Genomic DNA, 55,913 nt, shown 5'->3' with positions numbered 1-55,913 from the left:
GATAACTGGTGCAACACCGTGCGGCGCGCAAGATTCCCGTCGCGGGCAAAGTCAGTTCGTTCCAAATGCGTAGCGGTGGTATTGAGACATGTTGGCCACCGCCGAAACCAGCGCCATCACCTTGCCCATCAGCTTGGCGGAGCGCGGCAGCTTGTCGAAGGTGTCCGACTCGAACCACCGCTGCCAGGCCAGCAGCCGCACCCCGGGCACCGCCGCGACGATGTCGTCGGGCCCGTTGATCGCCCACCGTAAGGTGGATCCCGAGCGGCGCACCACCGAGTTGAGCACCTGCGCCTTGATCCCGAGCCAGTTGAGTGCGTCGAACTGCAGCTCACCCGAGCCGAAATGCCCCACCACCCTGCGCAGCAGCGCGATGCCGTCCTGTTCGGTGAGGTACATCGTCAGCCCCTCGCCGACCATCAGCGCCGGCCGGTCGGCGGGAATGTCGGCCAGCCACTCCGGATCGGTGACCGAGCCGGCGACGACGTGATAGTGCTCAGCGACCGGGTAGAGCTGGGTGCGAAGCGCGGCGACCTCCGGGTAGTCGACGTCGTACCACTCGACACCCGGACCTGGCTGCAGCCGGAAGAACCGACTGTCCAGACCGCAGCCCACGTGCAGCACGACGGCCTGTGGATGCGCGGCCAAGAATTGGCTGGTCCACGCGTCGAAGTGTGCGGTGCGGGCAGTCACCGACGGCGCTCGGCTCGCGGTGATAGTGGTCTTGCGCCAGTCGTAGTCGATGCGCTCGACGATCTGTTTGGCGAACCGATCACCCAGAATCGGCTCCTGGAAGTCGGCGTCCAGCGCCTTGGCGTACAACGTCGCCAGCATCGTCTGCGGCGCCCCGCTCAGGTCGATGCGCACCCGTTGGGTTGTCACTCGCCCGAGGCTAGCTCAGCCGGCGGGCGCCAACATGTCCTTCCACCCGTCGTCCCCAAGGTGGTTCGAGTCTTCGAGGGTGTACTTGCTGCCGTCGGCGCCCACGACTTCACCGCTGGATGGAACGTAGATCGCCGACGGGCTCGCCGGCGTGTAGATGCACGGATTAGGTTGCTGCCCATTGCACTGCACGGTGCCCGAGCCGGGCCGCTGCAGCGGATCGTCGACCGGTGGGGGCGGTGCCGGCAACCGATCGGCCGGTGCCGGGTTGAGCCCGTTGTTGATCGAGGGCGCCGGTATCACCTTGCCCGGGTCGACGGGTTGATCGCAGCGAGCACCGGGGGCGGGGCAGTTCCGCAGCTGATTGGGATCGCCGTACCACGGGTTGGTGCCCAACGGAACATACGGTTTGTTGTCGCGACACTCCCGTGGCGTCGCCGCGCGCTTGCCGGGAACGTCGACACACGGATAGTTACGGGCACCGCGCACCACGTTGGCCGGAGTATCTTGCGGGATCTTGCAATACGTTCCGGACGGCAGCGGCGCCATGCTGCTTTCCGCGGGCGACCGCCACTGCGACGCGGGAAGGAACCCGGTCATGCACGGCGGCGGATTATTGATCGACAGGTTGAAACCCATCAACACCGATCCGGGAGCGGACACGACCAACGTCTGCCCGACCGCGGCGATCTCCGGCAAGAACACCATCAGCTGCTCAAGACCTTTGTTGTAGCGCTTGAGCATGTCGGCAACGATCTCCAGGTTCGCCAACGTCTGCGGCAGCGATTCGCGCACGTCACCGAACACCTCGTTGACCTGATCGGCGGTCGGCGCCGCCTTCGTCAAGATGCTCTGCGCGTGTTGGTCGTTTTGTGCGATCTGCGCGGTGAGCACGTCGAGGTTGTGGGACCACCGCTCGATCGAATCACCCGAGTCGACTTGGCTGTCGATGATCGGTGCGGAGTTCTCGATGATGTCGTTGACGTCGGAGATGTTGGCCTGGAAATCACCGACGATCGACTGCGTCGAATCGACCAGACGTTGCAGCGCCGGACCCAACCCGCCAACGGCCTGCGCCGTTTCGTCCAGCAGCGACGCGATCTTGCGCTTGGGTAACACCGACAAGCCGCGGTTGGCGGCGTCCAGCGCGGGGCCTATTTCGCTGGGCACGGTGCCCTTGGTAATGGTTTGTCCGGGCTCGAAGAACTTCCCCGGATTACCCTTCGACACCAGGTCCAGGTATTGCTCACCGATCGCCGACACCGAGTGCACATTGGCTGATGCATCGATAGGAATCTTGTAACGGCTGTCGATGCTCAGTGTCGCCCGGACACCATGTTTCGTCGGCTCGACCTTGGTGACTCTGCCTATCTGGATCCCTCGGTAGGTCACATTCGACGTGCGATACAACCCGCCCGACGCCGGCAGCTCCGCGACCAACCGATACTGACCGACGCCGAGCTGGCTGGGAATGCGCAAGTAGTACCAGCCCAGCGCAACCAGCGCTGTCACCGTCAGCACGGCGAACACGATCAACTGCATGCGGATGAAGCGAGTCAACATCGCTTACTCACCCCGCTCCACGGGCGCGTCGGCCGGGTTAGGCGAGAACCGGATGTCGGGAATCATCGTTGCGGGGTCGCGACCCCACGACTGTTCGAGCGCGCGCAAGGCTCCGGAAAACCCTGTGCCGGTGAAGATTGCATTGTCGATCGTGCTTAGTGTGAGGTCCAGCGCCCCGGATACGTTGATGTAGTCGCCGCGTACGATCTTGGGCACGCTGTCGATGCTGAACGGCGGTGACAGCAAGAAGGTCAGCGCCTCAATCAAATACGGTGCGGCACGGCCCAGCTGCTTGAGCGGCCGCTGAAGCTGACTCAGATCCTGATGCAGATCGCCCTGCGCCGCCGACAACGTCTGGTCGACGACATTACTGATCCGCCCCACCGTTTCGACGGTGTTGGCAAACAGGTCGCGCTGCTTGGCGAAATGCTCCACCAACGGCGGGAATTCGGTCAGAACCTGGTCCAGCGTGTCCGTGCGGTTGCTGACATAGGACAGCAGCCGGTCGGTGGAGTCGATGGCGTGGCCGATGTCGTCGCGCTGCTGGTTCAGCCCGCGGGCGAAGGTGTCCAGCTTGCCGAGAAAATCTCGGATCTGTTGGGCCCGCCCGGCCAAAATCTTGTAGACCTCGTTTTGGATCACCGCGAGATTCGGCACACCGCCGCCGCGCAGCACCATGGCCAGGCTGGCCAGCGTCTGCTCGGTGGAGGGGTACGCCGACGCGTTGCCCAGCGGGATGGTGTCACCGTTTTTCAGTAGCTGCGGTGACGGGTCCAGTGGTGCGGCCAGTTCTACGTGCTGAGAACCCAACAGGCTGGTCTGACCGATCTTGGCGGTGGCATTCTTCGGGAGCTTGACATTTTTCTCCAAGTCCACGGTCAGGGTCGCGACCCAGTTCTTCAGGTTGATCGCGCGAACGGTGCCGACGAACACATCGGCCACCAATACGCGGCTATTACCGTTGAGCGCCAGCGAATTAGGCATCTGAACGTAGATGGTGTAGGAGCCCTTGCCACTGCCGGGACCGCCGGGCAACGGCACACTGGCGATACCACGCCAGTGCCCGCATGATGTCAGCACGACCGTAGCCGTCAGCAATGCCAACGTCTGCCAAATTCTGCGGCGCACCAGCCGCCACGACCTCACGAGCCCGGTCCAGTCGGTGCGGGCGGGCGTGCCGTCGGCGACGGCAGCGGTTGCGGGTACCACGGCGGTGGCAGCGGGTTGTTCTCGTCGTAGGCATTCGGCGGTCCGGCCATGTTCTGCCCTGGCGGTAGCGGTGCGATATTGGGCCCGCCCATGAGTTCAGCCAACGACTCGGCAGTCAACAAGTTCGCCGTAGCCGGCTGGACGTGGACCCCTTGCATGCCCGGCGCGACAATCCATCCCGGTTCGGAGTTGCGATGTGACCACGGTGTATCCCGCGAGAAGATTCCCGGGACAGTGGTGTCCTTGTAGCCCGGCGGCGGCTGCAAACGCGGCTCGGAGTAGGCGACGTTCTTGGGCAACGTGTCAGCAGAGCTGAAAAAGTTGATTCCGGACGGGAAGTAGTTGAATTTGATCGCATCCATGATCGGCGCCAGATATTGCGCACATAGCTCCGCCGAATCTTGATAGCCGAGTCGGCTACCGGACTGAATCGCGCTGCAGATGAACTGCAATGGGTTGGCGAAGTTGGTCAATGCAGCCACGCCGGTCAAGCTGCCATGTGCCGGCTCATAGATCGCGAGCACGTTGGCGGCCATGTTGGGCAGGATGTGCAGCGCAGTCTCCAAACCCTCGCGCGGTTCCGGCTGCATGATTGCGGTGGTGGCGTCGCCGAGGTTGTTGACGTCGTGTGCTAGTACCTCTCGGTTCTCGGTCAAGAATGTGCTCGCGGTGGACAGCAAGCTGTCGGTTTGTTGGATGGCGTTGGCGGCTGCCTGATCGGAACTGGTAAGCCTGTCGGTGATTTGGGACAGGTCTTTGTTCAGCGCGACGAACTGCTGATCGTCTCTGTGCAGCGCATTGACGAACAACGCCAGGCTGTGGAGCACCGAGAAGAAATCCCCGCGGCCTTCGTCCAGGGTGGTCAGTGCGGTCGACAAGCTGTCCAGCGTGTTGTTGATCTGCTTGCCCTTGCCCGCCAGCCCGTCGGCGAAGGATTCGATGACGTCGCCGAATGGCCCTTTCTTCTGATCTTTGGTCGGGCCGAGACTGCTGATGATGTGAGTGATGTTGTTGCGTAGGTCATCCCACTCGACCGGCACCTGAGTGCGGTCTTCGGGGATCACCGCATTGTCGGCCAGCACCGGTCCACCCCTATACGGTGGCTCCAACTGAATGCTTCGTGAGGCCACCAGTGTGGGGTTGAGGATCACCGCTTGCGCGCTGGCGGGCACCTTGTATTTGTTGGCGTAGTGGAAAGTCACCTTCATCTTGTCGCCGACGGGTTGGATATTGTCAATCGCGCCGACGCGGATGCCCATGATGACAACCTTGTCCCCGGCGTAGAGCGCGTTGGTTTCCGAGAAATAGGCGACCGCAGTGTTGTTGGTCAGCTTCTTGTAGAGCTGCGCACCTACCAGAGCAGCGACGAGACCGCCTGCTAGCACGAGTGATCCGATGATGACCGCGGCGCGCGACAGCCGCGGCAGCCGCAGCTTCTGGATATCGAAGATCGTGCTCATTGGCTACTCCCTCCCGTTCCTCCGGGCGTGATGAACGGCGCCGGCAGCTGCGGGCCGGGCCCTGGCGGCGCCGTGGGTCCGGGTGGCAGCCCGGGCGCGAAAGTCGACGGCGGCGGAGTGGGACCGGCCGGCTGCAAGCCCTCCCTGCGCGCACCCGGTGGCGCGTTAGGCGGCAGCGGCACCGGTGTACCCGGCACGTCCGGCGCCGGCATCCCGGGACGCCCGGCGTCCGGGACCCCCGGCGTCGGAGGCAGGCCGTTCGGCTTCGGCGGCGACGAGAGCACGTCGGGCAATGCCGGATACGGCCCGTTCGGCCCGAAGGGACCCTGCCCTTGGTCGACACCCGCACACGGCATCGGGTTGCCCGGCCGCGGGAGGAGTTCCCGCGGCGGGACGTAGGAGCACGGCGAGCCCGGCGCCACCGCGGGTCCCGGGTGATCCGGCGTGCCCTCGAGTACCCGCGGCGCCGGCGGGGGTGCACCGTTGGGGAACCGGGTGCCGTTGGGGTCGGGGAACCTGAAGGCCGGCAGGCCGGCGCTGCGCCAGAAGTCCTCCGGGTCGATCCCGCGCTTCTTGAACGCGGCATCCACCCACGGCTGCAGGATCCAGTACGGCAGCAAGTTGCCGATCATCACCTTGAAGTAGGGTCCAGAGCCGACCGCCTCGCTCAACGCCGCGGTGTAGTTGCGCAGCGTATTCAGCACGTCGGCAAGGTCTTTCTTGTGCGCAACCAGCACGTCGGTGACGGTCCGCAGCTGTTCAAGTAGGTGGTGCAGGTTTGGGTTGTCATTGATGAGACCCTTCACCTGGGTGGAAAAGGCCGACACGTTGGCCAGCAGCGCGTCAATGGCTCGTCCACGCTCGTTGAACGCGGCCAGCAACTCCTGGGTGTTCCGCAGCAGCGCGTTGATCTGTTTACTGCGGTCGCCGAGGACACCGGCCACCTTCCTGGCCTCCGCGAGCAGGTGTTTCAGTTGCTCGTCGCGCTTGCCGAGGGTGTCGGAGAACTTGGCCACCCCGTCGAGAGCCGCGCTCAGGTGCGGGTAGGTCTCTTTGACGGTCTCCGACAACACATTCAGCGATTTCTTGACCGTCTCGATGTTCCAGCCTGAGGCGGCCTTGGTGACGTCGAAGAACGCGTCATAGATCTGGTACGGGGTGGTGCTCTGCCCCAATGCCAATACGGCGCCCGGTCGCAGCGGCCGGGTACCTCGCGGCTCGATCTCGAGCACCTTCTTGCCCAGCAGCGTGTCGGTGCGGATCGCCAGCCGGCTCTCGGTACCGATGGTGCGCGTGCCCGTGGAGAACTTCATCACCACGTGGTCCCCGTCGATCTTGAGGTCTTGCACCGTGCCGACGTCCATGCCGAGAATGCGCACCTTGTCGCCCTTGCTCAATCCGCCGGAGTCGCTGAACTGGGCGTAATAGCTCGCTGTGGCGAACAGCATCGGCAGACTGCTAAAGCTCTGTCCCACACCGACAATGAGCACTACCACAGCGATGGCCAGGACTCCGACACGCACCCGGTTGGCAGGTTGCAGCGCTCTCATTGCAGCGTGCACCTCCCCGACGGCTGCGCCCAGAGCTTGATCGAACGAACCGGACCGCCCGGCTGGAGCCCGTTGACCTTGATGGCGAGGTCGCAGAGATAGAAGTTGAAAAAGTCGCCGTAGATACCGCTGGCACGCCCGATGATGTTGAACGCGTTGGGCAACTTGCCCAACATGTCACCGAGCTTGTCGCGCTGCTCGACCAGTGGCCCGACGACGGTCTCCAAGTGACCGACCGTGTCGTGCAGCAGGGCCCGGTTGTCGGCCAGCAGGTCGGCGACCGTTCCCGCCGCATCGCTGATATGCGCGGTCCCCTCGGCGAGGGGAGCGGCCCGGTCTTTTAAGCTGGTGATGAGTACCTCGAATTTATCGATCGTCTCGTCGAACTGCTTTCGATGCCTAACCGTGGTGTCCAGCACGGTGTTCAGGTTGGTGATCACCTCACCGATCGCCTGGTCGCTTTCGGCCAAGCGGTCGGTCAGTTGGGCGGTCTGATCCAGGATGTCTTTGATGGTGCCGCCCTCGCCCTGGAAGACGGTGATGATCGATGAGGCGATGGTGTTGACCTTCTGCGGATCCAGAGCTCGGAACAGCGGCTTGAAGCCACCGATGAGCGCATCGAGGTCCAGGGCCGGCTCGGTGCGGGATAGCGGAATGAATCCGCCTGGCGGCAACACTCTTTCGGCGCTTTCCCCGGTTCCTCGGCTGAGTTCCAGATATCGGTTGCCGATGAGATCCTGGTAGCGGATCTCCGCGGTCGTCGATTGATACAGCGGCACCGAGCGGTCGATGGAGAAATCGACGCGTATCCGCTTGTCCCCTTCGACCAGGTCAACCTTTTTGACCTTGCCGATTTCCACGCCTGACGCGCGGACGAACTGACCGGCACGTAATCCGCTGGCGTTGGTGAACTCTGCGGAATAGGTGTTGGTTTGGTCGAAGCGGATCTGACCGAACACCACGACGATGACTGCGGTGAGCAACAACTGCACGGATGCGACAGCCGCAACCCGGATGAGCGTACCGGTGATCTTCATGGGTTGATCGTGTTCTCCCCGTACTGGCGCCCCCAGACGTATTCGCTGGCGAGGGGCTGGCTGAGCTCGAAGTGGTTGTAGGGCGCAATGCTGTTGCCGGAATCCATCACCAAATACGGTGCCGGCCACAGATCACGGGTGATCGGCTGCCAGCAACCCGGCGCGCCGCCGGGTCCGCCCCGCCCGTTCACCCGCGGCAAATTGTCCGGATACACGTAAGGGTTCTCTGTTCCGGCAGGCGCAACGCCGAGCTGCGCCGAGTAATGGTTGCCGCTTTCCAGCACCGCAACTTTCGGGGCAAGATCGGCGAAGTTGCGGAGGGTGCAGAAGACCTCCGGACTGTAGGTGTCGAGTAGGTGGGCGGTCGGTGATAGGTCAGCGAGGAGGCGGATCAAGTACGGCTTGCTGCGGGTGAAAATGTCTTCCCCGGTGCTGGCGAAGCCGGACGCGGCCAACAACGCGGCGTCCAGTTCGGCCTGATGCCTGTTGAGCGTGCGCGCCGTCGTCACCGCATTGTTAAGCGCGTCAAAGAGATCCGGTGCGGCGTTGGCATAGACATCGCCGAGAGCCGCAAGCTGTTGAATGTCGTGGCGGATCACCGGCATTTGTGGATTCAGGTCGTCGAGGATCCTGTTGCCGTTGACGATCGACTGACCGAACTTTTCGCCCAAACCGCTTAACGCCTGCGCCGCCGCGCTCAGCGTGAGGTTCACCTTGACCGGGTCGATGCTCTGCGAAAGCTCTACGAGTGTCTGGAACACCGTATTGAACTCCGTCGTGATTGATGTCGCGTCAATCACTGTCGCGGGTGTGATCGGCTGCGACGAAGGGTCTTTCGGAGAGGTGAACGACACATACTTGTTGCCGAACACCGTGGTCGCCTGGATTTTCGCGACGACGTTGGCCGGAAGGAGGTCGACGTACTTCGGATCGACATCGAGCGCGAATTTGGCCGCCGGCTTACCGTGATGCTCGACCTCGGAAATACCGGCTACCCGACCGATGCTCACGCCGTTGTAGGTGACCTTCGAACCCCGATCCATTACCAGACCGGCACGGGATGCCAGCATCGTCAGCCGGGTCTTGGCGGTGAAGTCGCCGCGAAACTGCCCGTATATCAACGCAAACACCAGTGCGCAAGCCAGAAACAGCCCCACCGCCGCCAAGGTGTCCGGCCAGGTTCGGGGCTTGCGGTCCTTCTCCTTTTTCACGGGAATTGTCATGCCCCGCTACACCGTGAGGTTGAAGTTCGGGTCGACGCCGTAGAGCGCGAGCGACGTCAGCAAGACGACCATCACCGTTGACACCAACGAGAAGCGCATCGATCGGCCGACGGCCTCACCCACACCGACCGGGCCACCGCTGGCGTTATATCCGTAGTAGCAGTGGGTGATCATCACGATCACCGCCATGACGATGACCTCCGCGCCCGACCAGAACACGTCCTCGGTGCGCAGGAATGTTCGGAAGTAGTGCTCGTAGGTGCCCACCGACTGGCCGTAGAACAACGTGGTGACAACCTGTCCGGACAGGAACGACATCACGAGCGCCATCGCATAGAGCGGGACGACCACCACCAGCCCGGCCATCAGCCGGGTGGACACCAGGAACGCGACCGACTTGATGCCCATCACCTCGAGCGCGTCGATCTCCTCGCTGATCCGCATGGCCCCCAGTTCGGCGGTCGCACCGGCACCCACGGTGGCCGCGAGGGAGACACCGGTCACCACGGCCGTGACCACGCGTACGTTGGCCAACGCCGCGAAGAATCCGGTGAACGCCTCTACCCCGATGTTGCCCAACGACGCGAAGCCTTGGATGGCGATCAGCGAGCCGCCGGACAACGTCACGAAACCGACGATCGCCGCGGTACCGCCGACGACAGCCATCGCACCGGTACCCATGCCGATCTGGGCGATCAGTCGCAGTGTCTCCCTGCGATAGTGCCGCAGCGCCCACCCAATCGACCAGCCGCCGATAACGGCGAACCTGGTGAGGTGCCCGGCCTGGTTGACGGCTCGGACGGTGCCGCCGACATAGTGGTTGAAGTTCGCGACAGCGCGTGGATAACGCGCCTGTACAACAGCGGCTGCTGAAACATTAGCCATGTCAGCGGCCCGTCCCGAACCGCACGCCGATGGTGGTCAGCACGACGTTGACGGCGAACAGCGCGAGCACGCACAACACCAACGTCTCGTTGACGGCGACGCCCACTCCCTTGGGGCCACCCTTTGTCGTCAGCCCGCGGTAGCAGCCCACCAGGCCCGCGATCGTTCCGAATATCGCGGCCTTGATGGTCGCAATGACGACCTCGGGCAGGCCGGTGACCAGGGTCAGCGTGGCGAGATATGCACCGCCAGATACATTCTGCAGACCGACGCCGAAGATGAAGCCGCCGACCAAACCGATGGTGATAACGGTTCCGTTGAGCAGGGTGGCGACGACGGTCGCCGCCACCACCCGCGGCACTACCAGCCGGTGGATGGGGTCGATGCCGAGCACCTCCATCGCGTCGATTTCCTCGCGAATGGTGCGCGCACCCAAGTCGGCGCAGATGGCGGTCGACCCGGCGCCGGCCACCACCAACACGGTGGTCAGCGGACCCAGTTGGGTGACCGCACCCAACGCCGCACCTGCACCCGAGATGTCGGCAGCGCCAAATGCGGCCAGCAGAGTGTTGAGCGTGAAGACGATCAGCACCGTCAGCGGTATCGAGACCGCGATGGTGGGTAGCATCGCGACTCTGGTGATGAACCAGCTCTGGACGATGCACTCGCGCCAGTGAAACGGTTTACGAAACAACGCTTTTCCGGCCAGTACGCACATATGGGCGAAGCCGCCGATCGTCGCCAGCGGAGGCTCGAGCTGGTCACGCACGTAGTCGGTGAGCCGGGCCGGCGTCGTCGTTGTCACCGCCGCCTCACCGCAGAACGCGATTGCGTGAGGTAACCCACAGTCACCATGCGTCACACTATGTAGCAAAAATCACTTCAGCTACATAAGACACGCGGAGAGTCTGGTTTAGTTAAGTTAAGCGCGATTCCGGCTCACTCGGATGGCGCCGTCTTACTGTTTGCCTGGCGTTCTTCAGGCCAGCCCAGAACCGCGCGGCCTCCCGGATGGACTCCTCGACCGGCCTTGGCTGCCAACCCAGTTCGCGGCCGGCCTTGCTGTGGTCGACGTGGGCTTCGGCCCGCATCATCCGCACCGACGCCAGGCTCAGTTCGGCATCTTTACCGGTCAGCCGGGCTCTGAGGCTGCCCAGCGCGCCCAGCCCGTAGAGCGCCGGCACCGAGATGGACCGCCGTGGCGGCGGCACACCGGCTTCGTCGGCCGCGATCTTGACGACCTCCTTCAGCGGAATCATCCGTTCGGAAATGAGGTACCGCTCACCGTTGCGCCCATGCTCGGCGGCCAGCAGCAAAGCCCTGGCCGCGTCGTCGACACCGACGACCTCCAACTGGATGCCGTTCATCAGAAAAGGCAGCTTGCCGAAGACCGCGCCGGCGATGAACGCACCGTGCGGCGTGCGGCCCCAGTCACCGCCGCCATAGGTGGTCGAGACACACATCGCGACGGCGGGCAAACCGTTTTCCGATGCGTATCGCAGCACCATGTCCTCGGCCTGGACCCTCGACTCGACATAGGGGGTGAGCCCGCGGCGGTCGATCTGGTCGTCTTCGGTTGCCACGTGGCCGTGCCGACGGCCCACCGTCGCATAGCTACTGGTGAACACGAACCGCTGCAGCTTTGCGGCGATTGGTTTTTCGACGGCGACGTCGAGGACGTTCCGCAACCCCTCGACGTTGGTGCGAAAGAGCGGTGCAGGGTCTTGCAGCCACGCCCGGGTGTCGACCACGCAGTAATGCACCTCGTCGCAACCGTCCATCGCTTGCCGCACGGTGGCGGTGTCGAAGACGTCACCGTGGAATCGGGTGACCTCGAGATCGTCGATGCTGCGGGTATTGGCGGTCGGGCGCACCATGGCACGCACGTCGGCGCCCGCGGCGACGAGTTGGCGGGTGACATGCGAGCCCAGGAATCCGTTGGCGCCGATGACCAGCTTGGGTGCGCTCACGCTGAACCTCCGTACTGACGCAGCCACCGGGCGGCATCGTCGTCGAGCGTGCCCAACGCCTCCGCTTTCTTGCACCACTTGATCGCCGCCCGCAGAAAGCGCAGCGGGTTGTAGATGTCTTCTTGCCGGCACCACTGGCCGTCGCCCGCGTAGGTGATGATCGAGATGTTCGTTGCGCTGATGATGGTGCCGTCACCGGGGTCGCGCATCGGGTTGTCCAGCTCGCAGATGATCCGACCGGTGGGCTCGTCGATGACCGACCACAGCGACGGGAAGGCCGTCATATGGCTGCCCGGAAAGGTCGACATCGTCTCGCGGATCCAGGTGAGTACCTGATCGCGGCCCTTCATGGTGCCTGCGGCGTGCTCGATGTAGTCGACGTCCGGGGTGTACTGCTGCACCCAGGCATCCCAATTCCTGGTCTCGGCGGCGCGGGCCACTGTCTGCTCGAAACTCTCGAACGCGGCGGCCAGCTCGTCGCGGGTAAAAACCTGCTCCACGCAAGAAACTAGAACACGTTCTATCGCGGTTTGTCGAGCAACTGTCCGAACACACGACCGGCGACCGGCGCTTCTGGCAGCCGGTACCGCAACACGGGATAATCCGAAGAATGACGGACTACAGCAAGGCAATACTGGCCGGCGGCTGCTTTTGGGGCATGCAGGACCTGATCCGCAAGCAGCCCGGCGTGGTTTCGACCAGGGTCGGCTATACCGGCGGTGACGTTCCCCACGCGACCTACCGCAACCACGGAACGCACGCCGAAGCCATCGAGATCATCTATGACCCGGCACGCACCGACTTCCGCACGCTGCTGGAATTCTTTTTCCAGATCCACGATCCGACCACCAAGAACCGGCAGGGCAACGACGTCGGGGCCAGCTACCGCTCTGCGATCTTCTACGTCGACGAGGAGCAGAAGCGCATTGCGTTGGACACCATCGCAGACGTCGAGGCGTCCGGCCTATGGCCCGGCACGGTGGTGACCGAAGTCAGCCCCGCCCGCGACTTCTGGGAGGCCGAGCCCGAGCACCAGGACTATCTGGAGCGCTATCCCAGCGGCTATACGTGCCATTACGTCCGGCCCGGCTGGAAGCTGCCGCGTCGCGCCGCGGCCGACCGCTAACGAGCCGACTCGCAGCCACGGGCTCCCGAGCGAAACCCCTGACTGCTCGTGCAAAACCGAACATGCCGGCGGCGCTGCCCACCAATAGGGTGCCGCCGGTCGGTGCTTCGATGAACAACCGCGGAACGAGACCGAGACTACTTTATCAATCTTTAACTTGATTTTTTTGTCTGCATGCTTTAGAGTCTTGGCTGTGCGATAACCCTCACGTTCGGAGGAACACCATGAGCGCAAAGCCGATCACTTTGGTCACCACCGCGACCGGGAAAACGGGCCGCGAGACCGTACTGTCACTGCTTTCGCGCGGCCTACCGGTCCGTGCGATGGTTCACCGTGCCGACACGCGCGCTGAAGCGTTACGCAGCCGCGGGGCCGAGATCGTTGTCGGAAACCTCGCCGACGTCGATGACATCCGCAAAGCGCTGCACGGCGTGCAGCGCGCCTACTGGGCTGCCCCGACGGCACCGAGCGCGCTGGAGGCGGCCGCCATCTTCGCCGCTGTGGCCGAAGAAGAGAAGCTCGAGGTGGTGGTCGCCATGAGCCAGTGGCTGGCCGACCCGGGCCATCATTCGGCGCAAACCCGCGCTGCTTGGCTCACTGATCGGGTCTTCGAATGGATGCCGACCGTCGGCTCGATCACCGTCAATCCGGGGTTCTTCGCCGAAAACTACATGTACACGCTGGACGCTGTTGCCCAATTCGGTTTTCTCACCCTGCCTTTCGGTGAAGGGCGCAACGCCCCGCCATCTAATGAGGACATCGCGGCAGTGGCGGCTGCGCTGCTCATCGACCCCGGCCCGCACTTGGGACAGAGCTACCGTCCGACTGGCCCGGCCCTACTCAGCACGGGTGAGTTCGCCGAGATTCTGGGCCGGATACTGGGCCGCACGGTCCGCTACCGCGATATTCCCTTTGCCCTGATGGCCAAGTCCGCTAAGTCAATCGGCTTCAGCGATTACGCTCTTACCCAGCTCGCGTGGTATGTCGACGAGCTCAAGCGCGGCACCTTTGCGATAGGCGCTCCCACCGACGCCGTCCAGCGGCTCACCGGCCGTCCCCCTGAGGACATGGCCACGATCGCCCGTCGATACCTCAATGCGCTCCCCGGCACCAAACGCAGTCCGTCCGGCATGGCCCGCGCAATGCGGGTGCTGGCGAAATCTTCGATCACTCCGGCACCGAGCCGCGCACGCTATCTCCGCACCTTCCAGGACGGCGCGTCCATCGGCCGGCTGGCTGTCGACTCTGATCGCTGGCGGTTGAGCCACGACCCCGACCAGACCCAAAACCCACCGCGAAGCGTTGTGACGCCGGAGATGGCGCAATGACGGAGAACACCACCGCCCAGTACGCCGTTGGCGGCGTACGCGAGCGCATCGACACCGCGTTGCGCCAGGCAGGAAAGAATTTCGACGCGCTAACACCCGCCGACTTCACCACGTTCGAGGACTTTCACTCGCTCGGCCGGGTAGGAACCACGAGCCTGCTGGCGGCTGCCAGGGCTGCGAGCACTGATCACGTCCTGGACGCTGGGAGCGGCATTGGAGGCACCGCACGTCTGCTCGCAGCCGAATACGGCTGCGAGGTGACCGCGATCGACCTCACTGCCGAATACTGTGACACTGCAAGGTGGTTGAACGGCCTAGTGGACCTCGACGACCGCATCAAGGTAATCGAGGGAGACGTCACCGACCTGCCGCTGCCAGACGCCGCCTTCGACCTCGTCGTCAGTCAACACGTTCAGATGAACATCGCCGACAAGCCGCGGCTGTACAGCGAGGCTCGCCGCGTCCTTCGGCCTGGCGGGCGACTTGCACTCTGGGATGCCGCCGCCGGACCCCGGCAACCCCTTCGCTTTCCGGTCCCATGGGCCAACGTCCCCGAACGCAGCCACCTCATCACTCCCGACGAGCTCGCCACAACGCTGCAGGACGCCGGCTTCGCACTCGAGGTATGGAACGATTTGACCGAGTTCTCTGTCGAGGCCATGACCCCATTGTTCGATGCGCCCGGCGATCCCCGCGGACTCCAACTGCTTGTCCCCGACATACAAACCAAAGTCAGAAGCCTGCTGAGCAACGCACGCGAAAACCGGCTGGTGCTCATACAGGCCGTTGCCCGGGCCGTCTAGCAGGCCCGCTATGCGCTGAGCGCCAGCCCGGGATCACCTGATAGCTGGAATACCGCGCGCATCTCGTCGACGTCGGTGTGGGCGCCGTCGAATCTGCATCGCCGCATCGCAGACTTGCGCTCAGCCGCGGTGGCACCCATACGCGCAGTGATGAGATCGGCAGCGGTTGCGGTCAAAGTGACCGCCGGCGCTTCCGTAAAGGCAGCCAGGTTAGGTCCTGCAACCGCGAATTCGAAACGGCGGCGGTCGATTTCGACACGGTAGGACGCGGCTAGGTCGCCGCTCTCGGCCGGGTCGAAGCCCAACAGGATTCCGGCGAGGAACCCATTCAACGCCGTTATCGCGCTATCGGCCGGCTCCAGCAAGTCGAGTCCGAAGGTGGCGATTGCCTTGATCACTGGGAGCACCTTGCGCCACCCGGTATCGCTGAGTGTGTAAACGGTACGGGCGACCGGCGGCGGCAGTTCAGTGCGGTCGATCAAGTCCGCGTCTTCAAGTTCACGTAGCCGATCGGCCAGCAGGTTCGTGGCGATCCCCGGAAGTTCTGCGCGTAAATCACCGTAACGGCGCGGCCCGCCGACCAATTCGCGCAGGATCAGCAAGGTCCACCGCTCGCCGAGAACATCGAGACCCCGCGCGATCGGGCAGTTCTGGTTGTAGCTTCTCGCCGGCATGTCAGAAGCTTATCGATCTATAACGTCTTTTTCAACATTATACTTGAGTTACTTGTCTAATTGGTTTAATATCACGTCTATGGATAGTTCTCGCCGCCCGCTCCTCCCTTCGGCATCTTCGGGCCACCCCACTGCTGCGCTTGCCGTCATCTGCTTGAGCGTCTTCGTGATCAGCGTGGACGCAACCATCGTCAACGTCGCCTTGCCCACCTTGTCACGCGAGCTCAACGCCAACACAGCGCAACTGCAGTGGATCGTCGACGCGTACACCCTCGTCATGTCCGGTCTGCTGCTGTCGGCCGGTAGTCTCAGCGACCGGTACGGCAGAAGCGGCTGGCTCAGAGCCGGATTGATCGCCTTCGCAGTGACATCGGCTGTTGCAGCACAGGTGCATTCAGCAGGCGCTCTGATCGGAGCGCGTGCCGCGATGGGCGTCGGCGCCGCAGTGATCTTCCCGACGACGTTGGGATTGATCACCAACATCTTCACCGAGCCGGTTCGTCGGGCCAAAGCGATCGGCCTCTGGGCGGCCATGGTGGGGGTCGGTGTGGCCGCCGGCCCGATAACGGGCGGCTGGCTGCTTGCGCACTTCTCTTGGGGCTCAATCTTCTTGGTCAACGTACCGATCGCCGCGCTGGCGATGGTCGGCGGAATTCTGTTTGTTCCCACCTCCCGCGATCCGGCCGCCCCACCGGTGGACATCCCCGGGCTGGTGTTGTCCGCGATCGGGATAACAGCCCTGATTTACACAGTTATTGGAGCTCCCACCTGGGGATGGGCCAGCACGCGTGCAGCGGTGGGTTTCGGCACAGCGATCCTAATACTCATCGGGTTCGCGCTCTGGGAGCGACGCAGCCCACAGCCGATGCTCGACGTGTCGGTGTTCTCCAATCGCCGGTTCTCTGGCGGCAGCCTGGCCGTGACCGCGGGTTTCCTGACGCTCTTCGGCTTCATCTTCGTCATTACCCAGTACTTCCAATTCATCAAGGCCTACAGCGCTTTCGAGGCGGGCGTGCGACTATTGCCGGTGGCAGTCTCGATCGCGCTCGCCAGTGCGATCGGACCGCAGGTGGTGCAGAAGATCGGGACGACAGCGGTCGTGAGCACCGGTTTGGGGGTGTTTGCAGCGGGGCTGGCCTGGGCGTCTTCCATCGACGCAGGCACGCCGTACACCGTAATCGCGACGCAGATGGTGATGCTCGGAAGCGGACTTGGGCTTACGACGGCGCCGGCCACCGAGGCGATCATGGGATCGCTGCGCCCCGACAAGGCCGGTGTCGGCTCCGCTGTCAACGACACCACCCGTGAGCTGGGCGGCACCCTTGGCGTGGCAATCGTCGGCAGCGTCTTCGCGTCGGTCTACTCGGGCGGCATTGCTTCCGCTTCGGCGCTCACAGCACTACCGGCCGGGCTCCGCTCGGCAATCGAGGGCTCAATGGCTGCGGCGTACAAGGTCATCGGACAACTCCCGCCGCCCGCCGACCGGGTTGCTAGTGTGCGTGCGGCGATCGACCATGCGTTTCTCGACGGCCTGCGGGTCGGGTCGCTCGTCTGCGCCGGCATCGCAATGGGGGCGGCCATCGTTGTCGCCGTGCTATTGCCCGCGCGAGAGCGGCCAAGCAAGCCCACCAGTGCGCCCGAGCCGGAGCCAGTCGACGTGTGAACCAACGCAAAGCAGCATATTTCGATACGTCACGGAGTGAAATAACATGTCAGACAACAACAACAAGTCCGGTTCGATGACCGCACTACGCGTCGCGCTGGTGGTTATCGGTCTGACTTTCATATTCGGGATCTACCCCCAGACGGTGCTGTGGCCGTCTGGCTGGAGTTGGGGGCATGGATCGTCGCACTACCTGATGATGATCATCGGCATCTACGCCACCCTCGGCGTGTTCCTGCTTATCGCGGCGCTTAATCCCCTCGCGCACCGCAGCCTGATCTGGTTCACCGTGGTATCAAGCGTCGTGCACGCCGCGATCATGGCAGTCCAGGCGGTCACCGACCCGGCCGAGCATGGCCACCTAAAGGGCGACGTACCCGCGCTGCTGCTCGTCGCGATTGTGCTTACGGTTCTGATGCCGCGCGCCGCAAAACCGTTAGCTCCTGAGCGCACGTAGCTGATAGAGGCCGCGGGTCGTGGCAACGGTCTGACCATCGGCGTCGGTCACCACCGCCTCCAGGGTGAAATCCGCCTTACCCCGTTCAGCGGCTTCGGCTTCCACACGCGCGATCGTCTCGTCATCGAGGCTGGCCTCCGCACGCACGTCGGATTTAGCCATCGCGACGAATTGGATGTCGAGGTTCTTGACCAACGGAAAGTACTTGGCGGTGTCGAACGTGATCAGCGGAATGATCCCGCCGAGGATTTCGGCCACGGTGAACAGCACGCCGGCATAGATGACGCCGAAATGGTTCCCGTTGCCTTCGGCCGCGACGGTCGTGGCGGCAAAACCGGGTCGGGCCTCGACGACCTTTAGGCCCATCTTGTGTGCAATCGGAATCGTCGATTCTATGGCGCCGTTCATCGCGTCCACGAGCTGGTTGGCGTCGGCAGTCATGACCGCCGATCTTAACGCCGATGGACCACGATCTTCCCGCCGTCCTTCGGGGTAAAGGCAACGCCCCGGGAATGCCACTTCTCCCCTGGAGCAGTCGTGGTCTCGATGGTGAAGTGGCGCAACACCGTTCGTAGCACCACATCCATCTCCATGTTCGCGAATACGGCACCGACGCAGCGCCGCGAGCCGCCGCCGAACGGGATCCAGGCGAAGCTGGGCGGCTTGGAGCCGACGAAGCGCTGCGGATCGAAGCGGTCCGGGTCGGGGAATGCATCGGGGTTGGCATGCATCCGCGAGATGCTCACCAGGATTGACGACCCGCGCGGAACGGCCCACTCGCCGATTTGATAGACGGGCGCATAGACATGACGACCGGCGAAGTCGATAACCGTTCTGCTGCGCTGCACCTCGAGGATCGTCGCCTGCCGCAGTTCGTTGTCTTGCGCGTCGGCCTCGGCAACCAGCGCGGCGAGCACATCGGGGTGGCGACTGATCCGTTCGAACGCCCAGCCGAGGGTGGCAGCGGTGGTTTCATGTCCGGCCGCCAACAGCGTCAGCAGCTCGTCACCAATGTCGCTGCGCGACATGGTCGAACCGTCTTCATAGGTGCTGCGCAACATCAGCGCCAGCATGTCGGTGCGATCCTCGAAATTCGGGTCGGCCCGCTCGTTTTCGATGAGCTTGTCAAGGATGACGTCGAATTGCCGCCGCCACTCCGCCAGCCGGCCCCACGGGGAGTAGCGGCCATAAGTTCGCTTCGGCTTGGGGAATACCGCCAGCCGGGAGCCCAGCGTGACCCAGGGCGGGACGATCCGTCGCAGCTCATCGAGCTCGGCGCCTTCGGCTCCGAAGACCGCACGCAGGATGGCGTTGAGCGTGATGCGCATCGTCGACGGCAGCGTGGCGAACGTCGTGCCCTCGGGCCAAGCGGCGATCTCACGCACCGTCTCTTCTTCGATGATGCTCTCGTAGTTCTTGATGCTCTTGCCGTGGAAGGGCGGAGCCAGCAGGCGGCGCCGTTGGCGGTGCTCTTCGCCGTCCAGTGCGAACACCGACCCCGACCCGAGCAGTCGGCTCAGGTTGGGCTGGATGTTGCCGAGAACCTCCGGGCTGGTGGTGAAAACCTGCTTGGCTAGTTGAGGATTCGCCACCACCGTGATGGGGCCGTAGACCGGGACGTTGAGCATGAAGACGTCGCCGTGTCGGCGGGCCATCAGCCGGACGGCCCACCGTCGCGAGATCGAGAATGCGGCGCCCTGCAACGCCTTCGGAATCCGCGTAGCGGGCGGCAAGTTGATTGCGGCCGGCGCCGGGGCCGCTTGGGTGTCGATGGTGCTCATCCCTGTGCACTCCCAACATCGATATGGTACTGCGCCGTACCACGGCCTATTCGAGGTACGGTACCCTGTGGTACCAAGCGCTGGCAAGAGCTGATTCGGCTTTTATCCGTCAGAAGGAGGCGACGTGGCGACAACCGTCGCTAACGACGCAGCTTCGGTCGAGCCGACCGACGTCGACCCGTTTCGACGCCGCCTGCTCGACGGTCTCGCGGCCTCGATAACCGAGCGCGGATACCGCGCCTCCACCGTCGCCGACATCGTCCGTCACGCCCGCACGTCGAAGCGCACGTTCTACGACCAGTTCGAGAGTAAAGAGCAGTGCTTTCTCGAGCTGTTGCATGTCGATGTCGACAACCTGGCGAAGGAGATTCTCGACGCCGTCGATCCGGACGCGGACTGGCAGGCTCAGATTCGCCAGGCCGTGGAAGCCTACGTCGGCCACATCGAAGCCCGACCGGCTATCACGTTGAGCTGGATCCGCGAAATGCCGTCTCTGGATGCGGCGGCGCGACCGTTCCAGCGTCGCGGCCTGCAACTGTTGACCAGTCTGTTGGTCAACCTCAGCGGCAGCGCGGGGTTTCAACAGGCCGGCCTGCCGCCATTGACGCGACCCTCGGCGGTGATCTTGGTCGGCGGCCTGCGGGAACTGACAGCGCTCGCCGTCGAGGACGGGCACAGCATGCGCGAGATCGTCGAGCCTGCCGTGTATGCCTCCGTTGCACTGCTTGGGTATCGGCGCTAGAACCAGGTCAAATCTTCAGGAAGGCGCGCAGCCGGTCCAGCACCAGATCGGGGCGCTGCTCGACGATCCAGTGCCCGACGCCGTCGACCAGCTCGACCTCGAAATCGCTTATGTGCTCCCTATATCCGCTCAGTAGATCCGGTGTGAGCACCGGATCTTGGGTGCCACTCAGCCATCGGACCGGGACCCCGACTGGAACGTCGGCGAATTCGCCGCGCAGCCAGCGCAGCATCTCCGTGCTCTGAAAGGTGCGATACCACCGCGACCCGGCTACCGCGTGCCCGGGCTGGCGCATGCACTCGACGTACATACGGATGTCTTCCTCGGGCACGTTGAATCCGCCGCCGACCCACGACGCCAGCATCTTGAAGTAGCGGGCCTTGGGATCTGCGATCAGGCGCGGCCCGATCACCGGCAGCAACATCGGGATCTGATACCAGAACCGCCAGATGTTGCGAACCGACGAGAGATCGCGCTGCACGTAGGGCGCCGCGGTATTGAGTCCGAAGAACCCGGTCACCTTCGCCGGATGCCGCAGCATCATGATGAACGCGACCGGCCCACCCCAGTCGTGGGCCACCAGCTTCACCGGCCCGACGTCCAGCCGATCGAGCACGGCCGCCAGGTCGTCGGCCATCTCGTTCTTCAGATAGCGCGAGCGCGGCGCCGAACTCCACCCCGCGCCGCGCAGGTCGGGGCACAGTACCCGGTAGCCGTCGGCGGCCAGCGGGCCGATCAGCTCGTGCCACTCCCACCAGTTTTCCGGAAAGCCGTGCACCAGCATTACCAGCGGCCCGTCGGCGGGTCCGGCGTCGGCGACGTGAATCGTGACGCCACCGCCCACATCGATGAACTTGTGCTCGACGCCATCGAGTGAGGGGAGGGTAACCATGGCGTGACAATTTAGCAACGGACGCGAAACTGGTCGGGGATATACACAAAGAGTGGTCATTCACCGCAAAATCGGAATGGTTGCGGGGGCGTGCGCGATAGTCGGCGCGGCAGCGATCGGCTCGGCAGGAAGCGCGCAGGCCAACCCCTACTCCGAGCAGTTCCAGTCGCCGTCGGGAGATATCTCCTGCAACCTGGTCAACTACCCTCCAACAGACAAACTCGGGTTCGGTAAGAATTTCGTGCAGTGCGATATCGTTAACCAAAGCTGGGTGCCACCGCGGCCGCCCCCGGGGGGCCGGGCCGACGCCACCAGCACCGTCGTTCTCGTGCGGGGCCAGTTGCCGATTGTGGGCTACAGTCCAGGCACCTTGGCGGCCTCCGATCCGGTGAATTACGACCAACCGCTTTCAGCGGGTGCGATCGCCTGCAGGAGCGAGCAGGCCGCCGTGAAATGCACCGACGTCAGCACCGGGCACTTCTTCCGAGTGTCGAAGGAGTCCTACGAGCTGGGGTGATGATCTCCCCAGCTCATAGCCACTCGCTGCATTCAGGCGGCGACCCGCTCATCAGCGCGCTTCGACTCGATGCCGCGATCCTTCGGCGGGAGCGCCAGTTTCACGATCTTGCGCACGACGGTGGCGAACTGTTGCGGCAGCGAGCCCGAGTTGTACGGAATGCCGTAGCGCCGGCAGATCTCCTGCACCTCCGGGGCGATCTCCGCGTAGCGGCGGGCCGGCATGTCCGGGAAGAGGTGGTGTTCGATCTGGTGCGACAAGTTGCCGGACAGCAAGTGGAAGAGCTTGCCGCCAGTCAAGTTCGCCGAACCGAGAATCTGGCGGAAATACCACATCCCACGTGACTCGTCTTGAGTCTCTTCGACGGTGAATTCCTGTGTGCCATCCGGGAAGTGGCCGCAGAAGATAATCATGTACGACCAGACATTGCGGATCAGATTGGCCGACAGGTTGCCGGCGAACGCGAACGGGGCGAACGGGCCGGCCAGCAGCGGGAAGGCGACGTAGTCCTTCAGCATCTGCCTGCGGGTTTTTCGCCAAATACCCTGCAGGACTTCGCGTTTGTCGGCCAACCGGATTTCGCCTGCGCGGATGCGCTCGGTTTCCAGTTCGTGCAGCGCGACCCCATACTGGAAGAGCACCATCAGCAGGAACGCGTAGACCGGGTTGCCAAGGAAGTATGGTTTCCATGGCTGATCCTCACTCATCCGCAGGATGCCGTAGCCGATGTCGCGGTCCATACCCACGATGTTGGTGTAGGTGTGGTGCATGTAGTTGTGCGAGTGCCGCCATTGATCGGCCGGGCACGCGGTGTCCCATTCGAAGTCGCCGCCGCGGATGTTTGGGTCACGCATCCAGTCGTACTGCCCGTGCATGATGTTATGGCCGATCTCCATGTTGTCGAGGATCTTTGCCACTCCGAGCATCGCGGTGCCCGCGAGCCAGGCCGGCGGCAGGATCCCGGCGAACAGCAGGGCGCGGCCACTCACTTCGAGTGCGCGCTGCGTCTTGATGACGCGACGGATGTAGTCGGCGTCGCGCTGGCCGAGATCGGCCATCACGCGTTCCTTGATGGCGTCGAGTTCACGGCCAAACGCATCGGCCTGCTCGGGCGTCAGGGCAATCTTGGGCTGTGACATGAAGTTCTCCAGCTTCTCTAGAGGGCGATGTCGACGTCACCGACGGGAACGGACACACAGATCTGCACGTCCTCGTCGGGTGCGGTCGACATCGCGCCGGTGGTCAGGTTGCGTACGACGCCGCAGGCTTTGCGGCGCGTGCAGGTATGGCAGATGCCCATCCGGCATCCGCTCGCCGGGGTAAGGCCAGCCGATTCGGCTTGCTCCAACAGCGAGCGGCCGTCGTCAGCCACCTCAATGCCGCTGTCCGCGAACGACACTCGCCGGCCCGATGGTTCCGCGGGCAGCTCGAGCGTCGGCGCCACGAAGCTCTCCGAGTACACGTTCTGGCAGTGCTCGCGGACTGCGTCGATCAAAGCCGGCGGCCCGCAAACGAATACGGCATCCGGCGAAGGCATCGCTGCCGCCAGGTGTTCGGGTCCGAATCGGCCTTCGAGATCGCCGTCGGACGAACGAGTGTAGCCGTGCAGCACCCGCACACCTGTCATCGCGGCGAGCTCGTCACGATAGCAGGCCTCGGCGGGGTTGCGCGCGTAATGCACGAACGCGATTTCTCCGGTGTGGCCTTCGTTGACCAGCGTGCGCAGCATCGCCATGACGGGCGTGATGCCACTACCACCGGAGACGAACAGAATCCGGTGGGCTCGTTGCGTCGGCAAGACGAAGTCGCCGCCGACGCCGGCAAGCCCGACTACCATCCCTCGCCGGGCTCGCTCGTACAGAAATGTCGAGACCAGCCCGCCGTCGTGCTGTCCGATCGTCAGCTCGAGATACGAGGTGCCCTCGGCATTGGCCGGTGAGTAGCAGCGGGTGTGCCGCCGACCGTCGATCTCAACAGTCAGGTTGACGTACTGTCCCGCACGCAGTGTGCGACTGGTGTCGGTGAACGCGTCGTTGGGCGCCAGCACCAGGGTGACGCTGCGCGGGGTGGACCGCCGCACATCCACGACCTTCGCGCGGCCCTCGCCACGCGTCCAGGTGGGGGCCAGTACTTCGGTGTACCGGTCGACGCCGTGCGGGCCGGTAAGCAGGCTGACCAGGTCGGAACCCAGTACTCGCTTCTTCAAAGTTTGCGTGAACATATGTATACCGTGCAGGCACATGGTCCTGCTCGTCAAGGATTTCCGCAGGTCTGTGATAGCGTTCACATAGTGAACAGTCGTGCGCCTAGTTCACGCCCGCACCGCTCGGGTCGCGGGCGTACACGCGAAGGACCGTCCCGCGAGGAGCGCAAAGAGGCGACCCGGCGGGCTATCGTCGCCGCGGCGCTCAAACTGCTCGACGACCGCGGTTTCAGCGGCCTGAGCCTGCGCGAGGTGACCCGGGAAGCCGGGATTGTCCCTGGGGCGTTCTACCGTCACTTCGAATCGATGGAGGCCCTTGGGCTGGTCCTGATCGACGAGTCGTTTCGAACCCTGCGCGACATGCTGCGCGGCGCCCGCGCCGGCAAGCTTGACCCGAACCGGGTGATCGAGTCGTCCGTCGAAATCGTTGTGGCAAGCGTCACCGAGCGTCGTGAGCATTGGCGTTTCATCGGGCGCGAACGCTCCAGTGGCGTCACCGTGTTGCGTTATGCCATCCGCACCGAGTTTCGGCTCCTCACCTCGGAGCTGGCCACCGACCTCGCGCGGTTCCCGGGGCTCAACGCCTGGAGCACCGAGGATCTCAACGTGCTGGCGACCCTGTTCGTCAACTCGATGATCGTCATCGCCGAGGCGCTTGAGGACGCCCAATCCGCCGAGGCGCTCGAAGAGATCCGGCGAACCGCGGCCAAACAGCTACGGATGATCGTGATCGGCATCAACGCCTGGCGCAGTAGCCCATAGCCACACGAGTCACGAACTCACGCGCTTAGTCATGACCGTGATCACCGAACACGCGGACCATGCGACGCTGATCAACGTGTTCACCGTGGAACCCGAACGGGCACGACAACTCGCCGACCTTTTGACGGCAGCCACCGAGGACGTGATGCAGCACATCGACGGGTTCATCTCGGCGAACATTCACCTCAGCACCGATGGCACCCGAGTCGTCAACTACGCGCAATGGCGCAGCGCGGAGGCCTTCGAGGCGATGCTGCAGAACAGCACGGCACAGCAACCCATGGCGCTGTGTGCCGAACTGGCAAACGGCTACGAGCCACACCTGTACACGGTTGAGTCAGTGCACACCGCCACGGCCTAGCCGCGGGGAGATGATGGAGCCATGGGCACCAGAATGCGAGATCTGCTCGGCGGCGCGCTGCCGTCGCTGCGCTACGAACCCACCGCCAAGCGCCTTCGGACTTACCTGGACGAAGCGCTCGTTGCCGACACTGTCGACGGGCTGCTGGTCTGGGAGCCGCGGCGGGTGGTCCCGACATATGCGGTGCCGGAGCGGGATGTCTCCGCCCGGCTGGAATCGTTAGGCAGGGTTGACGACCTCGCCGACTTGCCGGTCCTGGTCCCGACCAACCCGTTCAGCGCGCACAGCTGTACCGGAGAGATGTTCGACGTCGTGGTCGACGGGGTCAGGCGCGCGTCGGCGGCCTTCCGGCCGGACGATGCGGACCTGACCGGGTACGTCACGTTCGACTTCAGCGCGTTCGAGTGGCGCGAAGAAGACGAGCCGGTTGCCGCCCACCCGCATGACCCGTTCAAACGAATCGATATCCTCGCCAGCACGCGGGACGTCCGGGTCGAGTGGAAAGGCCGGCTGCTGGCCGAGTCAGCACAGCCGCTGCTGTTGTTCGAGACATTGCTGCCGGTCCGCTTCTACCTCCCGCCTGCCGATGTCGTGGTGGATCTCGAACCGACCGACACCGTCAGCTACTGCGCGTACAAGGGGCGGGCGTCGTACTTCTCGGTGCCCGACGGGCCCGCAGATGTGGCGTGGACCTATCACCAGCCGCTCCGTGAAGCCGAACCGGTCACCGAGCACGTCGCGTTTTTCGACGAGCGGGTGGACGTCATCGTCGACGGCCGGCGCCGCGAACGCCCGGTCACGCCGTGGTCGGGCTAACGGCATTGGCTACCTCGCGTCGCAAAGACGGCAAGCTGGCCGACATCACCGGCCCCGGCATCACCGACCGCTGGGGTGTGACATGCACTGACTTGGGTGCGTCGATAACCGCGCCCAACGGGACGCTGGTATCGGTGTTCGGAGATACCTTCTCGGGCAACAGTGTTGGCCAGGGCGACTGGCGCTCACCGGTGATCCTCATCGGCACCGGCGACGCCCATCGTCCGATCACCTATCAGCGCGCCGGGGGTGCCGATCCCGAGTACGCACACCAGCTGTGGCGCTACACCCATCGCACCGTCCCGTCCGGCAGGCCGCGCCGCGGCATCAGCACGGTGATTCCGTCCGACCTACTGCGGGTGGGCGACACGCTCTACCTGCACGCGATCGTGAACCGGGGTTTCGGCAACGTGGTGTGGACCGAGATCTGGAGCTCGGACGACAGCGGTATCTCGTGGCGGCACCTGGGTGATGACGCGAAGTTCCCGGCCGCACTGCACAACGGTCGCGCGCAGTGCTGGTCGTGGGATTACGACCCGGTCGACGGCTGGATCTACATAATTTCCACCAGCTTTCAGCGCGACAAGGGGATCATCCTGCGGCGGGTCCGTCCGGAGAACATCGGCGATCTCAGCCATTACTCCGGGTGGGGACGAGCCGCCGGCCGGTGGTCGTGGGGGAAGGAGCCGACCCCGCTGACGCCCGACGGCGAAAACTGGGGCGAGCTGTCGCTGCGGCGGTTGGCAAAAGGCAAGTGGGTCCTGGGCGGATTCCTGTCCTCGAAATACGCACTGGGCTACCGGGTCATCGAATCCCCCACCGCTGTGCACGATGCGGCGTTGCAGATGCCCGTCGTCGGGTGTGCATGGGACGCCGAAGATCATGCCAAAAACCGGGTCGCGCAACTCTACGGCGGATACGTCCTGCCGGGTTCGAAGCTCGACGTCGCCGGCGGCGTCGGCCTGGTGGTGTCACAGTGGAACACCGCACACGGATGGCCTTATCGGGCAATGCAATTCCGGGCTACGCTGCACGACACCGCTGAGTCCGTGCTGTGAGCGTCACTCCTCGATCACGTCGAGCAGCGCCTCACCATCCTCGGGAGCTCCGTCGATCTGCCCGCGATGTGCGCGGTGCGGCAGATGCTCATCGGGGCCCGCATCGTGCAGCACATCGGGTTCCTCTTGAGCTACCGCGGCGGCCGCCACATCGGCCACAGCGTCGGACCGCCATCGGGCAATACGATTTCGCCGGTCACTTCAAAGCCGAAGCGCTGGTAGTAAGGCACGTTCTCGGGCTTGCTCGACTCCAAGTAGGCAGGCGCGTGCTCGGCGTCGACGCGGTCGAGCCTCGAACGCATCAGCACCTGCCCGAAGCCTTTACCACGCACAGCGGTGTCACTTCCGATGACGGCCAGATACCAGTGCGGCTCCTCCGGGTGTTGCTGCTTCATTCGCTCGAGCAGTTCGTTGAGTTTGCGGCCGAGTGTCATCCGCAATCCGAAACCGCGGATGAACGACGGCATCATCATCAGTTGTTCTCGCAGCGAGTGCTTCCACCGTCCCGGCGGATCCCACAGCGCTGCCGCGCCGATAGCCGATCCGTCGCTGGCCACTGCCACACCGCCACCGGCGAGGTGATGATGCCGGGTCACCGTCCCGAAAAATTGCCGCAGGTGCGCCGCCCGTGTTCTGTCGTCGGGCATGATCCACATCGAAACCGGGTCGTCATAGAACGCGCGGCCGAGGACGTGCGATAGCTCGCTGATGTCGGCCCTTTTTGCGGGAAGTGCGTTGATCGTCATTAGTAGCCAGATTAGTCATCCCCGTTTCGACACCGGGTGTTGGCGGTAGCGTCTGAGTGAGATCGATGCCAGGGAGATGCCAACCGTGTGGGACTTCGAAACAGAGCCCGAATACCAGGAAAAGCTGGACTGGGTCGAAGAGTTCATGGTCAACGAGCTCGAGCCGCTCGACCTGGTCGCACTCGATCCCTACGACAAGAAGAACGCAGAGACGATCGCGATCCTGCGACCCCTGCAGCAGCAGGTCAGGGAACAGGGACTCTGGGCTGCACATCTGAGACCTGAACTCGGCGGCCAAGGTTACGGCCAGGTCAAGCTGGCGCTGCTCAACGAAATACTCGGCCGGTCCCGCTGGGCCCCGTCGGTGTTCGGCTGCCAAGCACCCGACTCGGGCAACGCCGAGATCCTCGCCATGTTCGGCACCGCGGAGCAGAAAGCCCGCTACCTGCAGCCGCTGCTCGACGGTGAAATCACCTCCTGCTATTCCATGACCGAGCCGCAAGGCGGTTCGGACCCGGGTCTGTTCGTCACCCGTGCCGAGCGCGACAACGACACATGGGTCATCAACGGCGAGAAATGGTTTTCCACCAACGCCAGACACGCGACCTTTTTCATCGTCATGGCAGTCACCAACCCCGACGCGCGTACCCGGGACAAGATGTCGCTGTTCATCGTCCCCGCCGACACACCGGGCATCGAGATCATTCGCAACGTAGGGGTCGGCACCGATTCACACGCCACCCATGGTTACGTCCGCTATGCCGACGTCCGGGTGCCGGCCGACCACATCCTCGGCGGCGAAGGGCAGGCATTCGCGATCGCGCAGACGCGGCTGGGCGGCGGCCGCATTCATCACGCCATGCGCACCATCGCCTTGGCCCGACGGGCCTTCGACATGATGTGTGAGCGGGCGGTGTCACGCCAAACCCGAAGCGGTCCGCTGTCGAACTTCCAGATGACCCAGGAAAAGATCGCCGACAGCTGGATTCAAATCGAGCAGTTCCGATTGCTGGTGCTCCGTACCGCCTGGCTGATCGACAAGCATCACGACTACCAGAAGGTGCGCCGCGACATCGCGGCGGTCAAGGTGGCGATGCCGCAGGTGCTGCACGACGTCGTGCAGCGTGCCATGCACCTGCACGGGGCGCTCGGGGTCTCCAACGAGATGCCGTTCATCAAGATGATGATCGCCGCCGAGTCGCTGGGGATCGCGGACGGGGCCACCGAGCTGCACAAGATGACTGTCGCCCGCCGTACCCTGCGCGAATACCAGCCCGTGTCAACGGCTTTCCCGTCTCAGCATCTGCCAACTCGGCGGGCAGCGGCCCAGGAAAGATTTGCCGAACGCCTCGAGCACGCGGTTGCCGAATTCTAGCTAACGGCGGTGACGCGGTCGATGTGGGCCAGAAAGTGGGTCAGCACGGCATCGGGTGCTTCGAGTTGCGGCCAATGCCCGATGTCGTCGGCGAGCATCACCACGTCGGGGCGGGGTATCACCTCGGCGTAGCGGCGGGCCATGTGCGCACCGGAGTTCGGGTCGACCGGGCCGTCGATCAGCCGCATCGGAACCTTGGTCTGCCGCATGGCCCGCACCCAACGATTTCGATGCGTGTAGCGGTTGCCGATGAAGCGACCGACCTTGTGCAGCACCCGGCGGCCGTCGTTGTAATCGAGGATCTGGTTGAACACGTCCATCATGTGCCGTGTCGGTTTGGTGTTCGGGCCGAACATCTCGCGCAGCGTCGGCTCGAGCAGCCGACGGGACAACGGGCTGTTCTGCACGGGACTCAAGATGTCGCCCAACGGAGTTGCCGACATCAGCTTCTGCGCCGCCCGCGGCGTGTAGGTCTCGACGAACATGCCGCCGTTGAGCCAGGTGATTGAGTCGATGCTCAACGCACCATAGGCGGGCTGACCAAACTCGTGACGGGCCAACAGTTCCTGGCCCACGGAGTCGCCGATGTCGTGGGCCAGGATGTGCGCGTTGTCGATGCCCAGGTGGGCCAGCAGCGCCTCGTGCATGTCGGCGTGGTCGTGCACCGAGTATTCGTACGCGACGGGCTTCGCGGAGAAGCCCATGCCCATCATGTCCGGCGCGATGACGGTGAACCGCTGCGTCAGTGTTGGCCAGATCGGCGCCCAGTCGAAGGAGTTGAACGGGTAACCGTGGATCAGCAGCAGCGGAGGTCCACTGCCTTCCATCCGGTAGAAGATGTCGAAGCCGAGGTAGTCGAAGTGCTTTCCGGCGGCCAGCCAGGATGCCAGTTCAGCGTCCACGGCCTGAGCCTACGAGATGAAGCGGACGATGCTTTCTGCCACGCACGCCGGCTTGGCCGACCCTTCAATCTCCACCGTGGTCGACACCGTCGCCTGCACCGCACCGTTGCCCAGGTCATCGACACCGACCAAGGAGCTCTGCGCGCGAACCTTTGACCCGACCGGCACCGGTGCGGGGAAGCGGACCTTGTTCAGGCCGTAGTTGACGGCCAGCTTGATGCCATTGACCGTGTACATCTCGTGCTGGAGCCGAGGCAGCAGAGCCAGCGTCATGAAGCCATGGGCGATGGTCTTGCCGAACGGACCTTTCGCCGCCCGTTCCGGATCCACGTGAATCCATTGGTGATCACCGGTCGCATCAGCGAAGAGGTTGACGTCTTCCTGGGTGATGGTCACCCAGTCGCTCTGTCCGATGGCCTGCCCCTGGGCGGCGGCGAGGTCGGCAACTGACTCGAAGGTGCGCATAGTGTTCTCCTCTGCTTAAGTGGAGACGATAGTGCCGGTGTCGCGGCGGCCCCGCCGCGGGTACCGGTGAATGCTCGTGGGGCGAAGCGAACTGCACGTGATTGCCGGCGGCCCTCATGGCTGCAACCTCAGCCATGCCGACGAATTCAACGAGGCACTCCTCCGCTTTCTCGCCCAGTAAACGGAGCTAGCGGCCATGTCTGTTGCAGGATGACCAGATGAGGCTGCTGCTACTCGCGGACACCCATGTCCCGCGGCGCGCCCGCGATCTACCCGCACAGGTGTGGGAAGAAGTGGCACAGGCCGATGTCGTCTTCCATGCCGGTGACTGGGTGACACCCGAATTGCTGGACAACGTGACGGCGAAATCCGCGCGGCTGGTGGCGTGCTGGGGAAACAACGACGGACCAGTACTGCGATCGCGGCTGCCGGAGCGCGCGGACGTGCTGCTGGAAGGGCTGCACTTCACGGTGGTGCACGAAACGGGTGGCGCGGCCGGCCGCGAGGCACGGATGTCGCGGCGCTACCCCGACAGCGATGTGTTGGTCTTCGGTCACAGTCATATCCCGTGGGACACCACGACAAGTACCGGGCTGCGGCTGCTCAATCCCGGGTCGCCGACGGATCGCCGCCGCCAACCAGTCGGCACGTACATGACCGCGAGCGTGGACGGCGGTCAGCTGACCCACGTCGTCCTGCACCGCCTCGACCGCTAGCCCACATGTATATGCACAACCACCCCACAGCTCGCCCACATATTTAGCTCCTAAACAGAGGTATTGTTGGGTAGGTGCAGGTAAGCACCGATTTAGCCGCCGAAGTTTTCCGGGTAGTCGGGAGATTTCGCCGCCAACTTCGAAGGTCCGTCGGCCGAGGTCTCGATTCCGCGCGACTCACTGAGTCGCAGTCGGAGCTGCTCTGGTTGGTGGGCCGCCGGCCGGGGATATCGGTCACCGCCGCCGCTGCCGAACTCGGATTGGTGGCCAACACCGCCTCGACGCTGGTCTCCAAGCTGGTATCCGGCGGCTTCCTCACCCGCAGCGTCGGTGCCACCGACCGCCGTGTCGGCGAACTGACACTCGCCGAGCCCACCCAGCAGATCGTCGACGCATCCAGGGCCGCGCGCCGAGCGCTGCTGTCCGATGTACTAGCCGAACTAGACGACGACCAAATCGAATCTCTGGCAAAGGGATTGGAGGTTCTCGACACGATGACACGACTACTCCAGGAGCGCCGATCATGAGCGAATTGCTACCCCCGGCCATCGACTGCCAGCACCTGACCTATCGCTACGGCAAGTTCACCGCCGTCGATGACGTGACGCTGCAGGTGCGGCCCGGTGAGACCATGGGCCTGCTCGGGCCCAACGGGGCCGGTAAAACCACCTTGGTGCGCATGCTCACCACGCTGACGCCGGTCCAGCACGGTCAGCTGCGCATCTTCGGGTTGGACTCACGTCACCAGACAGCCGACATCCGAAGCAATATCGGCTATGTGCCACAACAGCTTTCAATCGAGCCCGCACTGACGGGCAAACAGAACGTGGAGTGGTTCGCGCGACTATATGGCGTGCCCAGCGCCCAGCGCGCCGAACGCGTCGAGCAGGCGCTGGCCGCGATGGAGCTACTCGACGTGGCCAACCGGATGGCGGGGACCTACTCCGGCGGCATGGTGCGCCGGCTCGAGGTGGCGCAAGCGCTTGTCAACCGCCCATCGCTGCTGGTTCTCGACGAGCCCACCGTCGGGCTGGATCCCATTGCCCGAGACAGCGTCTGGAGGCAGGTGCAGAGCATGCAATCCCAGTTCGGTATGACCGTTCTCCTGACTACCCACTACATGGAAGAGGCCGACGCGCTCTGCGATCGGGTGGCGTTGATGCATCGCGGTGAGTTGCGGGCCGTCGGAACGCCCACGAAGTTGAAATCGACGGTGTCGCCTGGGGCGACGCTCGAGGACGTGTTCCGGCACTACGCGGCATCCGATCTGTCGCAGCAGACAGAAGCTTCTGGGTCTCTCCGTGAAATCCGTTCCAGCAGAAAGGTCGCCCGTCGTGCCGGTTGACCAACACCCTATCGAGGTAACTCTGGTCCGCGCCCCCCGTGGCTGGCAACGCTGCGTCGCAACGGTGGGTCGCGTCGGGGCGTCCGCGATCGTCGAACTGCAGAAGCTGCAACACGACCGCACGGAGCTGGTCACCAGGATGGTGCAGCCGGCGCTGTGGCTGTTGATCTTCGGTACCACGTTCAGCCGTTTGCACGTGATCAACACCGGATCGGTGTCGTATCTGGCCTTCCTGTCGCCGGGCATCATCGCGCAGTCGGCGCTGTTCATCTCGATCTTCTACGGCATACAGATCATCTGGGACCGCGACGCGGGCATCCTGGCCAAACTCATAGTGACGCCTGCGCCGGCATCTGCGCTGATCACGGGTAAATCCTTTGCGGCGGGCGTGCGATCGGTGGCGCAGGTCGTCGGCGTATTGGCGCTCGCCTATCTGATGGGCGTTGGGCTGACCATCAATCCGCTGCGGATCCTGGGGGCGATGGGCATCGTCATGCTGGGTGCGGCCTTCTTCGCGTGCCTGTCGATGACCTTGGCCGGGCTGGTCCGCAGTCGCGATCGGCTGATGGGCATCGGTCAAGCCATCACGATGCCGTTGTTCTTCGCGTCCAACGCGCTATACCCCGTCGATGTGATGCCTGCATGGCTGCATGTGCTGAGCAAGGTCAACCCGCTCAGTTACGAAGTCGACGCGTTACGGGCGATGCTGATCGGCACTGCGTTCCACCCCGCGGACATCGCGGTGTTAGTGGTTGCCGCGATGCTCGGAATCGTCACTGCGTCAACCCTATTGCGACGCCTGGTTACCTAGCCCAGGAATCGTCCACCCGGTAAATGGCTACGCCCCTGCCGAATTCCATTGCGGCCGGGCTACTGACGAGGTCGCGGGGCCAACGATTCACAATCGTTATCTTCGAGTCCGCGCCGAGGCTTAATCGTTAGCCAACCGCGACGTCACACCCCGCGGCGACAAACGGGAGTAGGCCGCGCGCTGTGTTTGACTGCGTCCGACAGCTATTCGACCGCCTAATGCGGCAAATGAAAGTTGGGATGGGTAGGAGCTATGAAGTTCGGTGAGAAGTTGCGCGGCGCGGCGGGGCGTTTGCCGCGTCGACTCGCAATCGCGACTGTTGGGGCGGCCTTGCTGGCCGGCCTGGTCGGTGCTATCGGCGGCTCGGCGACCGTGGGGGCGTTCTCCAAGAAGGGCCTGCCGGTCGAGTATCTGCAAGTACCGTCCGCGGCGATGGGCCGCGATATCAAGGTGCAGTTCCAGGGCGGCGGGCCGCACGCGGTCTACCTGCTCGACGGTCTCCGCGCTCAGGACGACTACAACGGCTGGGACATCAACACTCCCGCGTTCGAGGAGTACTACCAGTCCGGCCTGTCGGTGATCATGCCGGTCGGCGGACAGTCCAGCTTCTACACCGACTGGTACCAGCCGGCGTGCGGCAAAACCGGCTGCCAGACGTACAAGTGGGAAACCTTCGTGACCAGAGAGCTGCCGCAGTACCTGCAGGCCAACCGGGGCATCTCACCGAACGGCAATGCCGCGGTGGGCCTGTCGATGTCGGGTAACTCCGCGTTGATCCTGGCCGCGTACTACCCGCAGCAGTTCTCGTACGCGGGATCGCTGTCGGGCTTTTTGAACCCGTCCGAGGGCTGGTGGCCGACGCTGATCGGTCTGGCGATGGGCGACGCGGGCGGTTACAACGCCACCAACATGTGGGGTCCGACGAGCGACCCGGCGTGGAAGCGCAACGACCCGATGGTCCAGATCCCTCGACTGGTGCAAAACAACACCCGCATCTGGGTCTACTGCGGTAACGGAACTCCGAACGACCTTGGTGGCGACAGCATGCCGGCCAAGTTCCTGGAGAGTTTCACGCTGCGCACCAACGAAACCTTCCGCGACAACTACGTGGCCGCGGGTGGCAACAACGCCACGTTCAACTTCCCGCCCAATGGGACGCATGACTGGGGTTACTGGAACCAGCAACTGGTCGCCATGAAGCCCGACATCCAGCGGACGCTGAGCGCTGCTCAAGCCGCCACCTGACATACCCTCCGACACATCGGCAGCAGCGCGCCCCCGGCGCTGCTGCCGATGTTTTTTCTACGGGCGCTAATCCAGCAGGGCGCGACGGTCCTGGTGGAAATAGGTGTATCCGGTTGTCAACGCGCACACCACCGAAGCGGCTATCAGCATGCCGGTCCCATTGACCACCAAGCTGATGCAGCCGCCTAAAGCGGCGCCCAACACGAAGCTGGCGAAGAGCAAAAAGTTGCCGAGCCAATCCGACACACTTCCGCCCGCGATGTGGCGTTCGATGCCCTGCCCCATCTTGACCAGCGTGCCGGTCACATAACTCAACGGCACCGACACCTCGCCATCCTTGACGAACGACGTGTTCAAAGCACCAACGCCGAAGACCACCAACATGATCGGCGCGAAGTCGACCAGATTTGCTTCCCACCCCTCATCGACGACGTCCACCACCGTGGCGGCTATCAGGCTGAAGGTCGTGAGCACGGTCGGTCCATGCGGATGCGCCACCCAGAAATGCCGCCTGCACACTGACGCAAGCACCACGCCGGCGACGAAGCACAGCATGAGCAGGCCGGCCGTCACCGACAGCCACGCGGCGCCCCGGAAGTAGCCCAGCACGGCACGTTGTGCGTTCCCGGTCATGAATGTCACGAAGTATCCCTCTGAGTGGGTGAATGCCGTGGCACCCAGCACGCCGGCCAGCGCTGCCAGCACCCACGACAACCGCGCCTCACTGTCGAATGTCTCACGCAGCATGAGCACATGCTTTCAGACCGCCGCGGCGTGCGCCCCCTTGCCGAGCGCGATTCAATCGCCGCTCGAGAATCAATTAGCCGTCAACTTGGCGATGGACCGCAGCGGAATCGGCAACCAACCGGGACGATGCCGAGACTCATAGCCCGCCTCGTAGACCGCCTTGTCCAGTTCGTAGGCCGCCAACAGCAGCGCCGAATCACGCGGGTCGATGCCGGATGCGGCCGCGTAGCCGTCACAGAACGCAGTACGGTTGCGCTGCACCCACTCTCGGGCACGCGCGGCGAGCTGCTTGTCGGCGGACTGGTCGACCAACGGTCCGTAGGCTGCGTAGTCATAGGAGCGCAGCACACCGGCCACATCCCGCAACGACGAATCCGGCGCGCGGCGCTCGTCCAGCGGCTGCCCGGGCTCACCTTCGAAGTCGATCAGCAGCCAGGACTCCGGTGTGCGCAGCACCTGCCCGAGGTGCAGATCACCGTGCACCCGTTGCACGGTGATCTGCTGCTCCGCCAGCTTCTGGAAACGCTGCTCGATCGTCGCCGCATACTGCTCGAGCTCGGACACCACCGCAACCGTCGACGACAACCGCGCGAGCATGGTGTCGACCGGGAAGGGGGCTTGCGACGTGCCGAGGGCTTGGGCGAGCGTGGCGTGCACGGATGCGACGGCTTCACCGAGCCGGTACGACTCGCCGGCGAAGTCCCCGCCGACCTCGTGGGCGTACAGGTCACCCTCCGCGAACAGATCGCGGACACTTGCAGTGGCCATCGCCCAACCCTCAGCCGCATTCGCCGCATAGTGGGTCACCATGCCGAGCGGACAGTAGGTCTCGGCATTGTCATCAGGGCCCTGCGTGGTCAGCTCGTAGCTGCCGAGCAGCCGTGCCACATGCGGGTTGCCGGCCCGGCCGAGCACCCGATTCAGCTCGATATCGGGATTGACACCGGCGCTGACGCGGCGGAACACCTTCAGGATGGCGTCTCGCTCGAAGATCACGCTGGTGTTGCTCTGCTCGGCGTCCGACACCCGTGGCGACGCGTCCAGCGGCAGGGTGACCTTCGGCTCCTTGACGAATGCCACATCGGAGCGATCCGCGGACGTGTCGATCAGGGATAGCAGGAATTGCGCCGACGGCGGGTCATACAGTGCGTCATAGCCGGTGTGATCGTTGTCGGCGCCGATGGTGGCGACGGTGGTGTACTCGGGGACCGGCGGAGTGTCCCAGCTGACGATCACCTGATAGCGCTCCGCCGAACCGTCGGTGTAGGCGACGTCGACGAGTACCAGGTCAAGACCGTCGCGCAACGCGACCACGTGGCCCGGCTGCGCGGCGGCGATTTCCCGGCCTCGCCCCGCATACCAGCGCTGCTGCGGAAGCCATTCAGACCACGGCAAGTTCATTGCGTCTCGTCTGACTCGGCCAGCTCGAACCAGTAGAACCCGTGTCCTGGCAGCGTCAGTAGGTACCGCAGTTGGCCGATGGGCGGGAACTTGACCTGTCCGGTCAGTTCGACCGGCGTGTAGCCGCTCCAGTGCTGGAGGTTCAATTCGATGGGCTGCGGGAAACGCGACAAATTGTTGACACAAAGCACGACATCGTCGTCGGCTTCGCGCACGTAGGCCAGTACTGACGGGTTGGAACCGCCCATTTCCTCGAACGTACCGACCGCGAATGCCTCGTGCCTGCGCCGCACCGCCAGCATGGTGCGCGTCCAGTTGAGCAGCGAGGTCGAGGTGTCGCGTTGGGCCTCTACGTTCACGGTTTGGTAACCGTAGACCGGATCCTGGCTGGGTGGCACGTACAACCGACCGGGATTGGCCGTCGAAAAGCCGGCGTTGCGGTCCGGAGTCCATTGCATCGGGGTGCGCACCCCGTCGCGATCGCCGAGCCAGATGACATCGCCCATACCGATCTCGTCGCCGTAGTAGATGACCGGGGAGCCGGGCAGCGACAGCAGCAACGCGGTGAAAAGCTCGATCTGGTCGGGGTCTTTCTCGAGCAGCGGAGCCAGCCGGCGGCGGATACCCACATTGGCCTTCATCCGTGGGTCCTTGGCGTATTCGGAGTACATGTAGTCGCGCTCGTCGTCGGTGACCATTTCCAGGGTCAGCTCGTCGTGATTACGCAGGAAGATGCCCCACTGCGCCATCTTCGGGATCGGCGGTGTCTGCGCCATGATCTCCGAGATCGGGAAACGCGATTCGCGCCGGACCGCCATGAAGATGCGCGGCATCAGCGGAAAGTGAAATGCCATGTGGCATTCATCGCCACCGGTTTCGGGGTCGCCGAAATACTCGACGACATCGCTTGGCCACTGATTTGCCTCGGCAAGCAACACCCGACCTGGGAATTCGTCGTCGACGACCTTGCGGACGCGCTTGAGGAACGCGTGCGTTTCGGGCAGGTTCTCGCAGTTGGTGCCCTCACGTTCGAACAGGTAGGGCACTGCGTCCAGCCGGAACCCGTCGATACCCAGGTCCAGCCAGAACCGCATGACGTCGAGCATCGCCTCCTGAACCGCGGGGTTGTCGTAGTTCAGATCCGCCTGGTGGTCGAAGAACCGGTGCCAGTAGAACTGGCGGCGAACGGGGTCAAACGTCCAGTTTGAGTCTTCGGTGTCGACGAAGATGATCCGCGCGTCGGCGTATTTGTCGCTGCTGTCGCTCCACACGTAGTAGTCGCCGTATGGCCCGTCGGGGTCGCGGCGCGACTCCTGGAACCACGGGTGTGAATCCGACGTGTGGTTAATCACCAGGTCAGTGATGACCCGGATGCCCCGCCGGTGCGCAGCGTCGAGGAGCTCGACGAAGTCATCGACGGTGCCGAACTCCGGCAGCACCTTGTAGAAGTCGCGGATGTCGTAGCCGCCGTCGCGCAACGGTGAGTCGTAGAACGGCGGCAGCCAAATGCAGTCGACGCCCAGCCATTGCAGGTAGTCGATGCGTTCGGTCAGGCCACGCAGGTCACCGAATCCGTCAGCGTTGGAGTCGTAGAACGCCCTGACCAACACTTCGTAGAAAACCGCGTGTTTGAACCAGGTTGAGTCAGCGGGCAGTTCGCGGGCGTCGGCGAAGTCGTCGGCACTGGGATGTTCGACGACGCCGGCTTCAACCCGACTTCCCCCTGCGGGATCGTGCTCGACGTTATCGTCTCTGTCGCTCGTCAAGTCCACGATGTTACACGTACCCGAGGTGTGCCATCGCAAACCATTTGCACGCCAAACGAATTGAACACAGCCCGGTGAGCTGCGGTGCGCAGGTCAGCCCGGCGGACCATCCCCCAGAGTCACGTTGGCGGTGCGACCCCCCAACCCCACCATGACGCTTTCGCCGGGGTGGTGCTGATCGAGAATGTTCGTCAGCGCGGTAGCCGAGTTGACGGGCTGACCGTTGATCGAGGTGATCACATCTCCCGGGGCGAACCCCGCACCGGCGGCAGGACCGGTCGGAATCACCTGCCTGACCACGGCACCCGCGCCACCGGCAGCGTCGTTGACACCGACACCGAGGAATGCCGTCGGACCGATGTGCACCGTCGGGGACCCCCCACCCCGCTGAATCTGCCCGGCGATGGCCATCGCCTCATTGATCGGAATCGCGAAACCTTGCCCGCGGCCCAGGTGGAAGTTTTCGGTCGCGGCGGTGTTCAGGCCGATCACCTGGTTAGCCTCGTTGACGGTGGGCCCACCGGAGTCGCCCGGGCGTATTCCCGCGTCGACCTGGATCAACCCGTTCAGCGTCTCCGTGCTGCCGGTCAACGCGTCGGATGCCGATACGGTCTGGTGCAGTCCGATGACGCGGCCTTCCACTGCGCTAGGTGTTCCGCCGGCACCACCGGCGTTGCCCATCGAGACGATCGGTTGGCCGACGGTAACCGTGTCGGAGTTGCCGATGTTGGCAGGCTGCAGTCCGCCTCCGGCGAGCTGCAATACCGCGATGTCATGTTTGCGGTCGAAGCCGATCACCGTCGCCGGGAACGTCTGACCGTTGCCGATGGACCTCACGGTGAGAGTGGTCGCGCCGGCGACCACGTGGTTGTTGGTCAGCACCGTGCTAGGACCGATCACAATGCCGGTTCCGGCGCCCACCGCGCTCTGGTATGCCAGCTGGGCGTCGACATCGACGATCGTCGGGCCCACCCGCGAGACAGCCGCCAAGGCGTCCTGCGGCGGCGGCGGTATCGATGGGGACCCGTGCGCGGGCGCTATGCCCAGGACCAGCCCTCCGACTGTTATCAGACTGAGCAACCACGATGACCGCCGCGGTCTGCGGCGGTGCGATTCGCTCATTCCGTTACCTCCTGCATAGGTTCCAGCCCGATTCAAGCTCGGATTGTGGCAGCGTCGGGGCACCCCCGCGCGATTTTGTTCACTACACCGTAACCGGGGTTTGGGCGCCGGGCATCCCGGCCCATCGGTTGCTTCCCGGTTTGCTGGATGATCGGCGGCCACCACACGGGCTGGAAGCATGCCCGGACTGGTCCCATCACATGGGCGCTGATCAGGCGGTTCCACCGATCGACGCGATCGGTCGGCTCAGGTGATGGCTGACGTCGGCGACCATGTCCATTAGGGAGTAGACACGGAAGGAATACCGCCACCGCCCGTCGACACGCTGGAACCGGTCGTGGTAGCGGCCAGCGACGATGGGCTGCAACGGGAAGTCGTCGGTGTGCTGCATCACCGTGTAGTAACTGCGACACGTGGCGGTGCCTGCGGTCTCGTCGACCTCGATGATCGGGTTGGTGACGATGTGCTTGGTGCGCGGTGTGCCGTCGGGGTACAGCATCACCGTGGACGTCCAGATCCCCAGCATGGTGGCCGCACCGATAGTGCCGTCACCGCCTCCGCCGACCCGCAGGCGAGCGTGCTCGAAGAGTGCCGCCGCCCCGGCGAAGTCGCCGCTGTCCATGCATTCGGCGTAGCGGTACAGCAGGTTGGCGATCTGCGTCTCGGCCGACATGCTCATCAACGGTAATGGCCGGCGGTATAGCTTCATAGTTCTGTGGACGGCAACTCGACAGCAAAGGTGTCTTTTGCATGGGCGTGCTTGATTCATTCCGACTTGACGACAAAGTCGTGATCGTGACCGGTGCCTCGTCGGGGCTCGGTGTGGCGTTCGCTCAGGCCTTCGCCGAGGCCGGCGCCGACGTCGTGTTGGGTGCGCGCCGCGTCGACAGGTTGGCCGAGACTGCCGCGCTCGTCGAAGCCGCCGGCCGCAAGCCGCTACCGGTGGCCACCGACGTCAGCGTGCCCGAGCAATGCCAGGCGCTGGTCGACTCCGCGATCCAGACATTCGGCCGAGTCGACATCCTGATCAACAACGCGGGTGTGGGATCCGCCCAGCCGGCCACCCGAGAGACGCCCGAGCAGTTCCGCTCGGTGATCGACGTCAACCTCAACGGCGCTTACTGGGTGGCACAGGCCTGCGGGCGGGTCATGCAACCGGGAAGTTCGATCATCAATATCGCCAGCGTCTTGGGGATCACCACCGCCGATCTGCCGCAGGCCGCCTACAGCGCGAGCAAGGCCGCGATCATGGGGCTCACCCGAGATCTCGCCCAGCAGTGGGGCTCCCGCAAGGGAATTCGGGTCAACGCGCTGGCGCCGGGATTCTTTCGGACCGAGATGACCGACGAGTACAAGCCCGGCTATCTGGAGAGCCAGGCGCATCGCCTGGTGCTGGGCCGCTTGGGCGACCCGCGCGAACTGGCCGCCACCGCCGTTTGGCTGGCATCAGCGGCCGGGGGCTACGTCACCGGGCAGACCATCGTCGTCGACGGCGGCCTGACGATCACCTAAGTTTTTTTGCCGCCTCTTTGCAGCCTTGTTGCGGCCTCTAGGCTCGGCGTTGTGGTCGACTTCGACCCCAGGGCCAGCTTCGCGAGTGCGCCGGTAGCCCGCCTGGGCACCGTCGCCTCGGACGGCACGCCGCACCTGGTGCCAGTGGTGTTTGCGCTTCGCGACGACGTCGTCTACACCGCTGTAGACGCGAAGCCCAAGACCACCCAGCGGCTGCGCCGGCTGGCCAATATCGAACGACATCCGCTGGTGAGTCTGCTGGTCGACCACTACGCCGACGACTGGACGCAGTTGTGGTGGGTCCGGATCGACGGTATCGCTGCGATACACCACGACGGCAATGCCCTGCACGCCGGGCACGACCTTTTACGCGCGAAATATGCCCAGTATCAAACGGTTCCGCTGAACGGCCCGGTGATTGCGATAGCGGTCCAGCGCTGGCGCAGCTGGCACGCCTGAGTACCGCTGACGCGTGGGAATGGGTTCACCGCCCGTTCACCCTTGTGCTGCGCGGGCGCTAAGAGAAAAGTGACACACATCACGATGGCGCCGGGTATGAGGAGAGACAGGTCATGGCAGACAAGTCCAACAGTTCCCAAAGCGCAGGAGCCGCTCCTGCCGTGGCTGATCCGACCGCCGTACGGAACGTGGTGCTGGTAGGCCCGTCCGGCGGCGGAAAGACCACCCTCGTCGAGGCCCTTCTGGTCGCCTCCGGTGTGCTGTCCAGGCCCGGCTGCATCGCCGACGGCACCACGGTCTGTGATCACGACGAGGCCGAGATTCGCCAGCAGCGGTCCGTTGGTCTCGCCTTGGCGTCGCTGCTGCATGAGGGCGTCAAGGTCAACCTCGTCGACACTCCCGGCTACGCCGACTTCGTCGGCGAGCTGCGGGCGGGACTGCGAGCAGCGGATTGCGCTCTCTTCGTGATCGCAGCCAACGAAGACGTCGACGAACCGACCAAGTCGCTCTGGCAGGAGTGCAGCCAGGTCGAGATGCCCCGGGCGGTGGTGATCACCAAACTCGACCACGCCAGGGCCAACTATCAGAATGCCCTCTTGACAGCGCAGAATGCGTTCGGCGACAAGGTTTTACCGCTGTATCTGCCCGCCGGCAGCGGGTTGATCGGGCTGCTATCGCAGACGCACTACGAGTACCAGGACGGCAAGCGGACCACCCATTCGCCGGATTCGTCTTACGCCGATCAGGTCGAAGAAGCACGCGGCACGCTGATCGAGGGAATTATCGAGGAATCCGAAGACGAGTCACTGATGGAGCGTTATCTCGGCGGCGAAAAGATTGACGAGTCGGTGTTGATCGACGATCTGGAGAAAGCAGTCGCCCGTGGCTCCTTCTTCCCGGTGATTCCGATCTGCAGCAGCAGCGGCGTCGGCACGCTCGAGCTTCTGGAGGTCGCTACCCGCGGGTTCCCGTCCCCGGCGGAACACCCGCTGCCCGAGGTGTTTACACCGCAGGGTGCCGCGTTCACCAAGGTGACCTGCGGCTCCGACTCGCCATTGCTGGCCGAGGTGGTGAAGACGACGTCAGACCCCTACGTCGGCAGGCTGAGCCTGGTCCGGGTGTTCTCCGGGACCATCAGGCCCGACACGACGGTTCATGTGTCGGGCCATTTCTCGTCTTTCTTCGGCTCGTCAAACGGAGTCGGCAACAGCCACGCCGACCACGACGAGGACGAACGCATCGGCGCGCTGTCCTTCCCACTGGGCAAGCAACAGCGGCCCGCGTCGGTGGTGCTGCCCGGCGACCTGTGCGCGATCGGCCGACTCAGCCGCGCGGAAACCGGGGACACGCTCTCGGACAAGGCCGAACCGCTGGTGCTCAAACCGTGGAGCATGCCGGAGTCGCTGCTGCCGGTAGCCATCCAGGCACACGCCAAGACCGACGAGGACAAGCTGTCGGTCGGGTTGGGGCGGTTGGCTGCCGAGGACCCGACGTTGCGAATCGAGCAGAATCCGGAGACGCATCAGGTTGTGCTGTGGTGCATGGGTGAGGCGCACGCCGGCGTGGTACTCGACGCGCTGGCGAATCGGTACGGCGTCGCGGTGGACACCGTCGAGCTGCGGGTCCCCCTGCGGGAAACGTTCGGCGGCAAGGCAAAAGGCCACGGCCGGCACGTCAAGCAGTCCGGCGGACACGGCCAATACGCCGTCTGCGACGTCGAAGTGGAGCCGCTACCGGAAGGGTCGGGTTTCGAGTTCCTCGACAAGGTGGTCGGAGGCTCGGTACCGCGGCAGTTCATCCCGAGCGTGGAAAAGGGGGTGCGCGCTCAGATGGAAAAGGGCGTGCAGGCCGGTTACCCGGTGGTCGACATCCGCGTCACACTGCGCGACGGCAAGGCGCACAGCGTCGACTCGTCGGATTTCGCCTTCCAGATGGCCGGTGGGTTGGCGCTGAAGGAGGCGGCGGCCGCGACCAAGGTGACCCTGCTCGAGCCGATCGACGAGATCTCGGTGCTGATACCCGACGATCTGGTCGGCGCGGTGATGGGCGACCTGTCCGGGCGTCGCGGCCGGGTGCTGGGTACCGACACCGCCGGCAACGACCGCACTCTGGTGAGGGCCGAAGTGCCGCAGGTCGAGCTGACCCGTTACGCCATCGACTTGCGGTCGCTGTCACACGGGGCGGCGTCGTTCACCCGCGCCTTCGCCCGGTACGAACCCATGCCGGAATCCGCTGCTGCCCGGGTGAAATCCACGGACTGACGGGTGGGGCTCTATCCCTGACGCAGCCAATCCAGCGTCGCCGACAGGTCGCGAACATCGACGCCTATTGCCCGGCATTCCTTGACGCCTCGGTCATCGATCCCAGACAACGCATCCGATACCAGCACGATTCGGAAGTCGCGCTCAGAGGCCTCGTAGATGGACGTACGCGGGCAGTTCGGGAAATTGCAACCGGCGAAAATCAGTGTGTCACTGCCGGTGTCGCGAATATGCTGTTCGAGCTTGGTCTGGTAGAACGCGCCCCACCGCGGCTTGTAGATTACGTGTTCGCGCGGACCGACCTGCTGGAGTTCGCCACTGAGCAACAATTCATGGTCCAGCTCAACAGGATTGGGCAACAACCCCTCGGCGATCTGGGAGCCGGCGCTGCCGGGGACCGCGTAGCGCGCACCCTTTTCGATCGCCTGTTTGCGCACCAGGTCGGCGTTCGACCCGTCTGCACGGTAGAGCCGCACGACGTGCACGATCGGCAGTGCGCGGTCACGAAATTCGGTTGCCAACCTCGCCATGGCCGGGATGGCCGTCTTGGTGCCCTCGATGGGCAGCGGAGCGTCGTCGGCGTAGAAGTCGCGTTGGACGTCGATCAGGACCAGTGCCGCCGAACCGGGCCGCGGCTGCGTGTACGGATCGGTCATGCGTTTGGTGTAACACAGCGATCTGCGCTTGCCAATTTGCAAGTAACTGGACGAGTTTCAGATCACGTTACGGACTCTTTTGCATCGCCGAACGGGCACGTTAATGGATGTTGCTCAGCTAATTGCGACTTGCCTATTTCACGATCCGTTTGCTGAGCGCCGGATAGGGTACATATTGGAGATACAGAATGTAAGCGCTTCGGGCTTGCACCATCTCGGAGGGTGGACACCGTGCGTAGAGCGGTTCGATATGGATGGCTTGCGGCAGCAGTTGCCGTGCTGGCCATGGCGGGATCGGGCGCCTCGAGCACGGCAGCGATCGCGCCCCCGAACCCGACCGTTGGCGTCGCCTCGATCCAGCCGGCGAACGGCGCGGTGGTCGGTGTGGCACACCCGGTGATCGTCACATTCACCGGGCCAGTCAGTGACCGGGCGGCCGCCGAACGGGCTATCAAGATCACGGCCCCGAACCACATGACCGGGCGGTTCGATTGGGTCGACAACAACGTCGTGCAATGGATTCCCGACGGCTACTGGCCTGCCCACAGCCACATCGGTGTTACGGTCCACGCCTTGTCAACTGGCTTCGACACCGGCGACGAGCTGGTCGGTGTCGCCAGCATCTCACAGCACACTTTTACCGTGAGCCAGAACGGCGAAGTGCTGCGCACGATGCCGGCGTCGATGGGTAAACCGACCCGCCCGACGCCGATGGGCAACTACAGCGCGCTGTCCAAGGAGCGCACTGTCCGCATGGATTCGCGGACGATCGGGATCCCGCTGAGCTCGCCGGAGGGATACGACATCGTCGCCTCGTACGCCGTCCGGGTGACCTGGAGCGGTGTCTACGTACATTCGGCTCCCTGGTCGGTGGACTCACAGGGGTACGCCAACGTCAGCCACGGCTGCATCAACCTCAGTCCGGACAATGCCGCGTGGTACTTCGACACCGTTCATGTTGGTGACCCGATCAACGTGGTCGCGTAGCCGCGTCGTCTGACGTCATACCGGCGGTGCCGACGAACCGGGGTCGCTGTGGCGACGGTCACACTCGCTCGTGGAAGACACGGGCGGGCCGTTGAGTTTGCGCCTACAGACGGCCCGAGGAACGGTGCCAGGAGAGGGAGATCAGCATGACAGCTACAAAGGCGCGCGCGGTCCGTTTCGATCGTTACGGCGGGCGCGATGTGCTGTACATCGCCGATATTGACATGCCAGTTCCCCGTGCGGGCGAGGTGCTCGTCGAGGTTCGCGCCGCCGGGATCAATCCCGGCGAGGCGGCCATTCGCACCGGCGCGATGCATGAGCAATTCCCCGCCACGTTTCCCTCCGGCGAAGGCAGTGACCTGGCCGGTGTTGTCGTCGAGGTCGGCGACGGGGTCAGCGATTTCGCTGTCGGAGACGAGGTGCTCGTGTTCAGCTTTCAGCGGTCCAGCCATGCCACTCACACCGCTGTCCCGGTTGATCAGCTGATCCATAAGCCGCCCCAGCTGAGCTGGGAAGCCGCCGGGTCTCTCTACGTCGTCGCTGCGACGGCATACGCCGCGGTTCGTTCGGTGGCGCCGCAGCCGGGCGAGACGGTCGCGGTCTCGGCCGCGGCCGGCGGAGTCGGCAGCCTGGTCGTGCAGTTGTTGGCGCTGCGCGATGTCCGCGTGCTGGGTATCGCGTCGGCAGGCAACGCCGAGTGGCTGCGCGCTCACGGTGTCGTCCCGGTCGAATACGGCGACGGGTTAGCCCAACGACTGCGCGATGCCGCACCGGATGGCATCGATGCGTTCATCGATCTGTTCGGACCGGACTATGTTCAGCTCGCCGTCGACCTCGGCGTGCCGCCGCAGCGCGTCGATACCATCATCTCCTTCCAGAAAGCCGCCGAGGTCGGCGCGAAGACCGAAGGTAGCGCCGAAGCGTCGACACCGGCGGTGCTGAGCGAAATCGCCGACTTGATCGTTTCTGGCACAATCGATTTCGACGTCGCCGCCACCTATCCTCTCGACCGGGTCGCCGATGCGTACGAAGATCTCGAGCGGCGGCACACCCGCGGCAAGATCGTCCTGCTGCCGTGAGTTTCGGTCAGGAAAAGTGCAGACACGGCGGCTCCGCGTAGGCGCATTCACCGCGCGACACGGCACACCCACGCGGCGGTATCAGCCGCTCAGAGTGCTCGGCTCGAACGTGTCGGCAGTGGTTGGTGGTCCTCGCTAGGAGGCGGATGCCCGCCCATCGAGGCCGCGATCATCGTCGGCGGAATTCACGACAAATAACGGCTTCTTGCCAATCCGGCTGCGGTAATACGACCAGGGCGGACGCTGCTCTGCCGGAAGGCCCACCATCTGGTCGAGCAGGTTGGTGGCATGCAGCGCAACGGCGACTTGACGCTGGATACGCCCTAAGTCGCTGAAGGCCCTGAACATGTCGTCGCAGCCGGCGCGGGGGACGGTGCTTTCCGAGAGCAGCTCCAGTGCATCGAGCAGGGCTGCACGGACGTCTCCGCAGGCCCGGTGAATCTGGCGCTCGGGGTTAGGCCTGGCCATCACTGCACCCTCGATCTGGCTGTGTAACAACAAATTCCATGATCGTCTCCTGTCGGGGAACCCGACCGACTACCACAAGTCATTTCGACCGCCGAGCGAATTCGGACGCGCCTCATACACTGCGCGCCAATTGCGCACAGGCACAACAGAAGTCGTGTCCGAGAAAGGCTCAGGCAGCAGAAGCAATGCCGCGACCGGATCGGGACGAAACGAACTTCGAATACGGATGCGGACTGTCGCACGGACTCATCTCGCCCATCACCTCCTCACGGCCAGGACACACGGGGGTGTCACCCAGTTGCGCACACATGAAGGATTCGACGCCGACGGCGGCGCACCCCTCTCGTCGGAGCTTCGGCACTGCACGGCGTATCCGGAGTTCCATCCGGAAGCCACTTGGGCTCAACCCTTGGTCCGGGAAGAGCTGTCCTGACCCGGGGCGTCTCTCGACGTTCGGGGTCAGTGGCCTGTATCCGTGCAGACGCCTCACCTACCGAGGTGCTTGCAAGCCCATCCTGGCACCGGAAGCGGTGCAGGTCAAACATTATTGGAAAAAAATTTGCGGTCACCCGCGCGTCAGTGCAGATCAGAACGCTAACGGCGAGGGTGCGTCACGTGTCGCCAGCCGCAGGGAACACACAACTTGCGGTCGGCGCCGCCTAGGCTCGACGGTATGTCCACCACACTGCAGGATCACCGAGTCGCAGCAGCCCTTGACCGGATGTACACCGAGGCGAGGGAACAGACGCCGCGGTTGCGCGACATGCGAAGTGCGATGTCTACGGCCAGAACCGCACAGGAACGCGCCGACGCGATGAGCACGTTCTACATCCCGGTTACGCCGGAGGCCGGCCGGCTGCTGTACTCGTTGGTGCGGGCAACTCGTCCAGCAACCATCGTGGAATTCGGTATGTCGTTTGGTATTTCAGCGCTTCATCTGGCCGCGGCGGTACGCGACAACGGTAGCGGCCGAGTGGTGACCACTGAGCTCAGCGCGGACAAGATCGCCGCTGCGAAGCAGACTTTCGTCGAAACCGGGTTGGACGACCTGATCACCATCCTGGAAGGCGACGCGCTTTCTACACTTGCCGGTCTGGACGGACCGGTCGGTTTCGTGTTGCTCGACGGGTGGAAGGAGCTGTACCTCCCGGTGATCAAGCTGCTCCAATCACATCTGTCGGCGGGAGCCCTCGTCGTCGCCGACAACACGGAGATGTCAGACGCGAAGCCCTACCTCGATTACGTCCGAAACGCCGAGAACGGCTATGTGAGCGTCAATTTCGCCGCCCGTGAGAGCGACAGCATGGAAATCAGCTGTCGCGTCGGCTAGTAGCTGCCCGCTATCGCAACGATTTCTCGAGCCACGGCGTCAGCCACTTCACGCCTTCGTCGGTCAAGTGGACGCCGTCGCTTCGCACCTGGATCCCATCGACCTTGGCGGTGTACACGCCCTCCGGGCAAAGCTTCTTGTTCAAGTCGAGTATCCGCACACCTGCACGATGTCCAATAGTCCTGCCCAACAACATATTCCACTTCTTCACCCGGTCGGGTTGATCCTCGGGATACAAGGTCCCATCCGGCTGTTCACCGCGCCGGCTGTATGGCAGGTTAGTAACGGTCAGTGGGGCTCCGCTGGAGCTGAGGATGTCCACCGCCTGCCGCAACTCACTGGTCAGATAGGCGTCGAACGCCGGTTCGCCGATGTGGGTCCATCTTCCCTCGTTGACTCGATCGACCGTTTCCCAGCGGCCGGCGATCAGCAGGATCGCGTCCGGCCGGTCGACGGCGATCTCTGATCTCCACCTGCTGGGCCACGACTCGCATTCGCTTTTCTGATCCAAGGTTTGGTCGAGATAGTGGTATGGGCCGCCGCGCACCAGGCTGCAGCCGATGACGGTGTGGTCGATGAAATCGAATCCCGGCGTCGACGGAAGGAAGTGCATCCACGTCCAGCCGATCGAGTCGCCGAAGACCGACACGGTGAATGGCCGCCGCGGATCGCGCTGTGCGACGGCGCGCGCCGGTCGGGCTTCTTTCGGCGGAGACGGCGAAACGACCGCGACCGACGACACGCCAGGAGGCAGGCTGCCCGCCAGCGGCCCGGCGCCGGGCCTGGGGCCGACCGGAACCACCAGCATCGTCACCGCGGCGGCGGTCGCGGCGGTGGCCCCGGCCAGCGGCAACAGCGGCACCCACACCGGCCGCCACCTCCGGATGGGCCGCTCGATCAGCCACCACGACGCGGTGGACACCGCGAGTGTGGCGGCGCACCGGACACCGAACAACGAGAGCCCAGACCAGCCGGTCCGCTCGCCGTTGAGCACCAGAAAGATCGGCCAGTGCCAGAGATAGACGCCGTAGGAAATGGTGCCCAGCCACGCCAGAGGACCCCAGGCCAGCACGGCGGCGACGGGCCCGCGCTGGTCGAGCGCTACCGGCGCGATGACCAGCACCGCCGCGAGTGCGACCGCAATCAGCAGCCCGTCGCGGAACTCGCGAGCGCTGCCGGTGGCGTAGTGGGCGGCCGCCCCCAACAGCGCCAGGCCGATCACCGGCAGCACCCGAGCGGTCCATCTGCGGCACCGGGACCGGATCAGCGACCACCCACGGTTCAGCGACGACCAGTCGCTCACCAGCAGCGCCGACGCCGCGGCACCCACCAACAGCGCCTGTGCTCGGGTATCGGTGCCGAAGTAGACCCGGTCACGAGCGGCGTCGGACGCGAGCAGGATGGCGGCCGCAGCGGACGCGATGGCGCCGAGCGTGGCCAGCAGGAACACCGTCAAGCGGACTCCGCCCAGGGTGGCCCACCCGTGCCGGCGACGTGCCCGTGCGGCCAGCGCCATCGCCACCGCGACAAGCAGGAGCGGCCAGACGATGTAGTACTGCTCCTCGACACCGAGCGACCATGCGTGCTGCAACGGCGACGGCGGAGCACCCTGGCTGAAGTAGTCGGTCTTGTCGGCGACAAACATCCAGTTGGCTACCCAGAAGAAAGCGGCGACGGCTTCATTGCGCAACCCGGCAACGGCTTCGGGCGAGAAGAATTGACGCCCGACAGCCACGGTCAACACCGTGAGCACCAATGCGGGTAGCAGCCGCCGGGCACGCCGAATCCAGAAGTCGCCCAGATCAATACGACCGCTTCGGCCCAGTTCGTCAAGTAGCAGCGAAGTGATCAGGAAACCGCTGAGTACGAAAAATACGTCGACACCGAGGAATCCACCCCCCATGCCGGGAATGCCACCATGGCCTGCGAGCACCAGCGCGACTGCGACCGCACGCACACCATCCAGCGCGGGAATACCGGGACGGCGCGTTGATTTTCCGTCACCGTCGCTACTTCTGGTGGTGGCGAGGCGGCCCAGCTGCGGCGCAGCAATCCATCGGGGTCGCCTATCACAGCGAACCGGCGCGGGGTAGACCCCGGCCGGTCCCGTGCTCACCTTCGCAGCGCTCCGACCGCTCGCCCGGCCGGTGCCGTAGTTGCCGCCGATACGTCGATGCCCTCCCTGCCGATTAAGCCGTCAGTTTAGGTGCGCCCAGACCGCATCAGCGGAAGACACGACGCGGCGAGGCTGAACTATGCCGAGCCGTGGGCGGCTTCCGCGTCGGCGCCCAGTGTGGGTTCCCGACCGTACGTCGCCTGATGGCCCCGGTCGTGGCCAGGTCATCAACCACAGTCTCCGAAACCATGGTCGAGCTCGTAAACTTCTGCCCCTTCGGCGTCACTTCGAATCGGCCCGATGCCTTTCGGCTTTAAAGGCCGGCGAAATCGATGATGCCGCGAATGTTGCGTCCTTCGCGCAGGTCCGTGAACGCTTCGTTGATCTGGTCGAGCTGGTAGTGCCGGGTGACCAGCTCGTCGAGTTTTACCACGCCGGCCTGGTACATCGACAACAGCCTCGGCACGCTGGTGCGCGGATTCATCCCGCCGTAAAGCACTCCCTTGAGTTGCTTGGCCGAGAGCACCATCTCCTGCAGGATCAGCGGAACCAAGGGCTCACTATAAGGGGTGATGCCGGTGGCGACGCACGTCCCGCCCTTGCGAAGCAGAGTCATCGCCGACGCGATCAAGTCCACGTGCAGAACACCAGGAGTCAAGATGACGCGGTCGGCCATCACGCCGGCGGTGATGTCTTTCACCAGTGGTATCGCATCCTCAGCGGTGGCGACGGCATGCGTGGCGCCGAAGATCTTGGACGAATCACGTTTGTACTCAACCGGATCTACCGCAATGATATAGGTTGCGCCAGCCGCGCGCGCTCCTTGCAGGGCGTTCATTCCGACACCGCCGGTCCCGATGACGACGACGGTGTCGCCGGGCTCGGTGCCTGCCGAGACCGTCGCCGAGCCCCAACCGGTGCTGACACCGCACGAGACGAGTGAGGCGGCATGGAACGGGATCGCGTCGTCGATCTTGATGACGGACCTTTCCGTCAGCACCGCATATTCCGCGAACGTGCCGAGCTGACCATAGGCCAAGAGGTTTTCGTCGCCGAGATGCCGGCGGCACGTTCCGTCGGTGGGCATCTCTCGCACGAACAGGCTCGCGCCGGAATCGCAGATGTAGCTCTGACCGTTGACGCAAAACCGGCAATTACCGCAAGCCGGAATGAATGACATCGCCACGTGGTCGCCCGGCCGCACCGTCGTCACGCCCGGTCCGATCTCGTCGACGACACCGGCGCCTTCGTGACCGCCGAGCAACGGGAACCAGTCCGGTGCGGGCATACCGGTTGCGGCCAGTACCTCGGGGGTGGGCACCACGTCGCCGGTGATCAGATGGTCGTCGGAGTGGCAAACGCCGGCAGCAGCCATGCGCACCAGGACTTCACCGTCGCGTGGCGGGTCGAGCTCCACCTCGCGGATCTCCCACTCCTCGCCGACCCCGCGCAGCACAGCGGCACGACACTTCATTGCAACCTCCTTGATGGTGGGCCGGCCGGGCTCAGTTGCCGGCCAGCCGCTTGGCCGCTAGTTCCCGAAGCTCGCCGGCCTTGATTTTGGCATTGCCCGTCAGCGCCACTTCGTTCTGGCCAAAAAACAGCACATGGCGCGGCACCTTGTAGCTCGCCAATCGCTGCCGCAGGAACGCCAGAAACTGCTCGGTGTCGAGGATTACGTCATCGTGCGGCACCACGCAGGCGACAACGACCTCGCCGAGCGTTTGGTGTGGAACGCCGACGGTCTGCGCAACCTTGACTCCGGCGTGCTCCATAAGGGCCTCGTCGACTTCGCGTGGCGAGACGTTGGCACCGCCGGTCTTGATGATGTCGGTGAGCCTGCCTTGCCAGTAGAGTCGGCCGGCACCATCGAGATAGCCACCGTCGCCCGTAGGGAAAAACCCCTCGTCGTCAAGAGTCTCGTCAAGTGGAGTGCCGATATAGCCGAGCATCAGCGTGGGTCCCTTGACGCTGATCTCGCCTGCCTCGCCGCGTGGCAGGACGCCGCCGGTAAGCGGATCCGTGATCTTCAGCGTCACACCGGGCAGTACTACTCCGAAGCTGTCCGCATGGACTTGACGCGGAGTGTTGGCCGGGTAACCTGTTGTGATCGTGAATGTTTCGGTATTACCGTAGGCGTGTCCCGGCTCGTACCACTCGCCCGACACCGTGGGATGGTGGGCGATCGGGGTCTTGAAATCCGCGAACCTCACACTGCTCAAATCCACCCGATCCCAGTTGGGTGCGCCTTCTAGCTGGGCCCACTGGTGGGGCCAGGCGAACGGAAAGCTCACCCGTTCGGCCTGCATGAGTTCGAGCGCTTCGGCGGCGTCGAACATCGATTGCAAGACGAGCGCCCCGCCGCTGGCCAATGTTGAACCAAGCACCATCGTGAAATTGCCTGACCAAAAAAAGCCGTTGGCGGTCCACCCTCGAACGTGGTCATCCGGGCTGAAACCGTACATGCGCCGGAAGCGCCACAGCTGGATGCACACCCCGCGATTCGCGCTGAGGACGCCCTTCGGCTTGCTGGTGGAGCCAGACGAGAAGAACAACACCGCGGCATCGCTAGGAAGCACCGCGGCGGCGGTCGCCTCGACCACCGCGCGGGGCTCCGAGCGGCCGTGCGCCAGAAACTCGTCCCAGGCTTCGATGCCCGGCAGCGGTTCACCCAGTAGTGCGAGCCGGCGCAGAAATGGGTATCTCGCCGATTCCAGTGCGCCCGGCCGCGACGTGCCGATCGCCGGTTCCAGCTCGCCCAGAATGGCAGCGAAGTCCTTCGACAGCACCTTGCGCTCGAACAACAGCACCGACACGGCGGAGGCCCGGATCAGGTAATCCAATTCGGGCAGCGTAGAAAACGTACTGAGCGTGACGGCCACCCCGCCGGCCAGCGCCGTACCGAACACCGCGGCAAGCCATTCCGGCCGGTTCGTCATCAGCACACCGACGCGGGCGTCCTTGCCCAAGCCACACCGGCGCAACGCACGCGCCACCTCGATCGCGCGTTCCCAAAGCTGCGAGTAGGTCCAGCGTGTGACGCCGTCGGCGGTGCGCCACACCAGCGCCTCACGCTCGCCGTACATCTGCGTCACTTCGCGCAGGAAACCTGCCAGCGTGAGCGCCCCCAGCCCAGGCTCCTCGGATAGCGGTGGACCGAATACTGTGGAAAGCTCCTGTGCGGCTTGCGAACCCGTACCGTCGACCATGGCTATAACGGCAGTTCAACCTCGGCCGTGCAGCCCACCAGCATTTCTCCGTTCTGGTTGGTCAGGCGCACCTTCACCTGTACGAGAGGCACACCCCAGGTCGACTCCGCTTGCTTGTCGACGATCTCGGCGTCGAAATAGGTCACGTCGCCCTCGAACGCGGGTGTACGGAAGTCGGCCTTCGAGTGGCGCACCATCCCGTCGTGGCCGGCCCAATACGCGAGATAGTCGGTGCACCACGCGCCCATTGTCGCGCCGTAACCATAGGCGCGCGCCATGCCGACTTCGCTGGCCCGCTCGGCATCGATATGCCCGCGCGATGGGCCGACGTAGAGTCCGTCGCGCTTGCGCGGATCGATCTTCGCGTCTTCTTCGTCGAACGCGAAGTCCTTGCCCCAGCCTGGATCCTGATAGACCCACGGATCGTTGATACCCGGCGGCGCCACCCATTGGAAGGTGCCCCAGATGTTGAACAGGAACGCCCGGTATTCGGTGGTGAAGCTGGCGATGCTGTGCGGGCCGATCACCCGACGAGGCAATGTGTCGCCAACCTTCACCTCGTCGAAGCGCGGCGAGATGCCCATGCGGTTGGACTCGAGCCACTCACGCCGGAGCCGCTCGACTGCCTCGAGCTCGGTTTGGGTCCAACGTTTGATCTCGCCAAGCTGATTTTCGAACATCCCGCGCTTGGTCGCTTCTTCGTACAGATAGCGGATCGCGGTGGAACGTTCGCGCGCCACCAAGGTGCCGTACTGGTTGGTGTGGACGGTGTCGCCGCGGGAGAACATCGTCGGGCCGGCGAATTTCGTTTCGGTCACCTTGTAGTCGTGGAACCGGCGCTCCTGGAACAACTTGTCCCCGGGCCGTACCGGACAGCCGTAGAACCACCATTCCTCGCCGCCGAAGATCAAGTGGCTGTTGGGAATATGGCCCACGCACGCCGGCGCGGCGCCGTGCCCGTAGTCGAGGGCCACCGCGATGGACTGCGGTGCGACTATGCCGCCGTACTTCGAGTCGCGGGCAAACTGCTCGTCCCAGTGCAGCGGATTGGGGTAATCCATCGCCATCACCCAGCGCCGGATGTCGGATGAGCTACACGGATCCCACAGCTGCCCTCCGCCCACCGGCTTGCCCACTCGGTGATCGACGTCGGATAAATCGAGTTGGGCGGTTGGCGATTGAGTCGTCTTCTTGGTCATCAGCGCTCCCGTCAGCGGTTGACGTCGATTACGATGCGGCCACGCACTCGGCCGTCCATGAGTTCTCCCGCCGAGGCGATCGCCTCACCCAGTCCGATCTCCTGAGCGATCAAATCCAGAGCGCCGGCATCCAGATCGCGCGACAGTCTTTCCCAGGCCGCCAAACGTCGCTGCTTGGGCGCCATCACGCTGTCGATACCAAGCAGCGAAACGCCACGCAGAATAAACGGCGCAACCGTCGCCGGAAAGTCCATGCCACCAGCCAGGCCGCAGGCGGCAACCGCGCCGCCATACCGCGTCTGCGCGCAGGCGTTGGCCAGCGTATGGCTGCCGACTGTGTCGACGACGCCCGCCCAGCGCTCCTTCTGCAACGGCTTGCCGGCCTCGCTGAACTCGGCACGGTCCAACACCGTCACAGCGCCAAGTTGCTGCAGGAACTGCTCTTCCGACGACTTCCCAGTCGCGGCAGCCACTTTGAACCCGGCCGCATTCAACAACGCGACCGCGACGGTCCCGACGCCGCCGGTCGCGCCGGTCACCAGAATCTCGCCCTGATCCGGAGACACCCCGTGCCGCAGCAGGGCGTCCACGCAAAGGCTGGCCGTGTAGCCTGCGGTGCCGATCGCCATCGCTTGACGGGTGGTGAAAGCGGATGGCAGGGGTATCAGCCAATCGCCGTTGAGACGGGCGCGCTGAGCGAGGCCGCCCCAATGTGTCTCGCCCACGCCCCAACCGTTGAGCACCACGCGGTCGCCCTTGCTCCAGTCGGCATGGCTACTGTCGGTCACCACGCCGGCGAGATCGATACCCGGAACCATCGGAAATTTCCGCACCACAGGCGATTTGCCCGTAATGGCCAGGCCGTCCTTGTAGTTCAGCGTGGAGTACTCGACGTCGATGCTGACCCTGTCATCCGAGCCGTCCGGCAGCTGCGCCTCGTCCAGCTCGGTGACCCCAACCGTCTGTCCCGCCTCACCCTTCTCGATCAAAACTGCTGAAAACATCGATGAAATCATCTCCTTCTAACGTGATAA

The 55,913-nt window shown here is 64.1% G+C and carries 56 protein-coding genes and 1 riboswitch; of the genes, 23 read left to right on the top strand and 33 right to left on the bottom strand.

The features are described 5' to 3' along the window. Positions 1 to 51 precede the first annotated feature (51 nt). From ACLQI9_RS24250 to ACLQI9_RS24200, 11 genes are all read right to left on the bottom strand, one after another. Entirely contained in the window at positions 52 to 867 is an 816-nt protein-coding gene (locus tag ACLQI9_RS24250; RefSeq protein WP_442383008.1) for a class I SAM-dependent methyltransferase, read from the bottom strand. A 30-nt stretch (positions 868 to 897) separates the two neighbouring features. Then, entirely contained in the window at positions 898 to 2,445 is a 1,548-nt protein-coding gene (locus ACLQI9_RS24245; protein ID WP_442382970.1) for a virulence factor Mce family protein, read from the bottom strand. A 3-nt stretch (positions 2,446 to 2,448) separates the two neighbouring features. After that, positions 2,449 to 3,591: a virulence factor Mce family protein gene (locus ACLQI9_RS24240; RefSeq protein ID WP_442383006.1), complete on the bottom strand. Its 1,143-nt coding sequence runs from the start codon at positions 3,589 to 3,591 to the stop codon at positions 2,449 to 2,451. Then, positions 3,588 to 5,114 (bottom strand): virulence factor Mce family protein, encoded by a 1,527-nt coding sequence (locus ACLQI9_RS24235; protein WP_442382968.1) that lies wholly within the window; start codon positions 5,112 to 5,114, stop codon positions 3,588 to 3,590. The genes ACLQI9_RS24240 and ACLQI9_RS24235 overlap by 4 nt, the downstream gene beginning before the upstream one ends. Next, positions 5,111 to 6,664 carry an MCE family protein gene (locus ACLQI9_RS24230; protein WP_442382966.1) on the bottom strand — a complete coding sequence of 518 codons (1,554 nt, stop codon included), beginning with the start codon at positions 6,662 to 6,664 and terminating at the stop codon, positions 5,111 to 5,113. Before ACLQI9_RS24230 ends, ACLQI9_RS24235 begins: the two co-directional genes overlap by 4 nt. Then, on the bottom strand, positions 6,661 to 7,701 hold the full coding sequence (locus ACLQI9_RS24225; RefSeq protein WP_442382964.1) for a virulence factor Mce family protein: 1,041 nt from the start codon (positions 7,699 to 7,701) through the stop codon (positions 6,661 to 6,663). The genes ACLQI9_RS24230 and ACLQI9_RS24225 overlap by 4 nt, the downstream gene beginning before the upstream one ends. Further along, a complete protein-coding gene (locus ACLQI9_RS24220; RefSeq protein WP_442382962.1) occupies positions 7,698 to 8,924 on the bottom strand; it encodes an MCE family protein in 1,227 nt (408 codons plus the stop codon). Before ACLQI9_RS24220 ends, ACLQI9_RS24225 begins: the two co-directional genes overlap by 4 nt. A 6-nt stretch (positions 8,925 to 8,930) precedes the next feature. Continuing rightward, on the bottom strand, positions 8,931 to 9,809 hold the full coding sequence (locus tag ACLQI9_RS24215; RefSeq protein WP_442382960.1) for an ABC transporter permease: 879 nt from the start codon (positions 9,807 to 9,809) through the stop codon (positions 8,931 to 8,933). Between the two features lies 1 nt (position 9,810). Further along, positions 9,811 to 10,527 (bottom strand): MlaE family ABC transporter permease, encoded by a 717-nt coding sequence (locus ACLQI9_RS24210; RefSeq protein ID WP_442383004.1) that lies wholly within the window; start codon positions 10,525 to 10,527, stop codon positions 9,811 to 9,813. A gap of 199 nt (positions 10,528 to 10,726) precedes the next feature. Then, entirely contained in the window at positions 10,727 to 11,779 is a 1,053-nt protein-coding gene (locus ACLQI9_RS24205; protein ID WP_442382958.1) for an NAD-dependent epimerase/dehydratase family protein, read from the bottom strand. Next, positions 11,776 to 12,279 (bottom strand): nuclear transport factor 2 family protein, encoded by a 504-nt coding sequence (locus ACLQI9_RS24200; protein ID WP_442382956.1) that lies wholly within the window; start codon positions 12,277 to 12,279, stop codon positions 11,776 to 11,778. Before ACLQI9_RS24200 ends, ACLQI9_RS24205 begins: the two co-directional genes overlap by 4 nt. Before the next feature lie 110 nt (positions 12,280 to 12,389). On the opposite strand from ACLQI9_RS24200, the gene msrA reads away from it, so the two are divergent. From msrA to ACLQI9_RS24185, 3 genes are all read left to right on the top strand, one after another. Continuing rightward, positions 12,390 to 12,905 (top strand): peptide-methionine (S)-S-oxide reductase MsrA, encoded by a 516-nt coding sequence (msrA, locus tag ACLQI9_RS24195; protein WP_442382954.1) that lies wholly within the window; start codon positions 12,390 to 12,392, stop codon positions 12,903 to 12,905. 224 nt (positions 12,906 to 13,129) lie between these two features. Next, positions 13,130 to 14,233, top strand: a complete 1,104-nt coding sequence (locus ACLQI9_RS24190; RefSeq protein WP_442382952.1) for an NmrA family NAD(P)-binding protein — start codon at positions 13,130 to 13,132, stop codon at positions 14,231 to 14,233. Beyond that, positions 14,230 to 15,036, top strand: coding sequence for a methyltransferase domain-containing protein (locus ACLQI9_RS24185; protein ID WP_442382950.1), 807 nt, complete (start codon positions 14,230 to 14,232; stop codon positions 15,034 to 15,036). Before ACLQI9_RS24190 ends, ACLQI9_RS24185 begins: the two co-directional genes overlap by 4 nt. 8 nt (positions 15,037 to 15,044) lie before the next feature. On the opposite strand, the gene ACLQI9_RS24180 is transcribed toward ACLQI9_RS24185, so the two are convergent. Continuing rightward, positions 15,045 to 15,710, bottom strand: a complete 666-nt coding sequence (locus tag ACLQI9_RS24180) for a winged helix-turn-helix transcriptional regulator (protein WP_442382948.1) — start codon at positions 15,708 to 15,710, stop codon at positions 15,045 to 15,047. Positions 15,711 to 15,789: 79 nt separating this feature from the next. Between ACLQI9_RS24180 and ACLQI9_RS24175 the strand changes: the two genes are divergently transcribed. Together ACLQI9_RS24175 and ACLQI9_RS24170 are read left to right on the top strand one after the other, a co-directional pair. Then, entirely contained in the window at positions 15,790 to 17,373 is a 1,584-nt protein-coding gene (locus tag ACLQI9_RS24175) for a DHA2 family efflux MFS transporter permease subunit (RefSeq protein ID WP_442382946.1), read from the top strand. A 46-nt stretch (positions 17,374 to 17,419) separates the two neighbouring features. Continuing rightward, positions 17,420 to 17,830 (top strand): DUF6632 domain-containing protein, encoded by a 411-nt coding sequence (locus ACLQI9_RS24170; protein WP_442382944.1) that lies wholly within the window; start codon positions 17,420 to 17,422, stop codon positions 17,828 to 17,830. Here the strand turns inward: ACLQI9_RS24170 and ACLQI9_RS24165 are convergent. Both ACLQI9_RS24165 and ACLQI9_RS24160 read right to left on the bottom strand, forming a co-directional pair. Next, positions 17,810 to 18,271 (bottom strand): PaaI family thioesterase, encoded by a 462-nt coding sequence (locus ACLQI9_RS24165; protein ID WP_442382942.1) that lies wholly within the window; start codon positions 18,269 to 18,271, stop codon positions 17,810 to 17,812. The genes ACLQI9_RS24170 and ACLQI9_RS24165 overlap by 21 nt on opposite strands. Positions 18,272 to 18,282: 11 nt before the next feature. Continuing rightward, on the bottom strand, positions 18,283 to 19,611 hold the full coding sequence (locus ACLQI9_RS24160) for a cytochrome P450 (protein ID WP_442382940.1): 1,329 nt from the start codon (positions 19,609 to 19,611) through the stop codon (positions 18,283 to 18,285). 124 nt (positions 19,612 to 19,735) lie between these two features. Between ACLQI9_RS24160 and ACLQI9_RS24155 the strand changes: the two genes are divergently transcribed. Next, positions 19,736 to 20,353 carry a TetR/AcrR family transcriptional regulator gene (locus ACLQI9_RS24155; protein WP_442382938.1) on the top strand — a complete coding sequence of 206 codons (618 nt, stop codon included), beginning with the start codon at positions 19,736 to 19,738 and terminating at the stop codon, positions 20,351 to 20,353. A 7-nt stretch (positions 20,354 to 20,360) separates the two neighbouring features. Here ACLQI9_RS24155 and ACLQI9_RS24150 read toward each other — a convergent pair whose 3' ends face one another. Next, positions 20,361 to 21,245: an alpha/beta fold hydrolase gene (locus tag ACLQI9_RS24150; protein WP_442382936.1), complete on the bottom strand. Its 885-nt coding sequence runs from the start codon at positions 21,243 to 21,245 to the stop codon at positions 20,361 to 20,363. 52 nt (positions 21,246 to 21,297) lie between these two features. On the opposite strand from ACLQI9_RS24150, the gene ACLQI9_RS24145 reads away from it, so the two are divergent. Next, positions 21,298 to 21,762, top strand: a complete 465-nt coding sequence (locus ACLQI9_RS24145; RefSeq protein WP_442382934.1) for a hypothetical protein — start codon at positions 21,298 to 21,300, stop codon at positions 21,760 to 21,762. 32 nt (positions 21,763 to 21,794) lie between these two features. On the opposite strand, the gene ACLQI9_RS24140 is transcribed toward ACLQI9_RS24145, so the two are convergent. Next, positions 21,795 to 22,901 (bottom strand): fatty acid desaturase family protein, encoded by a 1,107-nt coding sequence (locus ACLQI9_RS24140; protein WP_442382932.1) that lies wholly within the window; start codon positions 22,899 to 22,901, stop codon positions 21,795 to 21,797. A 17-nt stretch (positions 22,902 to 22,918) separates the two neighbouring features. Continuing rightward, positions 22,919 to 23,983 carry a ferredoxin reductase gene (locus ACLQI9_RS24135; RefSeq protein ID WP_442382930.1) on the bottom strand — a complete coding sequence of 355 codons (1,065 nt, stop codon included), beginning with the start codon at positions 23,981 to 23,983 and terminating at the stop codon, positions 22,919 to 22,921. 69 nt (positions 23,984 to 24,052) lie between these two features. On the opposite strand from ACLQI9_RS24135, the gene ACLQI9_RS24130 reads away from it, so the two are divergent. Genes ACLQI9_RS24130 through ACLQI9_RS24115 form a run of 4 tightly spaced genes read left to right on the top strand, consistent with a single transcriptional unit; the run spans position 24,053 to position 26,962 of the window. Next, complete coding sequence (locus ACLQI9_RS24130; protein ID WP_442382928.1) at positions 24,053 to 24,727, top strand: TetR family transcriptional regulator; 675 nt, start codon at positions 24,053 to 24,055, stop codon at positions 24,725 to 24,727. 31 nt (positions 24,728 to 24,758) lie between these two features. Continuing rightward, positions 24,759 to 25,088, top strand: coding sequence for an antibiotic biosynthesis monooxygenase family protein (locus ACLQI9_RS24125; RefSeq protein WP_442382926.1), 330 nt, complete (start codon positions 24,759 to 24,761; stop codon positions 25,086 to 25,088). Between the two features lie 21 nt (positions 25,089 to 25,109). After that, positions 25,110 to 25,904: a DUF427 domain-containing protein gene (locus ACLQI9_RS24120; protein WP_442382924.1), complete on the top strand. Its 795-nt coding sequence runs from the start codon at positions 25,110 to 25,112 to the stop codon at positions 25,902 to 25,904. A 5-nt stretch (positions 25,905 to 25,909) separates the two neighbouring features. Continuing rightward, positions 25,910 to 26,962: a DUF4185 domain-containing protein gene (locus ACLQI9_RS24115; protein ID WP_442382922.1), complete on the top strand. Its 1,053-nt coding sequence runs from the start codon at positions 25,910 to 25,912 to the stop codon at positions 26,960 to 26,962. Between the two features lie 3 nt (positions 26,963 to 26,965). Here ACLQI9_RS24115 and ACLQI9_RS24110 read toward each other — a convergent pair whose 3' ends face one another. Next, positions 26,966 to 27,121 carry a hypothetical protein gene (locus tag ACLQI9_RS24110; RefSeq protein WP_442392309.1) on the bottom strand — a complete coding sequence of 52 codons (156 nt, stop codon included), beginning with the start codon at positions 27,119 to 27,121 and terminating at the stop codon, positions 26,966 to 26,968. Continuing rightward, entirely contained in the window at positions 27,094 to 27,708 is a 615-nt protein-coding gene (locus ACLQI9_RS24105; RefSeq protein WP_442382920.1) for a GNAT family N-acetyltransferase, read from the bottom strand. The genes ACLQI9_RS24110 and ACLQI9_RS24105 overlap by 28 nt, the downstream gene beginning before the upstream one ends. Before the next feature lie 76 nt (positions 27,709 to 27,784). On the opposite strand from ACLQI9_RS24105, the gene ACLQI9_RS24100 reads away from it, so the two are divergent. After that, positions 27,785 to 29,083, top strand: coding sequence for an acyl-CoA dehydrogenase family protein (locus ACLQI9_RS24100; RefSeq protein WP_442382918.1), 1,299 nt, complete (start codon positions 27,785 to 27,787; stop codon positions 29,081 to 29,083). On the opposite strand, the gene ACLQI9_RS24095 is transcribed toward ACLQI9_RS24100, so the two are convergent. Both ACLQI9_RS24095 and ACLQI9_RS24090 read right to left on the bottom strand, forming a co-directional pair. After that, a complete protein-coding gene (locus tag ACLQI9_RS24095; RefSeq protein WP_442382916.1) occupies positions 29,080 to 29,985 on the bottom strand; it encodes an alpha/beta fold hydrolase in 906 nt (301 codons plus the stop codon). The two genes, ACLQI9_RS24100 and ACLQI9_RS24095, sit on opposite strands and share 4 nt — an antisense overlap. Before the next feature lie 9 nt (positions 29,986 to 29,994). Then, complete coding sequence (locus ACLQI9_RS24090; RefSeq protein WP_442382914.1) at positions 29,995 to 30,450, bottom strand: MaoC family dehydratase; 456 nt, start codon at positions 30,448 to 30,450, stop codon at positions 29,995 to 29,997. Between the two features lie 218 nt (positions 30,451 to 30,668). Between ACLQI9_RS24090 and ACLQI9_RS24085 the strand changes: the two genes are divergently transcribed. The 5 genes from ACLQI9_RS24085 (at position 30,669) to ag85C (ending at position 34,567) form a co-directional block, all read left to right on the top strand. Further along, complete coding sequence (locus ACLQI9_RS24085; RefSeq protein WP_442382912.1) at positions 30,669 to 31,166, top strand: metallophosphoesterase family protein; 498 nt, start codon at positions 30,669 to 30,671, stop codon at positions 31,164 to 31,166. A gap of 74 nt (positions 31,167 to 31,240) precedes the next feature. Then, on the top strand, positions 31,241 to 31,693 hold the full coding sequence (locus ACLQI9_RS24080) for a MarR family winged helix-turn-helix transcriptional regulator (protein ID WP_442392308.1): 453 nt from the start codon (positions 31,241 to 31,243) through the stop codon (positions 31,691 to 31,693). Next, positions 31,690 to 32,511, top strand: a complete 822-nt coding sequence (locus ACLQI9_RS24075) for an ATP-binding cassette domain-containing protein (RefSeq protein WP_442392307.1) — start codon at positions 31,690 to 31,692, stop codon at positions 32,509 to 32,511. Before ACLQI9_RS24080 ends, ACLQI9_RS24075 begins: the two co-directional genes overlap by 4 nt. Positions 32,512 to 32,521: 10 nt before the next feature. Beyond that, the gene (locus ACLQI9_RS24070) at positions 32,522 to 33,322 is read left to right on the top strand and encodes an ABC transporter permease (RefSeq protein WP_442382756.1); all 801 of its coding nucleotides are present in this window, start codon (positions 32,522 to 32,524) and stop codon (positions 33,320 to 33,322) included. 252 nt (positions 33,323 to 33,574) lie between these two features. Continuing rightward, positions 33,575 to 34,567, top strand: coding sequence for a diacylglycerol acyltransferase/mycolyltransferase Ag85C (gene ag85C / locus ACLQI9_RS24065; protein ID WP_442382742.1), 993 nt, complete (start codon positions 33,575 to 33,577; stop codon positions 34,565 to 34,567). Positions 34,568 to 34,633: 66 nt separating this feature from the next. Here ag85C and ACLQI9_RS24060 read toward each other — a convergent pair whose 3' ends face one another. From ACLQI9_RS24060 to ACLQI9_RS24040, 5 genes are all read right to left on the bottom strand, one after another. Next, complete coding sequence (locus ACLQI9_RS24060) at positions 34,634 to 35,314, bottom strand: YoaK family protein (RefSeq protein WP_442382743.1); 681 nt, start codon at positions 35,312 to 35,314, stop codon at positions 34,634 to 34,636. Positions 35,315 to 35,383: 69 nt separating this feature from the next. After that, positions 35,384 to 36,715, bottom strand: coding sequence for a maltokinase N-terminal cap-like domain-containing protein (locus ACLQI9_RS24055; protein WP_442382744.1), 1,332 nt, complete (start codon positions 36,713 to 36,715; stop codon positions 35,384 to 35,386). Next, a complete protein-coding gene (gene treS, locus ACLQI9_RS24050) occupies positions 36,712 to 38,481 on the bottom strand; it encodes a maltose alpha-D-glucosyltransferase (protein ID WP_442392306.1) in 1,770 nt (589 codons plus the stop codon). Before treS ends, ACLQI9_RS24055 begins: the two co-directional genes overlap by 4 nt. 93 nt (positions 38,482 to 38,574) lie before the next feature. Continuing rightward, on the bottom strand, positions 38,575 to 39,603 hold the full coding sequence (locus ACLQI9_RS24045) for a S1C family serine protease (protein WP_442392305.1): 1,029 nt from the start codon (positions 39,601 to 39,603) through the stop codon (positions 38,575 to 38,577). Between the two features lie 211 nt (positions 39,604 to 39,814). After that, positions 39,815 to 40,276 carry a nuclear transport factor 2 family protein gene (locus ACLQI9_RS24040; RefSeq protein ID WP_442382757.1) on the bottom strand — a complete coding sequence of 154 codons (462 nt, stop codon included), beginning with the start codon at positions 40,274 to 40,276 and terminating at the stop codon, positions 39,815 to 39,817. Positions 40,277 to 40,353: 77 nt separating this feature from the next. On the opposite strand from ACLQI9_RS24040, the gene ACLQI9_RS24035 reads away from it, so the two are divergent. The 3 genes from ACLQI9_RS24035 (at position 40,354) to ACLQI9_RS24025 (ending at position 43,835) form a co-directional block, all read left to right on the top strand. Then, positions 40,354 to 41,115, top strand: a complete 762-nt coding sequence (locus tag ACLQI9_RS24035) for an SDR family NAD(P)-dependent oxidoreductase (RefSeq protein ID WP_442382747.1) — start codon at positions 40,354 to 40,356, stop codon at positions 41,113 to 41,115. 51 nt (positions 41,116 to 41,166) lie between these two features. After that, positions 41,167 to 41,574, top strand: coding sequence for a TIGR03668 family PPOX class F420-dependent oxidoreductase (locus ACLQI9_RS24030; RefSeq protein ID WP_442382748.1), 408 nt, complete (start codon positions 41,167 to 41,169; stop codon positions 41,572 to 41,574). A 113-nt stretch (positions 41,575 to 41,687) separates the two neighbouring features. Then, complete coding sequence (locus ACLQI9_RS24025) at positions 41,688 to 43,835, top strand: elongation factor G-like protein EF-G2 (RefSeq protein WP_442392304.1); 2,148 nt, start codon at positions 41,688 to 41,690, stop codon at positions 43,833 to 43,835. Positions 43,836 to 43,846: 11 nt separating this feature from the next. Here the strand turns inward: ACLQI9_RS24025 and ACLQI9_RS24020 are convergent, their stop codons facing one another. Then, positions 43,847 to 44,491, bottom strand: a complete 645-nt coding sequence (locus ACLQI9_RS24020; RefSeq protein WP_442382750.1) for a cysteine hydrolase family protein — start codon at positions 44,489 to 44,491, stop codon at positions 43,847 to 43,849. Positions 44,492 to 44,722: 231 nt separating this feature from the next. On the opposite strand from ACLQI9_RS24020, the gene ACLQI9_RS24015 reads away from it, so the two are divergent. After that, on the top strand, positions 44,723 to 45,478 hold the full coding sequence (locus ACLQI9_RS24015; RefSeq protein WP_442382751.1) for a L,D-transpeptidase: 756 nt from the start codon (positions 44,723 to 44,725) through the stop codon (positions 45,476 to 45,478). A 146-nt stretch (positions 45,479 to 45,624) separates the two neighbouring features. Next, positions 45,625 to 46,557 (top strand): NADP-dependent oxidoreductase, encoded by a 933-nt coding sequence (locus ACLQI9_RS24010; RefSeq protein WP_442382752.1) that lies wholly within the window; start codon positions 45,625 to 45,627, stop codon positions 46,555 to 46,557. Between the two features lie 135 nt (positions 46,558 to 46,692). Here the strand turns inward: ACLQI9_RS24010 and ACLQI9_RS24005 are convergent, their stop codons facing one another. Then, a complete protein-coding gene (locus ACLQI9_RS24005; protein WP_442382753.1) occupies positions 46,693 to 47,025 on the bottom strand; it encodes a hypothetical protein in 333 nt (110 codons plus the stop codon). A gap of 331 nt (positions 47,026 to 47,356) precedes the next feature. Further along, positions 47,357 to 47,530: riboswitch (M-box (ykoK) riboswitch) on the bottom strand. A gap of 168 nt (positions 47,531 to 47,698) precedes the next feature. Here ACLQI9_RS24005 and ACLQI9_RS24000 point away from each other — a divergent pair. Further along, entirely contained in the window at positions 47,699 to 48,355 is a 657-nt protein-coding gene (locus ACLQI9_RS24000) for an O-methyltransferase (RefSeq protein WP_442382754.1), read from the top strand. A 10-nt stretch (positions 48,356 to 48,365) separates the two neighbouring features. Here the strand turns inward: ACLQI9_RS24000 and ACLQI9_RS23995 are convergent, their stop codons facing one another. The 5 genes from ACLQI9_RS23995 to acuI all read right to left on the bottom strand — a co-directional run bounded on the left by ACLQI9_RS23995 (position 48,366) and on the right by acuI (position 55,883). Next, positions 48,366 to 50,393, bottom strand: coding sequence for an acyltransferase family protein (locus ACLQI9_RS23995; RefSeq protein WP_442382758.1), 2,028 nt, complete (start codon positions 50,391 to 50,393; stop codon positions 48,366 to 48,368). 391 nt (positions 50,394 to 50,784) lie between these two features. Then, entirely contained in the window at positions 50,785 to 51,945 is a 1,161-nt protein-coding gene (locus tag ACLQI9_RS23990; protein WP_442392303.1) for an NDMA-dependent alcohol dehydrogenase, read from the bottom strand. A 31-nt stretch (positions 51,946 to 51,976) separates the two neighbouring features. Further along, positions 51,977 to 53,680 (bottom strand): class I adenylate-forming enzyme family protein, encoded by a 1,704-nt coding sequence (locus tag ACLQI9_RS23985; protein WP_442392302.1) that lies wholly within the window; start codon positions 53,678 to 53,680, stop codon positions 51,977 to 51,979. A gap of 2 nt (positions 53,681 to 53,682) precedes the next feature. Further along, positions 53,683 to 54,879: a MaoC family dehydratase gene (locus ACLQI9_RS23980; protein ID WP_442392301.1), complete on the bottom strand. Its 1,197-nt coding sequence runs from the start codon at positions 54,877 to 54,879 to the stop codon at positions 53,683 to 53,685. Between the two features lie 11 nt (positions 54,880 to 54,890). Continuing rightward, positions 54,891 to 55,883, bottom strand: coding sequence for an acrylyl-CoA reductase (NADPH) (acuI, locus tag ACLQI9_RS23975; RefSeq protein ID WP_442377213.1), 993 nt, complete (start codon positions 55,881 to 55,883; stop codon positions 54,891 to 54,893). Positions 55,884 to 55,913: the final 30 nt, after the last annotated feature.

The organism is Mycobacterium sp. (assembly GCF_052143115.1).
GTDB lineage: Bacteria > Actinomycetota > Actinomycetes > Mycobacteriales > Mycobacteriaceae > Mycobacterium.
Note: the sequence above shows the minus strand (reverse complement) of the source record. Positions and strands in the feature narration are given on the sequence as shown.

Excerpts from the sequence above, each read along its gene's own strand:
- ACLQI9_RS24245 (WP_442382970.1), bottom strand. The coding sequence starts at position 2,445 with ATGTTGACTCGCTTCATCCGCATGCAGTTGATCGTGTTCGCCGTGCTG.
- ACLQI9_RS24235 (WP_442382968.1), bottom strand. The coding sequence starts at position 5,114 with ATGAGCACGATCTTCGATATCCAGAAGCTGCGGCTGCCGCGGCTGTCG.
- ACLQI9_RS24230 (WP_442382966.1), bottom strand. The coding sequence starts at position 6,664 with ATGAGAGCGCTGCAACCTGCCAACCGGGTGCGTGTCGGAGTCCTGGCC.
- ACLQI9_RS24225 (WP_442382964.1), bottom strand. The coding sequence starts at position 7,701 with ATGAAGATCACCGGTACGCTCATCCGGGTTGCGGCTGTCGCATCCGTG.
- ACLQI9_RS24220 (WP_442382962.1), bottom strand. The coding sequence starts at position 8,924 with ATGACAATTCCCGTGAAAAAGGAGAAGGACCGCAAGCCCCGAACCTGG.
- ACLQI9_RS24215 (WP_442382960.1), bottom strand. The coding sequence starts at position 9,809 with ATGGCTAATGTTTCAGCAGCCGCTGTTGTACAGGCGCGTTATCCACGC.
- ACLQI9_RS24210 (WP_442383004.1), bottom strand. The coding sequence starts at position 10,527 with ATGTGCGTACTGGCCGGAAAAGCGTTGTTTCGTAAACCGTTTCACTGG.
- msrA (WP_442382954.1), top strand. The coding sequence starts at position 12,390 with ATGACGGACTACAGCAAGGCAATACTGGCCGGCGGCTGCTTTTGGGGC.
- ACLQI9_RS24190 (WP_442382952.1), top strand. The coding sequence starts at position 13,130 with ATGAGCGCAAAGCCGATCACTTTGGTCACCACCGCGACCGGGAAAACG.
- ACLQI9_RS24185 (WP_442382950.1), top strand. The coding sequence starts at position 14,230 with ATGACGGAGAACACCACCGCCCAGTACGCCGTTGGCGGCGTACGCGAG.
- ACLQI9_RS24180 (WP_442382948.1), bottom strand. The coding sequence starts at position 15,710 with ATGCCGGCGAGAAGCTACAACCAGAACTGCCCGATCGCGCGGGGTCTC.
- ACLQI9_RS24175 (WP_442382946.1), top strand. The coding sequence starts at position 15,790 with ATGGATAGTTCTCGCCGCCCGCTCCTCCCTTCGGCATCTTCGGGCCAC.
- ACLQI9_RS24170 (WP_442382944.1), top strand. The coding sequence starts at position 17,420 with ATGTCAGACAACAACAACAAGTCCGGTTCGATGACCGCACTACGCGTC.
- ACLQI9_RS24165 (WP_442382942.1), bottom strand. The coding sequence starts at position 18,271 with ATGACTGCCGACGCCAACCAGCTCGTGGACGCGATGAACGGCGCCATA.
- ACLQI9_RS24160 (WP_442382940.1), bottom strand. The coding sequence starts at position 19,611 with ATGAGCACCATCGACACCCAAGCGGCCCCGGCGCCGGCCGCAATCAAC.
- ACLQI9_RS24150 (WP_442382936.1), bottom strand. The coding sequence starts at position 21,245 with ATGGTTACCCTCCCCTCACTCGATGGCGTCGAGCACAAGTTCATCGAT.
- ACLQI9_RS24140 (WP_442382932.1), bottom strand. The coding sequence starts at position 22,901 with ATGTCACAGCCCAAGATTGCCCTGACGCCCGAGCAGGCCGATGCGTTT.
- ACLQI9_RS24135 (WP_442382930.1), bottom strand. The coding sequence starts at position 23,983 with ATGTTCACGCAAACTTTGAAGAAGCGAGTACTGGGTTCCGACCTGGTC.
- ACLQI9_RS24125 (WP_442382926.1), top strand. The coding sequence starts at position 24,759 with ATGACCGTGATCACCGAACACGCGGACCATGCGACGCTGATCAACGTG.
- ACLQI9_RS24120 (WP_442382924.1), top strand. The coding sequence starts at position 25,110 with ATGGGCACCAGAATGCGAGATCTGCTCGGCGGCGCGCTGCCGTCGCTG.
- ACLQI9_RS24105 (WP_442382920.1), bottom strand. The coding sequence starts at position 27,708 with ATGACGATCAACGCACTTCCCGCAAAAAGGGCCGACATCAGCGAGCTA.
- ACLQI9_RS24100 (WP_442382918.1), top strand. The coding sequence starts at position 27,785 with ATGCCAACCGTGTGGGACTTCGAAACAGAGCCCGAATACCAGGAAAAG.
- ACLQI9_RS24090 (WP_442382914.1), bottom strand. The coding sequence starts at position 30,450 with ATGCGCACCTTCGAGTCAGTTGCCGACCTCGCCGCCGCCCAGGGGCAG.
- ACLQI9_RS24085 (WP_442382912.1), top strand. The coding sequence starts at position 30,669 with ATGAGGCTGCTGCTACTCGCGGACACCCATGTCCCGCGGCGCGCCCGC.
- ACLQI9_RS24075 (WP_442392307.1), top strand. The coding sequence starts at position 31,690 with ATGAGCGAATTGCTACCCCCGGCCATCGACTGCCAGCACCTGACCTAT.
- ag85C (WP_442382742.1), top strand. The coding sequence starts at position 33,575 with ATGAAGTTCGGTGAGAAGTTGCGCGGCGCGGCGGGGCGTTTGCCGCGT.
- ACLQI9_RS24060 (WP_442382743.1), bottom strand. The coding sequence starts at position 35,314 with ATGCTGCGTGAGACATTCGACAGTGAGGCGCGGTTGTCGTGGGTGCTG.
- ACLQI9_RS24055 (WP_442382744.1), bottom strand. The coding sequence starts at position 36,715 with ATGAACTTGCCGTGGTCTGAATGGCTTCCGCAGCAGCGCTGGTATGCG.
- ACLQI9_RS24045 (WP_442392305.1), bottom strand. The coding sequence starts at position 39,603 with ATGAGCGAATCGCACCGCCGCAGACCGCGGCGGTCATCGTGGTTGCTC.
- ACLQI9_RS24040 (WP_442382757.1), bottom strand. The coding sequence starts at position 40,276 with ATGTCGGCCGAGACGCAGATCGCCAACCTGCTGTACCGCTACGCCGAA.
- ACLQI9_RS24035 (WP_442382747.1), top strand. The coding sequence starts at position 40,354 with ATGGGCGTGCTTGATTCATTCCGACTTGACGACAAAGTCGTGATCGTG.
- ACLQI9_RS24025 (WP_442392304.1), top strand. The coding sequence starts at position 41,688 with ATGGCAGACAAGTCCAACAGTTCCCAAAGCGCAGGAGCCGCTCCTGCC.
- ACLQI9_RS24020 (WP_442382750.1), bottom strand. The coding sequence starts at position 44,491 with ATGACCGATCCGTACACGCAGCCGCGGCCCGGTTCGGCGGCACTGGTC.
- ACLQI9_RS24010 (WP_442382752.1), top strand. The coding sequence starts at position 45,625 with ATGACAGCTACAAAGGCGCGCGCGGTCCGTTTCGATCGTTACGGCGGG.
- ACLQI9_RS24005 (WP_442382753.1), bottom strand. The coding sequence starts at position 47,025 with ATGGCCAGGCCTAACCCCGAGCGCCAGATTCACCGGGCCTGCGGAGAC.
- ACLQI9_RS24000 (WP_442382754.1), top strand. The coding sequence starts at position 47,699 with ATGTCCACCACACTGCAGGATCACCGAGTCGCAGCAGCCCTTGACCGG.
- ACLQI9_RS23990 (WP_442392303.1), bottom strand. The coding sequence starts at position 51,945 with ATGAAGTGTCGTGCCGCTGTGCTGCGCGGGGTCGGCGAGGAGTGGGAG.
- ACLQI9_RS23985 (WP_442392302.1), bottom strand. The coding sequence starts at position 53,680 with ATGGTCGACGGTACGGGTTCGCAAGCCGCACAGGAGCTTTCCACAGTA.
- ACLQI9_RS23980 (WP_442392301.1), bottom strand. The coding sequence starts at position 54,879 with ATGACCAAGAAGACGACTCAATCGCCAACCGCCCAACTCGATTTATCC.
- acuI (WP_442377213.1), bottom strand. The coding sequence starts at position 55,883 with ATGTTTTCAGCAGTTTTGATCGAGAAGGGTGAGGCGGGACAGACGGTT.